Annotated in this window: 50 protein-coding genes and 3 tRNA genes (2 of these 53 running past the window's edge); 24 read left to right on the top strand and 29 right to left on the bottom strand. The window is 58.8% G+C overall.

Annotated features, from left to right (window positions below):
- Window positions 1–923, bottom strand: the 5' portion of a protein-coding gene (locus tag JZI28_RS14535) for an S-(hydroxymethyl)glutathione dehydrogenase/class III alcohol dehydrogenase (RefSeq protein WP_348150988.1). 190 nt of this gene lie to the left of the window's left edge; the window shows 923 of its 1,113 coding nt (coding positions 1–923); the start codon lies at window positions 921–923; its stop codon lies beyond the left edge, outside the window.
- A gap of 445 nt (window positions 924–1,368) precedes the next feature.
- Here JZI28_RS14535 and JZI28_RS14530 point away from each other — a divergent pair, with 445 nt between their 5' ends.
- Together JZI28_RS14530 and cueR are read left to right on the top strand one after the other, a co-directional pair.
- A complete protein-coding gene (locus tag JZI28_RS14530; RefSeq protein ID WP_375698068.1) occupies window positions 1,369–3,870 on the top strand; it encodes a heavy metal translocating P-type ATPase in 2,502 nt (833 codons plus the stop codon).
- Between the two features lie 20 nt (window positions 3,871–3,890).
- Window positions 3,891–4,280 carry a Cu(I)-responsive transcriptional regulator gene (gene cueR / locus JZI28_RS14525; RefSeq protein ID WP_295453210.1) on the top strand — a complete coding sequence of 130 codons (390 nt, stop codon included), beginning with the start codon at window positions 3,891–3,893 and terminating at the stop codon, window positions 4,278–4,280.
- Window positions 4,281–4,413: 133 nt separating this feature from the next.
- On the opposite strand, the gene JZI28_RS14520 is transcribed toward cueR, so the two are convergent.
- From JZI28_RS14520 to pcaC, 4 genes are read right to left on the bottom strand one after another with little or no spacing between them, the layout of a single operon-like run.
- Window positions 4,414–5,259: a 3-keto-5-aminohexanoate cleavage protein gene (locus JZI28_RS14520; RefSeq protein WP_348150968.1), complete on the bottom strand. Its 846-nt coding sequence runs from the start codon at window positions 5,257–5,259 to the stop codon at window positions 4,414–4,416.
- Window positions 5,260–5,269: 10 nt separating this feature from the next.
- Complete coding sequence (gene pcaG / locus JZI28_RS14515; protein WP_375698067.1) at window positions 5,270–5,896, bottom strand: protocatechuate 3,4-dioxygenase subunit alpha; 627 nt, start codon at window positions 5,894–5,896, stop codon at window positions 5,270–5,272.
- Entirely contained in the window at window positions 5,896–6,636 is a 741-nt protein-coding gene (gene pcaH / locus JZI28_RS14510) for a protocatechuate 3,4-dioxygenase subunit beta (RefSeq protein WP_348150991.1), read from the bottom strand. Before pcaH ends, pcaG begins: the two co-directional genes overlap by 1 nt.
- Window positions 6,637–6,650: 14 nt before the next feature.
- A complete protein-coding gene (gene pcaC / locus JZI28_RS14505) occupies window positions 6,651–7,049 on the bottom strand; it encodes a 4-carboxymuconolactone decarboxylase (RefSeq protein WP_295453221.1) in 399 nt (132 codons plus the stop codon).
- 98 nt (window positions 7,050–7,147) lie between these two features.
- Here pcaC and pcaQ point away from each other — a divergent pair, with 98 nt between their 5' ends.
- The gene (gene pcaQ, locus JZI28_RS14500) at window positions 7,148–8,068 is read left to right on the top strand and encodes a pca operon transcription factor PcaQ (RefSeq protein WP_375698066.1); all 921 of its coding nucleotides are present in this window, start codon (window positions 7,148–7,150) and stop codon (window positions 8,066–8,068) included.
- Between the two features lie 23 nt (window positions 8,069–8,091).
- Here pcaQ and JZI28_RS14495 read toward each other — a convergent pair whose 3' ends face one another.
- Window positions 8,092–8,706, bottom strand: a complete 615-nt coding sequence (locus JZI28_RS14495) for a TetR/AcrR family transcriptional regulator (RefSeq protein ID WP_375698065.1) — start codon at window positions 8,704–8,706, stop codon at window positions 8,092–8,094.
- 567 nt (window positions 8,707–9,273) lie between these two features.
- On the opposite strand from JZI28_RS14495, the gene JZI28_RS14490 reads away from it, so the two are divergent.
- From JZI28_RS14490 to JZI28_RS14445, 10 genes are all read left to right on the top strand, one after another.
- On the top strand, window positions 9,274–10,149 hold the full coding sequence (locus JZI28_RS14490; RefSeq protein WP_295453229.1) for a branched-chain amino acid ABC transporter permease: 876 nt from the start codon (window positions 9,274–9,276) through the stop codon (window positions 10,147–10,149).
- Between the two features lie 4 nt (window positions 10,150–10,153).
- Window positions 10,154–11,239, top strand: a complete 1,086-nt coding sequence (locus JZI28_RS14485; protein ID WP_295453231.1) for a branched-chain amino acid ABC transporter permease — start codon at window positions 10,154–10,156, stop codon at window positions 11,237–11,239.
- On the top strand, window positions 11,236–12,003 hold the full coding sequence (locus JZI28_RS14480) for an ABC transporter ATP-binding protein (protein WP_375698064.1): 768 nt from the start codon (window positions 11,236–11,238) through the stop codon (window positions 12,001–12,003). The genes JZI28_RS14485 and JZI28_RS14480 overlap by 4 nt, the downstream gene beginning before the upstream one ends.
- Window positions 12,003–12,776 carry an ABC transporter ATP-binding protein gene (locus JZI28_RS14475; protein ID WP_295453235.1) on the top strand — a complete coding sequence of 258 codons (774 nt, stop codon included), beginning with the start codon at window positions 12,003–12,005 and terminating at the stop codon, window positions 12,774–12,776. The genes JZI28_RS14480 and JZI28_RS14475 overlap by 1 nt, the downstream gene beginning before the upstream one ends.
- A gap of 11 nt (window positions 12,777–12,787) precedes the next feature.
- The gene (locus JZI28_RS14470) at window positions 12,788–14,683 is read left to right on the top strand and encodes an AMP-dependent synthetase/ligase (RefSeq protein WP_375698063.1); all 1,896 of its coding nucleotides are present in this window, start codon (window positions 12,788–12,790) and stop codon (window positions 14,681–14,683) included.
- Between the two features lie 47 nt (window positions 14,684–14,730).
- Complete coding sequence (locus JZI28_RS14465) at window positions 14,731–15,906, top strand: ABC transporter substrate-binding protein (RefSeq protein WP_348152916.1); 1,176 nt, start codon at window positions 14,731–14,733, stop codon at window positions 15,904–15,906.
- Between the two features lie 235 nt (window positions 15,907–16,141).
- Entirely contained in the window at window positions 16,142–17,080 is a 939-nt protein-coding gene (locus JZI28_RS14460; RefSeq protein ID WP_375698062.1) for an MBL fold metallo-hydrolase, read from the top strand.
- Window positions 17,081–17,735: 655 nt separating this feature from the next.
- Window positions 17,736–19,391: a transcriptional regulator gene (locus JZI28_RS14455; RefSeq protein WP_375698061.1), complete on the top strand. Its 1,656-nt coding sequence runs from the start codon at window positions 17,736–17,738 to the stop codon at window positions 19,389–19,391.
- Between the two features lie 199 nt (window positions 19,392–19,590).
- Window positions 19,591–20,601, top strand: a complete 1,011-nt coding sequence (locus tag JZI28_RS14450) for an NADPH:quinone reductase (RefSeq protein WP_375698060.1) — start codon at window positions 19,591–19,593, stop codon at window positions 20,599–20,601.
- A gap of 98 nt (window positions 20,602–20,699) precedes the next feature.
- Window positions 20,700–20,774 (top strand) — tRNA-Gln (locus tag JZI28_RS14445).
- Window positions 20,775–21,416: 642 nt separating this feature from the next.
- Here JZI28_RS14445 and JZI28_RS14440 read toward each other — a convergent pair.
- From JZI28_RS14440 to JZI28_RS14430, 3 genes are all read right to left on the bottom strand, one after another.
- On the bottom strand, window positions 21,417–21,875 hold the full coding sequence (locus JZI28_RS14440) for a DUF3237 domain-containing protein (RefSeq protein ID WP_375698059.1): 459 nt from the start codon (window positions 21,873–21,875) through the stop codon (window positions 21,417–21,419).
- A complete protein-coding gene (locus JZI28_RS14435) occupies window positions 21,856–24,159 on the bottom strand; it encodes a TRAP transporter fused permease subunit (protein WP_348294552.1) in 2,304 nt (767 codons plus the stop codon). Before JZI28_RS14435 ends, JZI28_RS14440 begins: the two co-directional genes overlap by 20 nt.
- 67 nt (window positions 24,160–24,226) lie before the next feature.
- On the bottom strand, window positions 24,227–25,321 hold the full coding sequence (locus tag JZI28_RS14430; protein ID WP_375698058.1) for a TAXI family TRAP transporter solute-binding subunit: 1,095 nt from the start codon (window positions 25,319–25,321) through the stop codon (window positions 24,227–24,229).
- A 96-nt stretch (window positions 25,322–25,417) separates the two neighbouring features.
- Here JZI28_RS14430 and JZI28_RS14425 point away from each other — a divergent pair, with 96 nt between their 5' ends.
- Window positions 25,418–25,957 carry a MarR family winged helix-turn-helix transcriptional regulator gene (locus tag JZI28_RS14425; protein ID WP_375698057.1) on the top strand — a complete coding sequence of 180 codons (540 nt, stop codon included), beginning with the start codon at window positions 25,418–25,420 and terminating at the stop codon, window positions 25,955–25,957.
- Between the two features lie 114 nt (window positions 25,958–26,071).
- On the opposite strand, the gene JZI28_RS14420 is transcribed toward JZI28_RS14425, so the two are convergent.
- Both JZI28_RS14420 and JZI28_RS14415 read right to left on the bottom strand, forming a co-directional pair.
- Window positions 26,072–26,147, bottom strand: a tRNA-Thr gene (locus JZI28_RS14420).
- A gap of 350 nt (window positions 26,148–26,497) precedes the next feature.
- Window positions 26,498–26,983: an Lrp/AsnC family transcriptional regulator gene (locus JZI28_RS14415; RefSeq protein ID WP_375698056.1), complete on the bottom strand. Its 486-nt coding sequence runs from the start codon at window positions 26,981–26,983 to the stop codon at window positions 26,498–26,500.
- Window positions 26,984–27,123: 140 nt separating this feature from the next.
- Here JZI28_RS14415 and JZI28_RS14410 point away from each other — a divergent pair, with 140 nt between their 5' ends.
- Window positions 27,124–28,161: a zinc-dependent alcohol dehydrogenase family protein gene (locus JZI28_RS14410; RefSeq protein ID WP_295453883.1), complete on the top strand. Its 1,038-nt coding sequence runs from the start codon at window positions 27,124–27,126 to the stop codon at window positions 28,159–28,161.
- Window positions 28,162–28,230: 69 nt separating this feature from the next.
- Entirely contained in the window at window positions 28,231–29,430 is a 1,200-nt protein-coding gene (locus JZI28_RS14405; protein WP_375698055.1) for an aromatic amino acid transaminase, read from the top strand.
- A gap of 177 nt (window positions 29,431–29,607) precedes the next feature.
- Here the strand turns inward: JZI28_RS14405 and JZI28_RS14400 are convergent, their stop codons facing one another.
- Window positions 29,608–30,534, bottom strand: coding sequence for a carbohydrate kinase (locus tag JZI28_RS14400; RefSeq protein WP_375698054.1), 927 nt, complete (start codon window positions 30,532–30,534; stop codon window positions 29,608–29,610).
- A gap of 245 nt (window positions 30,535–30,779) precedes the next feature.
- On the opposite strand from JZI28_RS14400, the gene JZI28_RS14395 reads away from it, so the two are divergent.
- Entirely contained in the window at window positions 30,780–31,550 is a 771-nt protein-coding gene (locus JZI28_RS14395; protein WP_375698053.1) for a hypothetical protein, read from the top strand.
- A 30-nt stretch (window positions 31,551–31,580) separates the two neighbouring features.
- Here the strand turns inward: JZI28_RS14395 and JZI28_RS14390 are convergent, their stop codons facing one another.
- From JZI28_RS14390 to JZI28_RS14370, 5 genes are all read right to left on the bottom strand, one after another.
- On the bottom strand, window positions 31,581–32,519 hold the full coding sequence (locus JZI28_RS14390; protein WP_375698052.1) for a hypothetical protein: 939 nt from the start codon (window positions 32,517–32,519) through the stop codon (window positions 31,581–31,583).
- Window positions 32,520–32,523: 4 nt separating this feature from the next.
- Complete coding sequence (locus JZI28_RS14385) at window positions 32,524–33,840, bottom strand: TRAP transporter large permease (protein ID WP_295453896.1); 1,317 nt, start codon at window positions 33,838–33,840, stop codon at window positions 32,524–32,526.
- Window positions 33,840–34,553, bottom strand: coding sequence for a TRAP transporter small permease (locus tag JZI28_RS14380; protein WP_375698051.1), 714 nt, complete (start codon window positions 34,551–34,553; stop codon window positions 33,840–33,842). Before JZI28_RS14380 ends, JZI28_RS14385 begins: the two co-directional genes overlap by 1 nt.
- A 78-nt stretch (window positions 34,554–34,631) precedes the next feature.
- Complete coding sequence (locus tag JZI28_RS14375; RefSeq protein ID WP_375698050.1) at window positions 34,632–35,612, bottom strand: TRAP transporter substrate-binding protein; 981 nt, start codon at window positions 35,610–35,612, stop codon at window positions 34,632–34,634.
- 99 nt (window positions 35,613–35,711) lie between these two features.
- Window positions 35,712–36,953 (bottom strand): NAD(P)/FAD-dependent oxidoreductase, encoded by a 1,242-nt coding sequence (locus JZI28_RS14370; RefSeq protein ID WP_375698049.1) that lies wholly within the window; start codon window positions 36,951–36,953, stop codon window positions 35,712–35,714.
- Between the two features lie 151 nt (window positions 36,954–37,104).
- On the opposite strand from JZI28_RS14370, the gene JZI28_RS14365 reads away from it, so the two are divergent.
- Entirely contained in the window at window positions 37,105–38,001 is an 897-nt protein-coding gene (locus JZI28_RS14365) for a LysR substrate-binding domain-containing protein (protein WP_375698048.1), read from the top strand.
- A gap of 291 nt (window positions 38,002–38,292) precedes the next feature.
- Here the strand turns inward: JZI28_RS14365 and JZI28_RS14360 are convergent, their stop codons facing one another.
- Window positions 38,293–39,984, bottom strand: a complete 1,692-nt coding sequence (locus JZI28_RS14360) for a thiamine pyrophosphate-binding protein (RefSeq protein WP_375698047.1) — start codon at window positions 39,982–39,984, stop codon at window positions 38,293–38,295.
- 213 nt (window positions 39,985–40,197) lie between these two features.
- Here JZI28_RS14360 and JZI28_RS14355 point away from each other — a divergent pair, with 213 nt between their 5' ends.
- Window positions 40,198–40,893: a GntR family transcriptional regulator gene (locus JZI28_RS14355; protein ID WP_295453908.1), complete on the top strand. Its 696-nt coding sequence runs from the start codon at window positions 40,198–40,200 to the stop codon at window positions 40,891–40,893.
- 50 nt (window positions 40,894–40,943) lie between these two features.
- A complete protein-coding gene (locus JZI28_RS14350; protein ID WP_375698046.1) occupies window positions 40,944–41,678 on the top strand; it encodes an aspartate/glutamate racemase family protein in 735 nt (244 codons plus the stop codon).
- A gap of 21 nt (window positions 41,679–41,699) precedes the next feature.
- On the opposite strand, the gene JZI28_RS14345 is transcribed toward JZI28_RS14350, so the two are convergent.
- The 7 genes from JZI28_RS14345 to JZI28_RS14315 all read right to left on the bottom strand — a co-directional run bounded on the left by JZI28_RS14345 (window position 41,700) and on the right by JZI28_RS14315 (window position 48,344).
- On the bottom strand, window positions 41,700–42,632 hold the full coding sequence (locus JZI28_RS14345) for an AEC family transporter (RefSeq protein ID WP_375698045.1): 933 nt from the start codon (window positions 42,630–42,632) through the stop codon (window positions 41,700–41,702).
- Window positions 42,633–42,726: 94 nt separating this feature from the next.
- On the bottom strand, window positions 42,727–43,524 hold the full coding sequence (locus JZI28_RS14340) for an MBL fold metallo-hydrolase (protein WP_375698044.1): 798 nt from the start codon (window positions 43,522–43,524) through the stop codon (window positions 42,727–42,729).
- Window positions 43,524–44,333, bottom strand: coding sequence for a TatD family hydrolase (locus JZI28_RS14335; RefSeq protein WP_375698043.1), 810 nt, complete (start codon window positions 44,331–44,333; stop codon window positions 43,524–43,526). The genes JZI28_RS14340 and JZI28_RS14335 overlap by 1 nt, the downstream gene beginning before the upstream one ends.
- A gap of 49 nt (window positions 44,334–44,382) precedes the next feature.
- Window positions 44,383–45,519 (bottom strand): DNA polymerase III subunit delta', encoded by a 1,137-nt coding sequence (locus JZI28_RS14330; protein ID WP_375698042.1) that lies wholly within the window; start codon window positions 45,517–45,519, stop codon window positions 44,383–44,385.
- Window positions 45,516–46,169 (bottom strand): dTMP kinase, encoded by a 654-nt coding sequence (gene tmk / locus JZI28_RS14325; protein ID WP_375700108.1) that lies wholly within the window; start codon window positions 46,167–46,169, stop codon window positions 45,516–45,518. The genes JZI28_RS14330 and tmk overlap by 4 nt, the downstream gene beginning before the upstream one ends.
- An 11-nt stretch (window positions 46,170–46,180) precedes the next feature.
- Entirely contained in the window at window positions 46,181–47,353 is a 1,173-nt protein-coding gene (locus tag JZI28_RS14320) for a D-alanyl-D-alanine carboxypeptidase family protein (protein ID WP_375700107.1), read from the bottom strand.
- A 58-nt stretch (window positions 47,354–47,411) separates the two neighbouring features.
- Window positions 47,412–48,344 (bottom strand): SPOR domain-containing protein, encoded by a 933-nt coding sequence (locus tag JZI28_RS14315; RefSeq protein WP_375700106.1) that lies wholly within the window; start codon window positions 48,342–48,344, stop codon window positions 47,412–47,414.
- A 289-nt stretch (window positions 48,345–48,633) separates the two neighbouring features.
- On the opposite strand from JZI28_RS14315, the gene JZI28_RS14310 reads away from it, so the two are divergent.
- The 4 genes from JZI28_RS14310 to JZI28_RS14295 all read left to right on the top strand — a co-directional run bounded on the left by JZI28_RS14310 (window position 48,634) and on the right by JZI28_RS14295 (window position 52,526).
- Window positions 48,634–48,723, top strand: a tRNA-Ser gene (locus JZI28_RS14310).
- Window positions 48,724–48,947: 224 nt separating this feature from the next.
- Entirely contained in the window at window positions 48,948–49,367 is a 420-nt protein-coding gene (locus JZI28_RS14305) for a hypothetical protein (RefSeq protein ID WP_375698041.1), read from the top strand.
- 6 nt (window positions 49,368–49,373) lie between these two features.
- The gene (locus JZI28_RS14300; protein ID WP_375698040.1) at window positions 49,374–51,488 is read left to right on the top strand and encodes an AIPR family protein; all 2,115 of its coding nucleotides are present in this window, start codon (window positions 49,374–49,376) and stop codon (window positions 51,486–51,488) included.
- Window positions 51,489–51,567: 79 nt separating this feature from the next.
- Window positions 51,568–52,526 (top strand): IS630 family transposase gene (locus JZI28_RS14295; protein WP_375698039.1). Its coding sequence is split into 2 segments (ribosomal slippage): window positions 51,568–51,909 and window positions 51,912–52,526, totalling 957 coding nucleotides; the frame shifts between segments, so codons are not numbered across the junction.
- Between the two features lie 32 nt (window positions 52,527–52,558).
- Here JZI28_RS14295 and JZI28_RS14290 read toward each other — a convergent pair.
- The 4 genes in view from JZI28_RS14290 to JZI28_RS14275 are tightly spaced (each overlapping or abutting the next) and all read right to left on the bottom strand, a layout consistent with a single transcriptional unit that may run on beyond the window.
- Window positions 52,559–52,990, bottom strand: a complete 432-nt coding sequence (locus tag JZI28_RS14290; protein WP_375698038.1) for an EcoRII N-terminal effector-binding domain-containing protein — start codon at window positions 52,988–52,990, stop codon at window positions 52,559–52,561.
- Complete coding sequence (locus JZI28_RS14285; RefSeq protein WP_375698037.1) at window positions 52,987–54,798, bottom strand: DEAD/DEAH box helicase; 1,812 nt, start codon at window positions 54,796–54,798, stop codon at window positions 52,987–52,989. Before JZI28_RS14285 ends, JZI28_RS14290 begins: the two co-directional genes overlap by 4 nt.
- Window positions 54,791–55,618, bottom strand: coding sequence for an HNH endonuclease (locus JZI28_RS14280; protein ID WP_222263816.1), 828 nt, complete (start codon window positions 55,616–55,618; stop codon window positions 54,791–54,793). The genes JZI28_RS14285 and JZI28_RS14280 overlap by 8 nt, the downstream gene beginning before the upstream one ends.
- Window positions 55,618–56,709 carry the 3' portion of an ATP-binding protein gene (locus JZI28_RS14275; protein WP_375698036.1) on the bottom strand. 540 nt of this gene lie beyond the right edge of the window, so only the last 1,092 of its 1,632 coding nucleotides appear in the window; the start codon falls outside the window, past its right edge; its stop codon occupies window positions 55,618–55,620. The genes JZI28_RS14280 and JZI28_RS14275 overlap by 1 nt, the downstream gene beginning before the upstream one ends.

Genomic DNA, 56,709 nt, shown 5'->3' with positions numbered 1-56,709 from the left:
CGGCCGGTGACCAGCTGGAACGGACGGGTGGAGATCTCGGCACCCGCAGGGGCGACACCAATGATGATGCTTTCGCCCCAGCCTTTGTGCGCGGCCTCCAATGCGGTGCGCATCACGTTGACGTTGCCGGTTGCATCAAAGGTGTAATCCGCGCCGCCGCCGGTCAGCTCTACCAGATGCGCCACCAGATCGCCCTCGACCTCGGCTGGATTGACAAAATGGGTCATGCCAAAATGCGTCGCCATCTCGATCTTGCCGGGGTTGAGGTCAACGCCGACAATCTGATCGGCGCCGGCCAGTTTCAGCCCCTGGATCACGTTCAGGCCAATGCCGCCCAGACCAAAGACGATGGCGGTAGAACCGATTTCGACCTTGGCGGTGTTGATCACCGCACCAATACCGGTGGTGACGCCACAACCGATGTAGCAGATCTTGTCAAAGGGCGCGTCCTTGCGCACCTTGGCCAAGGCGATTTCTGGTACAACCGTGTGGTTGGCGAAGGTTGAACAGCCCATGTAGTGATGAATGGGCGTGCCATCCAGCATCGAAAACCGGGTGGTGCCATCGGGCAGCAGCCCTGCACCCTGGGTCGACCGGATCGACTGGCAGAGATTGGTTTTGGGGTTGAGGCAGTATTCGCACTCACGGCACTCAGGGGTATAGAGCGGGATCACGTGATCGCCCACTGCCAAGCTGGTGACGCCTGCACCCACTTCGATAACCACACCGGCGCCTTCATGGCCCAGAATGGCAGGAAAAATGCCTTCGGGGTCATCGCCAGAGCGGGTGAACTCATCCGTGTGGCACAGGCCGGTGGCCTTGATTTCCACCAAAACCTCACCAGCCTTTGGCCCTTCCAGGTTCACTTCCATAACTTCGAGCGGCTTGCCCGGAGCAACTGCAACAGCGGCACGTGTGCGCATCATAAATCTGATCCTTCGTCCTGTTTCGGTCGCTTGTGTGGTCCTGGCCAACAAGCGACCTATCAATAGTTTGCCCATGTTCGGCGTGGCGGTGATGAACAGGCGGTCCTGTCCGCCTCAGTTGGGCTCACCCAGCGTTACAACCGCCCAAGCCTTCTCGCAAGGGATACCTGAGGTTTAACCCGCATCGCGGCAGGGGGATGATCTCAAAAACGACCAATGGTGCTGCGCGAGGGGCATGGTTGTCTGCAACACTTCAACGGGTGCCATGTTTGCTCATCTCAGACCTCAAACAAAGAGAGAGGCACAGGCTGGCTTTGGCGGCGGCGTGGAGGTCGCAAGTAATCGGATCATTCAATGTGATTTTTTCGGGGTAGGGCTTGACCTTCCCCTAACTGGAGGCCCCAAATGAAGTCCCGAACGAGGAAAACCACTGGATTTCGCTATGCAAGACCGCCAAATTTCGATGCAGATTACGGGGCTTAATTGTGCGGGCTGTGTTGGGCGGGCCGAAAAAGCCCTGGCCGCAATACCGGGGGTAACTGAGGCCTCGGTTAATCTGGCCACAGCCAAGGGGCAGGTTCAGGCTGCACAGGATCTTGAACCCGCGGCGCTGGTCTCGGCACTGGAACAGGCCGGCTATCCGGCTGCCGTGTCGCAGTTGAGCCTGGATATCGAAGGGTTGAGCTGTGCTTCTTGTGTCGGGCGGGCAGAGGCGGCTTTGCGTGCGGTTCCTGGTGTGGTCACAGCAGAGGTGAACCTGGCCACCGAGCGGGCGGATATCCGTTACCTGACCGGGGCCACCCGCGCGGCAGATCTGCGTGCGGCCAGCACAAATGCGGGCTATCCTGCCTCCCTGCGGGGCGATGAAGCGGATGCAGCGGAGCAGGCGCAGCAGCGCCGCGCCCAGGAGATCAGCGCACTGGCGCGACAGCTGAGCCTTGCTGCCGCCCTGACCCTGCCGGTTTTTGTGATCGAGATGGGCAGCCATATGGTGCCCGCGATGCACCATTGGGTGATGGCCAATATCGGCCACAGCAATAGCTACATGTTGCAGTTTGTTCTAACCACCCTGGTGCTGATCGGGCCGGGGCGACAGTTCTATGGCAAAGGCGTGCCCGCCCTGCTGCGCGGTGCGCCGGATATGAACGCATTGGTGGCGCTGGGAACGGCGGCGGCCTATGGGTTTTCTGTGGTCTCGACCTTTTTTCCACAGCTGCTGCCGCCGGGCGCTGCCAATGTCTATTTCGAGGCCGCCTGCGTCATTGTAGTGTTGATTCTGACAGGGCGCCTGCTGGAGGCCCGTGCCAAGGGGCGCACCGGGGCTGCGATCCGCAAATTGGTGTCCTTGCAGCCCAAAACAGCGGAGCTGCTGCGCGGCGATACGGTGGTTGAAACCCCGGTGGAAGAGATCGCCCCCGGAGATCTGATCCGGTTGCGTCCCGGCGCGCGAGTCGCGGTGGATGGAGAGGTGACCTCCGGCACCTCCTTTGTGGATGAAAGCATGTTGAGCGGCGAGCCGCTTCCAGTGGAAAAGGGCAAGGCCGCGCGCCTGTCAGCCGGAACGGTGAACGGATCTGGCGTGCTGGAGTTTCGTGCCACCCATGTGGGGCGGGATACGGCGCTGGCGCAGATCATCCAGATGGTTGAACAGGCGCAGGGGGTAAAACTGCCGGTACAGGGCCTGGTCGACCGTATCACCCTGTGGTTTGTGCCAGCGGTTTTGCTGACGGCCTGTTTGACGGTGCTGGCCTGGCTGCTGCTGGGACCTGCGCCCGCCTTGCCGCTGGCCCTGGTGGCCGGTGTGTCCGTGCTGATCATTGCCTGTCCCTGCGCCATGGGGCTGGCGACGCCGACCTCGATCATGGTTGGCATTGGCCGGGCGGCGCAACTGGGGGTGCTGTTTCGCAAAGGTGATGCCCTGCAAAAGCTGCAATCGGTGCAGGTGGTGGCCTTGGATAAAACCGGCACCCTGACCGAAGGCCATCCCGCCTTGACCAATATGCACGTGGCTGACGGCTTTGACCGGGACGCGGTGTTGCGGCTGGTTGGCGCCGCAGAGGCCCAGTCCGAACACCCCATCGCCAAGGCTCTGGTTGCGGCGGCGGGTACCGACCTGCCAAAGGCCGCACAGGTTGAGGCCTTGCCGGGGTTTGGGCTGCGGGCCCAGGTGGAGGGGCAAGAGGTGTTGATTGGCGCGGCGCGGCTGATGCAACGCGAGGCGATTGACTGCAGTGCGCTGGCTGATCTGGCGCAGAACTGGGGCGCCGCAGGGGAGACGCCGTTCTATGTGGCCATTGACGGCCGGCTCGCGGCAGTGCTGGCGGTGGCAGATCCCATCAAACAGGGCACAGCGGCAGCCATCAAGGCGTTGCAGGCGCAGGGATTGAAAGTGGCAATGATCACTGGTGACGCAGAGACAACAGCCCAGGCCATTGCGGCACGTCTGGGCATTGATGCGCTGCGCGCGGAATGCCTGCCAGGGGATAAGGTCGCGGCACTGAAAGACCTGCAAAACAGCTATGGCACGCTTGCCTTTGTGGGCGATGGGCTTAACGATGCCCCGGCGCTGGCGGCGGCGGATGTGGGGCTCGCCATTGGCACCGGCACCGATGTGGCGATTGAAGCGGCGGATGTTGTGCTGGTTTCTGGTGATTTGCGCGGGGTACAGGATGCGCTGATGATCAGCCGCGCCACCATGCGCAATATCCGGCAAAACCTTGGCTGGGCCTTTGGCTACAACCTGCTATTGGTGCCGGTAGCGGCGGGGGCGCTTTATCCTTTTGGCGGGCCGCTGTTGTCGCCGGTGCTGGCGGCCGGCGCCATGGCGCTGTCCAGTGTCTTTGTCCTGAGCAACGCGCTACGCTTGCATCGGCTGAAATCCAGCTTAGATGAAGAGGGAGAGGTGTCGGCCGCCGGCACTGCTTCGTTTCGCCCCGCCACCTGACGGCACAGCATGAGGTCCGCATGAATATCGGTGATGTTTCAACCCGCTCGGGCCTACCGGCCAAGACCATTCGCTACTACGAGGATATCGGTCTGATCAAGCCGCAGCGCAGCGACAATGGCTATCGCTGTTTTGTCGAAGCGGATCTGCACAAGCTGGCCTTTCTGGGCCGGGCGCGGGCGCTGGGCTTTACCATCGAAGACTGCCGGATGCTGATGGCGCTGTATGAGGATGAGAGCCGCGCCAGTGGCGATGTTAAACAGCTGGCGCTGGAACATCTGAGCAAGATCGAGACCAAAATTGCAGACCTGCAGGCGATGCGCGACACCCTGACCGAGCTGGTGCATTGCTGCGCCGGGGACAACCGACCAGACTGCCCGATCTTGAAAGATCTGTCCGGCAAAGTGTGAGGCGGCGGCACCAAACCCCAGTCAACCCGTCAGTATATTGGTGGTCAGCGTGCTGATGGAATGTAAAACAGGCAGCCCGATGACCGGGCTGCCTGTTTTCTATCTGACAGTCTAAACGGAGGCGGCCGGCGTTTTAGGCCGGGCGCAGGCCGAGTATGTCGCGGGCTTGTTGCCAGCTGGCGACGGGACGTTCGTATTTATCGCACAACTCGACCGCACGTTGCACCAGGGCCGCGTTTGAGGGTGCCAGGGTTTCACGGGTGAGGCGCAGATTGTCCTCTAGGCCGGTGCGGGTGTGGCCGCCTGCGGCAATTGCCCATTCATTGATCTGAATCTGACCGGGGCCGATACCGGCACCGCACCATTCTGCCTCAGGTGCCAGGCGCTTTACGGTTTTGATGTAGAAATCAAAGGTCTCACGATCCACCGGCATGGCGTTCTTTACGCCCATGACAAATTGCACATAGAGCTTGCCAGCAATGCGCCCATCCTGGTTCATCTTCACGGCCTGATGGATATGCGACAGATCAAAGGCCTCGATCTCGGGCTTGACCTCATATTGGCGCATCTCACTGGCCAGCCAGTCAACCAGATCCGGCGGGTTCTCATAAACGCGGGTGGGGAAGTTGTTGGACCCCACCGACAGCGAAGCCATGTCGGGACGCAGTGACAGCATGCCGCCGCGTTCCTGGCCCGCGCCCGACCGCCCACCAGTGGAGAGCTGCACAATCATGCCGGGGCAATGTTTGTTCAGCCCTTCCAGCAGGCGGCCAAACTTTTCTGGATCGGATGAGGGCGTTTGATCGTCGTTGCGCACATGGCAGTGGGCAATTGTTGCACCGGCCTCAAAGGCGGCCTGGGTGCTCTCAACCTGTTCGGCAATGGTGACGGGCACCGCCGGGTTGTGCTCCTTGCGGGGCACGGATCCGGTAATGGCAACGCAGATGATACAGGGTTTACCCTGGCTTGAGATGGTCATGGAGGCTCCCTTAGATATCAAAAAACACGGTTTCGTCGTCACCCTGCAGGCGGATGTCAAACCGATACACGGTCTGGCCGTCGCGTTCACTGCGTTTTGCGATCAGGGTTTTGCGGCGCTTTTCCCACTCAACCACATTGATCACCGGGTCGGCTGCGTTGGCCTCGGCTTCATCGTCAAAGTAGAGCCGGGTATTCAGCCCAACATTGATGCCGCGCGCCACGATCCACAGGTTGATATGGGGGGCCATCATCTGACCATTGCGCCCCATCAGGCCACCGGGTTTGACCGTGTCAAAAGCCCATTCGCCAGTCTCAAAATTGGTGATCACCCGGCCCCAGCCACGAAAGCCTGTCTCGACGGTGTCATGGCCGGCATGTTCGGGGTGTGGATAGATCCCATCGGCATTGGCCTGCCAGACCTCCAGCAGCACGTCCTTCACCGGCGACCCGGTGCCGTCGATGACCAGACCTTCGACACGGATCCGCTCGCCCTTGGCATTTGGGCCAGCGATGTCCTGGCCCAGTTCCTGATCGTAGATCTGGAACCCAGCCGCGCCGGGAGCAAGGCCAATATGCACGTAGGGGCCAGCGGTCTGCGAAGGGGTTTCTTTCAGATATTCAAGTGATTGTGGCATTAGTTCCCCTCCAGGCGGTTTTCAAACAGGGTAGAGCGACGGCCGCGCAGCACGATGTCGAATTTATAAGCGATGGTATCCAGCGGAATCGTCGCATTCATGTCGAGCTTGGCAATCAGCTGCTCGATGGCATCCGGGTCCGGGATTGTCGCCACGATGGGGCAGGTTTTGACCAGCGGGTCGCCCTCAAAATAAAGCTGAGTAATCAGGCGCTGGGCAAAGCCCGAGCCAAAGACCGAGACGTGAATATGCGCGGGCCGCCAGTCGTTGACCCAGTTGCGCCAGGGGTAGGCTCCGGGTTTCACGGTGCGGAAATAATAATAGCCGTTCTCATCGGTCATGGTGCGGCCACAGCCACCAAAGTTCGGGTCGATGGCGCCGAGATAGCTGTCTTTCTTGTGGCGGTAGCGGCCACTGGCATTGGCTTGCCAAATCTCGACCAGCGTATTGGGCACTGGGCGGGCGTTTTCATCCAACACCCGGCCATGCACGATGATGCGCTCACCGATGGGGCTTTGATCTGGCTGGGCATAGTTGGACAACAGATCGTTGTCGATCGGTGTCATGTCGCTGTGACCAAAGCGTGGTCCGGTGATCTCGCTGGGGGTGTTTTCCAGACTGATCAGCGCCAGTTTGGGCGAGCGCGCCACTGAGGTCTTGTAGTCTTTGTCATAGGCCGGGGGGTGCCAGCGGCGATCACGCTGATAAAACTCACCCTGTTTTGCTGGTGCATTGGTCATAGTGGTCTTCCTCCTCAGGCCTTGGCTGCTGCGGCGTCGGCTTCCATTTCTTCGTAGGTTTGCTTGGCGAGTTTCAGCGCATGATTGGCGCGCGGCACGCCGGCATAGATCGCCACATGCTGGAAGGCCTCCAACACGTCGCTTTTGCTGGCGCCGGTGCGGGCTGTGGCGCGGATATGCATGGGAATTTCGTCAAAGTTGCCCAGCGCGGCCAGCAGGGCCAGGGTCAACATCGAGCGCTCACGCGGTGCAATGGCATCCGAAGACCAAACCGTGCCCCAGGCGCCTTCGGTGATCAGGGTTTGAAAAGCCTGATCCATATCGGTCTTGGCGGCTTCGGCGCGGTCCACATGGGCGTCGCCCAGAACGGCGCGCCGGGTCACCATGCCCTGATTATATCTGTCGTTGCTCATCCGGTGCAGTCCTCTGATTGGGGGCTTGCGAGGAGTATCACATATCAAAATTGTGCTGTATAATGCGATTTTTCACATGTTTGCATTGCGAAAATGATATGCGTTTATCTGCTCATCTCAAACTGCGCCATCTCGAAGTCTTTGTCGAAGTGGCGCGCCAAACCAGCGTGACCCAGGCGGCGGAGGCGCTGGGTATGACGCAGCCTGCTGTCACCCGCGCCCTGCGCGAGCTGGAAGCCGTGTGCGGCAAACCCCTGGTGGAGCGTCATGGTCGGGGCATCCGTCTGTCGCCCTACGGGGAGATGTTTCGCCATCACGCGGGGCGCAGCCTGGCCTTGGCGCGCGACGGGGTTGCGATGTTGCAGGGGCTGGACGCGGGTGAGGGGCCGCAGCTGCGGATAGGTGCCCTGCCGACGGTTTCGGCCACTTTGGTGCCGGATGCCTTGGCCCAGCTGGATGCAGGCATGGCGCGCAGCCGGTTTTCAGTCACCACCGGGGACAATCAATATCTGCTGGATCAGCTGCGCCGCGGCGATCTGGATCTGGTAGTGGGGCGGTTGCCCGCACCCGAGCGCATGGTGGGGATTGATTTTGAACCGCTGTTTCATGAACGCGTTGCCGTGGTTGTGGCCACAGGACATCCCCTCGCGGGCAGCAGCCATCTGCCCGAGGGCGCGCTGCAGTCCTCTCCGGTGTTGATGCCCTCACCGGGGTCGATCATTCGTCCCCTGGTCGAACATATGTTTCTGGAGCAAGGTCTGATGATGCCTCAGGCGCCTATCGAAACGGTGTCGGCCACCTTTGGGCGGCGCTTTGTGCTGGACCACGGTGCCATATGGTTCATCAGCCAGGGCGTGGTGCAGGCGGATCTGGCGGCGGGGGCAATGCAGCAGCTGCCCTTGGACACCACCAGCACCCAGGGGCCGGTGGGGCTGTGTATTCGCAGTGAGCACCAGCTGTCGGCAACCGGGGCCCGGTTTTGTAGCTGCCTGCGGGGGCTGTGCTCTTTGTCGGAATAGGATTGCGGAGCGCAGGTGCCGTGTCAGGCGCGCAGGCTGGCCAGTGCCATGCTGCTGATATCACGGGCAATTGTGTCGATAAATTCCTGCGAGGCACCGCGTTCTGGCCGGAACCAGAACACTGGCGAGTTGAGGACCAGCAACAGGCCTGCCACCGCGGCGGTCAGGTTGCGGTCTTGAAAACTACCTTCCGAAATTCCGCGTGCCACTTCGGTTCGAAACAGCATTTCATACTGGCGGTGTCCGGTGCGAATTTGCTCCTGGAGATCCATTTCTACCTGGCTCATCTTTTTGGCCTGAGTACCGGCGGTGTAGGTTTGCAGGATGACCTTGTGATAGGCCAGCGAGTTCAACACTTCGTAGATGTGACCGCGCGCCATCCTGTCGAGCGATTTCACCGCCGGCAGGTTGGCATCAATAAGCCCCTCCACGGCTCTGTAGGTAAACCCAGCTGCGCGCAGTTGTACCGCTGCAAGAAGAGCGCCTTTGGATGGGAAGTGGTGGTAGATCCGCCCCTTGGTAGAGCCCAGCTGCGCCGCGATATCATCCACAGAGGCGCTTTCGACGCCCAGTGTCATAAAGCAATGGGCGGCGGCATCCAGGATCTCGCTTTTTGAGGTGCTGATCTGTTCTAACATCTAAGGTCTGCCTGCATTTCAGGTTGGATCTTGGCCTATCAGACTGCCCGGATAACAGGCAATCCACAAGCCGTTGCCCCGAGCGAATAATCGGGGCGAATAATCTGGGCGGTCAATCTGAGCATCGCTAGCTGTTTCACTGCCGGGCTGCGTCAGACAAGTGGCATAGAGAAAAAGCCGCAAGCACCGGTGCGCCGATCGGGACGGTTCGGGAAGCTGCTGACGCCAGTCCGGTTACCGCATTAGACGCAGGACCGAGGCACCCCCAGGTGCGGTGGGGGCGACAAAATAGGTCCCAGAACAGCACGGCTAAGGGGCCGCACAACAAAGCAGGCTGGTAGGATTTGAGAATCAGCCTAGGGGGACAGGGAGGCGAAAAATAGACACTTTTTGACAGTCTGACGCTGGGTCCCGCCGATTGACAGGTCAAAAACATACTCAGTAGTCTGTTTTTAGACGCTTGGGATTCCGCAGCTATAGGAGGCAGCCGGAAAACCCGAAAAAAAGCGCTAAGGCCCGGCTGCGTTCGGGCAAGGAGCCGTTCTTTAGGAGCGGGGGGAGGAAAATTTGGAAGTATTGCAGCTCTTGATCAGTGGGCTTGCGAATGGCTGTGTTTATGGCCTCATCGCGCTTGGGTTCGTGTTGATCTACAAAGCCACTGAGGCGGTGAATTTCGCCCAGGGGGACTTTATGATGATTGGGGCTTTTGTGAGCCTTGGTCTGACCAATGCGGAATACATGCATTTGCCGTTCTGGATCGCCGCGCCGCTGACGATTTCGATCATGGCGGTGTTTGGCTATCTGCTGGACCTTTTTGTTTTGCGCCATCTCTTTGGCCAGAACCAGACAGCGGTGGTGATCCTGACGATTGCCATGGGGTTTGTCCTGCGCTTTGTCGCCGGTTTGATTTGGGGGCATGAGCCTCAAACCTTAGAAAGTCCTCTGGCGCTGGGCGATCTGCATATCGGCGGCGTTGTCCTGGGTATGGCGGATCTTGCCATCATCGTTGTGACCTTCCTGTTGACCTTTTTCTTGTATCAGTTCTTCCAGCGCACCAAGCTTGGGCTGGCAATGCAGGCGGCAAGTCAAAACCAGATGGCGGCCTATTTCATGGGTATTCCGGTTAAGCGCGTTCAGGGATTGATCTGGGGGCTGTCCGGTGCCACGGCTGCGGTTGCGGGTATCTTGTTTGCCTCCAAGGGTGCCATTGATCCGAATGCCGGTTTGTTGGGGATCAAGGCCTTTGCGGCGGCGGTGATTGGCGGCTTTGGCTCGCTTCCCGGTGCCCTGGCTGGTGGTCTTATTGTTGGGGTGATCGAGCCCTTTGCGGCGCGCTACCTGGCTGCCGGCTACTCACAAATTGCGCCCTATGCCCTGTTGCTGGCTGTGCTGATCTTCAGGCCCCACGGTCTGTTCAGCCAGGTCCGCGTGAAGAAGGTATAAGCTCATGCGTATTCATTTCAAAACTTCCTACGTGCACGACATTCGACTGTTCCCAGACCGCTGGACGCTCTGTGTCTATGGTGCGCTTCTGGCGCTGGCCTTTGGATTGCCCTACCTGCTGGATGAGTTCTACCTGGGCGAGGTCACCAATGTGCTGATCTGGGCGATTGCCGGCCTCGGCCTGATGCTGCTGACCGGCCAGACAGGCCAGGCGAGCCTGGGCCACGCCGCGTTTCTGGCGATCGGCTGCTATGCCAATACCATCCTGATCGAACAGGGCGTGCCCTTTATCATCGCCTTCCCATTGGCGGGGATCATCACCGGCTTTGTCGGCTTGTTGATTGCCGTTCCGGTCTTGCGGCTGCACGGCATTTATCTGGCGATTGCCACCATTGCCCTGTCGGTTCTGGCCGATGACATCATTGTGTTGACCGAACACTGGAGCGGCGGTGTTTCCGGCAAATTCCCGGAGATGATCACCATCTTTGGGTTTGAGATCGAACGCTGGTCAATGCCATCGCGGTTCTACTATCTGGTCCTGGTGGTCACCATCATCTGCACCCTGTTTTATCGCAACTTGCTGCGCTCGCCACTGGGCCGTGCCTTTGCCGCGGTGCGGGACAGCGAAGTGTCGGCCACCGCCATGGGCGTGCATATCGCCCGCACCAAGGGCAAAGCCTTTGGCCTGTCCTGCATGATCACCGGCTGGTCCGGCGCTTTGATGGGCTACTATGCCGGCACCTTCAACAACGAGACCTTCAGCCTGGTGATTTCCATCACCCTGTTGATGATGATCGTGATTGGCGGGCTTGGATCCATTCACGGGGCATTCTTTGGCGCCGTGGTTGTCGCCTTCCTGCCGCAGGCCTTGTCGATCCTGAAGGACAATGTCGTGGGCAGTGGTGTCGCCATTCCTGGGCTGGAGACAGGCGTCTTTGGCCTGATCCTGATCCTGTTCATCATGTTTGAACCGATGGGGATCTACGGGCGATGGCTCAAGATCCGCACCTGGTTTGAGCTGTTCCCATTTGCGCGCAAGGACATGTTCCGCCGCCAGAAATCCTACCTGAAGACGGAGCGCCTGAGATGAGCCTTTTGGAAATCAAAAATGCCACGCTCAAATTTGGTGGCGTGGTGGCGGTCAATGATCTCAGCTTTTCGGTTGAAGAGGGCGAAGTCTACGCCATCGTCGGACCTAACGGCGCAGGTAAATCCACCGCTTTTAACCTGATTTCGCGCTTTTATGAGCCTTTTGCCGGCACGTTCACCTTTGCCGGCAACAACCTGCTGGAGCGCGACGCGGATCAGGTTGCGGATCTTGGCATTGCCCGGACCTTTCAGAATATTGAGCTGTTCGAGCATGCCACGGTGTTGCAAAACCTGCTGGTAGGACGCCATCGCCATCGCAAGACCACGCTATTGGAAGAGATGTTCTTTACGCCGCGTGTCCGCCGCGAAGAAGAGCGCCACCGGGAGGCGGTTGAGGAGGTGATCGATTTCCTAGATCTGCAGCCCTACCGCAACAAGATGATCGCCGGGCTGCCTTACGGGGTGCGCAAGGTGGTTGAACTGGGGCGTGCGCTTGCCTCAAAACCGCGCCTGCTTTTGCTGGATGAGCCCGCTTCGGGCCTGTCGGTCGAGGAAACCCAGGACATGCGCTGGTGGATTGATGACATCCGCAAACAGATGGGGATCACCGTTTTGATGGTGGAACATGACATGGGGCTGGTTTCGGGGGTGTCTGACAGGGTGCTGGCCTTGGCCGATGGCGCCAAACTGGCCGAGGGCACACCGGCTGAGGTGCAGGCCAATCCGGCCGTGATCGAGGCCTATCTTGGCGCGGGGGCAGTCTAATGGGTGAACCTTTGCTGGAAATCAAAAACCTCGAAAGCTTTTACGGGCCGATCATGGCCATCCGGGGGGTGTCGCTCAAGGTCGACAAGGGGCAGATAGTCACCGTGCTGGGCGCCAATGGCGCCGGGAAATCGACCCTGCTGAAAACCATCTCGGGCATCATGGACCCTGAAAAGGGCGAGGTGCTGTTCAACGGCAAGCCCATTCAGGGCCAGGAACCCCATCGTATCGTTGAACATGGCATTGTGCATGTTCCCGAAGGGCGCGAGGTTTTTCCGCTACTCACCATCGACGAAAACCTCAGCCTTGGCGCCTATACCCGGTCAGATAAGGCAGAGATCGAGCGCGACCGCGAGATGGTCTTTGACTACTTTCCGATTCTGGCTGAACGTCGCAACCAGGAGGCCGGGACCCTGTCGGGGGGGCAACAGCAGATGTTGGCGATTGGGCGCGGGTTGATGCTGCGGCCGCAGATCATGCTGCTGGACGAACCCAGCTTGGGTCTGTCTCCGCTGCTGGTGCAGGAAATCTTTGCCATTCTGCGTCGTCTCAATACCGAAGAGCACGTGACCATGATGCTGGTGGAGCAAAACGCCCGTATCGCGCTGGACCTGGCAGATGTGGGCTATGTGATGGAGATCGGCCGGATCGTGATGGATGGCTCTGCTGATCGGCTGATGGAAAGCGATGATATCAAGTCTTTCTACCTGGGCCATCAGGAAGAGGGCCAGCGCGGCGAGAAGCGCTGGAAACGCAAGAAAACATGGCGCTAGGAGGGGCAGAGATGAATATTCAAGTCGGAAAGCAGACCGGGCTCGCCCAGATCGAAATCAATGGCGTCTCCTACAACTCAGAACCGGGCCAACGTCCGGTTCTGGTCGATGGCTGCGACACGATCCCCAAGCTGTTTCAGGCCCGCTGCATGGCCCTGCAGGATCGCACGGCGCACCGCGAAAAGGACATGGGGATCTGGAAATCCTATTCCTGGACCACCTATTGGGAACAATCCAAATGGATTGGCCTTGGCCTGCTGTCGCTGGGAATGGCGCGCGGCGAAGTGGTCTCGATCCTGAGCGAAGATCGCCGTGAATGGCTCTATACGGATATGGGTGTGCAGGGCGTCGGCGGCATCGCCTCCGGTGTCTATACCACGGATTCCGCCTCGCAACTGGCCTATCTGGTCAATGACAGTAGCAGCCGGTTCCTGTTTGTTGAAAATGATGAACAGCTGGATAAATACCTGGAAATCGCTGATCAGGTGCCAGATCTGGCCAAAGTGATCATTTATGATCGCGATGGCTTGCATGATCTTCAGCAGGATAAATGTATGTTTATCGAAGATCTGGTTGAACTGGGCAAAACCTATGAGGCTAAAAATCCCGGTGCCTTTGAAGCCGAGATTGCCAAGTCCAAGCCGGAAGATACAGCCATGCTGATCTATACTTCCGGCACCACTGGCATGCCCAAAGGCGCCATGTTGGGGCATGAGAACATCATGGCCTCGATGGAGGCGGGGGCGCGGGCTCTGGCCGTGAACCCGACGGATGAGCAACTCTGCTTTTTGCCGCTGTGTCATATTCTGGAGCGCAATGTTTCGGTCTATTTCCCCTTGGGTGCTGCGAGCACGGTGAATTTTGCCGAAAGCCCGGAGACGGTTTTTGACAATATGCAGGAGGTGTCTCCGGCGACATTTTTTGCGGTGCCACGGGTTTGGGAAAAAATCTATTCGCGGGTTCTGGTTCTGGCACAGGAAGCCACGCCTATGGGGCGTTGGGCCTTTCAGCAGGCGATGAAGGCCGGTCAGGCGCGGGCAGAATTTGTTATGGTTGGCAAAGAGCCACCAGCCGGTGTTGCGGCGGCCTATGCCTTCTGGGACTTCATGGTTCTGCGCAACCTGCGCCGGATGCTGGGCATGGACAAAATGCGCCGGGGTGGCACCGGGGCGGCGCCTATCTCGCCCGAGCTGCTGAAATGGTACTGGTCCATTGGTGTGCCCCTGATTGAGGGCTATGGCATGACCGAAAACGCCGGTATTGCGACCATCAACACACTGGAGCAAAACCTGCCGGGAACCGTTGGCCATCCGGTGCCGGGGGTGCAGATGCGAATCGCCGAAGATGGTGAGATCCAGACGCTGGGGTTGAACAACTTCCAGGGCTACTGGCGCAACAACGAAAAAACCGCCGAAACCTTTACCGCCGATGGCTGGTTGCGCACAGGCGATGTTGGCCGAGTGGATGAGGCCGGCAATCTGACCATCACGGGCCGGATCAAGGATATTATCATCACGGCGGGGGGCAAAAACATCACCCCGGCCGAAATCGAAAGCCGGTTGAAGTTCAGCCATTACATCTCGGATGCGGTGGTGATCGGCGATGGGCGCAAATACCTGAGCTGTCTGATCATGATTGATCAGGAAAATGTTGAAAAATTTGCCCAAGACCGGAAGATACCCTTTAGTGACTTTGCGTCGCTCTGCGCTGCTGAGGAGGTGCTCGCGCAGATCAGACAAGAGGTCGAAGCGGTGAACAAGGATTTTGCCCGGGTGGAACAGATCAAAGATTTCCGCCTGATCAACGTCCTGCTGACCGCCGAAGATGACGAGCTGACGGCGACGATGAAATTGAAACGCAGTTTTGTGGAGAAAAAGCATAAAGCGCTGATCGACGACATGTATTGACGGCGTGATCTGAACACGCTGCGAACCAATCCAGGGAGGAAATGGAAATGAAGACACTTACATCCAAGCTTATGGCGGGCACACTGATGGCCGGCGCAGTGGCTTTGAGTGCAGGCTCTGCGGCACAGGCCGACAGCCAGGGCGTGACCGATAGCGAAGTGGTATTTGGCTCGGTCAATGACCTGAGCGGTATCTTTGCTGCCGTGGGCGTACCTGCCACAAACGGGGCGAACCTGCGCTTTGAAGAAGCCAATGCGGCGGGGGGTGTCCATGGGCGCCAGATCCGTTTTGTTGTTGAAGACAACGGCTATCAGATCCCCCGCGCGATGCAGGGCTACAACAAGCTTTTGAACCGCGACAAGGTGTTTGGCATGTTGCTGTCCTTGGGCACCCCGATGAACATCGCCGGTTTCAAACTGTTGGATCCAAAAGGTATTCCAAACATCGGGCCGCTGTCCTCGGCGCGTCAGATGCTGCAAGATCCTGTTGATAACAAGTTCATTGGCTTTTCCAGCTACTATGATCAGGTGGATGCGGGTGTAACCTATCTGGCGGGCGAATTTGACGCCAAAGAAATCTGCAGCATGTATATTCCTTCGGATTTTGGCAAAGAAATCCAGGAAAGTGCAGTTGAAACAGCTGAAAAACTGGGCCTGACATACGCTGCGGAAACCAGCCACAAGCCAGACGAGCTGGATTTTGTTGGCTCGTTGACCAAGTTGAAAGCTGCGGGATGTGACGTCGTTGCCTTGGGCCTGGGCGTGCGCCAGGGGATTACCGTGGTTGGCACCGCCAAAAAACTGGGTTGGACCGACGTCAAATTCCTTAATACCTCGGCTGGTTTCCTTGGTGTTGTTGCTGCCGTACCAGGTGGCGTCACCGAGGGGCTTTATGCCGCTGCTGGCTGGGTGGATCTTGTTGCCCGCGCCGAGGAGGAAGCTCCGGCCCAGTTCATTGCGGCTTATGAGGCCAAGTTCGGCCAGCCCGCCGGTGGATTTGCCATGCTTGGCTACTCGGCTGCAGATACTGTGGTGCGTGCGCTCGAAGCCGCAGGCCAGGATCTGACCCAGGAAGCCTTTGTCAAAGGCATGGAGTCTCTGGCCTATTTCGATGAACTCACCGATACGCAGATCTCCTACAGCGCTGATGACCACCGTGGTGCCGATGACATCGTGATTTCGGTTGTCGAAGCAGGCAAGTGGAAAGAGCTGAGCCGCCAGTAACCTGCGCCAGTAGCGACTTCTCTCCCTTGGGGGAGAGGTCAGACCACAAGAGGCCCGGCACCGATTAAGGTGTGCCGGGCCTTTTTCTTGCTCCCTTGGCAGCTTGTTTTCTGGTTCGCCGATTGAGCGGAAGGACAGCTGATGTCTCGAGCTTGCCAAATGTGGGAAATAATATAAATTCGCATGTGAGAATGCGTGCAAAGCTCGGTGTTTTGCAAAATCTGTGGGGGGAAAGATGACAGTGAAACGTCGCGAGTTTATCACAGGCGTGTCTGCCGCCATGTCTGCAGGACTGTTGCTGCCAGCAGCCAGCTGGGCAAAGACAGGGATGTCCAGGTCGCTTACACTTGGAGAAATGCAAGTAACCACCCTGTCAGACGGGCATTTGACCCTGCCACGCTCGTTGCTTTTTGCGAGTCTAGACCCGGAGGCCGTGGACCAGATCCTGCAGGCGCGCGGGATCGCTGCAGGCCCGATGCATCCGCCACTCAATGTGACGCTGTTGCGCCATGCGGGACGGCTGGTGCTGTTTGATGCTGGGTCCGGCCCAGGTTTTCAAAACACCGCCGGGCAATTGACAGCGGCGCTGGACGCCGCAGGGGTTACCCCGGACGAGATAAGCCACGTTGTCTTTACCCATTGTCATCCGGATCATCTGTGGGGCGTTCTGGATGATTTTGACGACCCCTTGTTTCCCAATGCCCAATACCTGATGGGAGAGGCTGAATGGGCCTATTGGTTTGATCCCAACACAGCTTCGACGATTTCTGGGGATCGCGCTTCAATGGCGGTGGGCGCACTCCGGCGGCTGGAGGTCATGGAAGAGCGTCTCAGCAGGTTTGGCGATGGCCAGGAGATCCTGCCTGGGGTCGCAGCCCATGCAAGCCATGGGCATACGCCAGGGCACATGTCGTTTGAACTGCGAGATGGGCAACAAAGCCTTCTTATCGGTGGAGACGCAATTGGTAATCACCACGTCAGCTTTGCGCAGCCGGAATGGGCGATTGGCACGGATCAGGACGCTAATCTGGCGGCAAAAACCCGGCTCCGTTTGCTGGATATGCTGTCACATGATCAGATGCAGCTGATTGGCTATCATTTGCCAAAGGGTGGCATTGGCAGGGTTGAAAAGGCGCCAACCGGTTACCGCTTTATCTCCAGTTTTGAAGAGTAGGCGCACCCGGCCGCGGTTTGGGCAGGATCGGGAGCCAATAATTCTACGCCGTCAGCGGAAATTTCATAAATCCCAGTTGTTTGGGGTGTTCCGTGAATAGTGGTTTTATGTGCAAGCACCCCAAGAGGCTGACATGAAGTGAAATGACCGCCCGTTGCCCCCAAGGGGCGCCGATGAGACATTGGCACGCCCTTGGCGTGGCGGGTTTGACGGGTTTACTTCTGTCTGCGTTACATCTGATTGAAATAGAACCACAGTTTTTTTATAGATGTCTCTTGTCAGAGACTAGATATGACAAACTGGCGGTGCAGGATTAATAGATCCTGACCTCGCAAAGCCTGATGGTTTTTAGAACATTTGGCAGCGTAGAAACGGCGATTCGAAATTATGATATTTGTATGGGTTCCTTGGCACTTGTAGCTTTGAGCATTGTTCAGAGAGGGGGCGAATTCCGCAAAATAAATCCTGTAGAGGTTTTTAAAAATTTAGTTTATATGTCTGATATTGAAGTGTAAATTTCAGTAGGTTGTAAAATAGTTAATCGCAGTTTTTTAGATTAACCATATTTATTTACGATTTATTGTAATTTTTTTATTTACAATTCAGGGAAGTGTTGTTGTGATTTAATCATTCCGTGTGTTTTTTGGGGTGTGTGATGAGTATTCTGCTTCGCGTCGGCCAGTTTGGAGCTTTTAATGTTGCCCAGGGCGATGGTACGCCTATCCCGTTGGGAGCAAAGCATCAGGCGCTATTAGCCTTGTTGTGCATGGCTGAGTCGGGGGTTCGAACCCGCGCTTTTTTGGAGCAGACCCTGTGGAGTTTGGCGCAGCCCGAACAGGCCAAAGCCAGCCTTAGAACCGCCTTGTCCACACTCAGACGCCATTTGGGGCCTGCGATAGCACCGGTGATTAGTGCCAATCGGGAGAGGGTGACATTAGACCTGAGCAGAGTTGCCTTTGAGGACTGCGCCCGCGACGCTGAATTCATGGAAGGGTTTGAACTGCCCTATGAGGCGAATTTTGCCCGGTGGCTGCAACACACCCGGATCGAGATAGGCCGAAGTTCGGCCCGCAATGGCAAGCCGCCCCAGCAAGAACGACGCCCAAGACCCGAGAGCCTGTTGCCGCTGATCGCGGTGCTTCCCTTTGTACAATTGGCACCAGGTGAAGATGCCTCCCCGCTGGGGTCACTGATTTCAGAGGAGCTGTCGCGCAGCCTGTCGCGCAGTCAGGCCTTTACTGTCACTTCCTATTTGGCATCCCGTCAATTTGATCTCGCGCGGGTGCGCCCGTCGGAGGTTTCGGCTGTTGCGGGGGTGAAATACCTTGTCTCCGGCTCCGTGCGGGCAAACGGGCAGGTCATGTCCACCGAGATCGAACTTCACGATGCTGAGCGGGAGCAGGTGATCTGGTCGCGGCATTTTGAGGGGCCATTGCCAGATTTGATGGCCGGCCGGAGTGAGGCGCTATGCGAGGCGACCCGCCAAATTGGCCAGACCCTGGTTGGAGAGGCGGTGCGGATTTCGGCCTTTAAACCGCTCTCCAGTCTCGAAGGGCATATGCTGTTGATGGCGGCGATTTCCATGATGCAGGAGATGACAGCTGACCGCTTTGGCCGTGCCCGTGAAATTCTGAAGGTCCTGTTGGATCGCGACCCCAAACATCCTCTGGTGCTGACCTGGATGGGCTTCTGGCACGTGCTGCGGGTTCAGAAGGGCTTTTCCAGTGATCGCCAGATGGATGCCGGGCTGGCCAGCCAATATGCCGGCGCCGCGCTGGCAGCTGATCCTTCCTTTTCTTTGGCACATACGTTGAGGGGGGCAATTTCCAGCCACCTGCTGTTTGATTTTGACATGGCGCAGAACTCCTATGACCTGGCGCTAAAGGATAACCCAAACGAAGCTTTGGCAATCTTGCTGAAGGGGGCAACTTGGGCCTACCAGGGGCATCCGATCGAGGCGGTAGAACTCACTGATGCGGCGCGGCGGCTTACCCCCCTGGGTCCGCAGAAATATTATTTCGACTCGGTCTCTGCCTCCGCCAACCTGTCCGCCCACAACTACGACCGCGCCCTTCAGCTGGCAGAGCGGTCGCTGCAAGCCAATGCCACCTATCCGGCCAGTTTGCGTACCAAGGCAATTGCATTGCAGCTCTCTGGCCGCTCAGGTGAGGCGCGCGAGGCGGTTCAGAACCTTTTGGCGACGTCCCCCCAGTTCAACCTGACCCAATACCACCGGGAACACCCCGGCGCCGCCTCTCTGGAGGGGCATGAATGGGCCGATGCCCTGAAACAGGCGGGTGTCCCAGCCTGACGGGTACAACGCTCTGGCTGCACTGAACCCGGCTGCGGTGGGGGCGATGCGCAGGTCTAGAAGGCCTATCCATCAGTCCAACTGTCTTTCCTGAAATTGCGCTGTATTCTGCCGCCAAACCCCTAGACGCTTTGCGGCATATCTTGTGTTGCAACCAACAAAGTGTGCGCGGGGAAAACCGTACAAGGAACACGTCGCAATGAAAGCCATTACATACCGCGCCTATGGCGCTGCTACTGAGGTTTTGCAGGTAGAAGACCTGCCTGTCCCTGGCCCAGCTGCAGGAGAAGTCCTGGTGGATGTTGCCTTCTCCGGGGTGAACCCGTCGGATGTCAAAACCCGCACCCGCGGGCAGCCAGGGCTGCAGGGGTTTCCCTGGGACTACATCATTCCCCACAGCGACGGGTCCGGTGTTATCTCAGCCGTGGGGGAGGGGGTTTCTCACAGCCGCATTGGTGAGCGGGTATGGCTCTGGAATGGCCAGTTCCGCCGCCCCTGCGGCACCGCCGCGCAACAGATCGCACTGCCGTCTGAGCAGGCCGTCACCCTGCCTGATGGGGTGAGCCTGGAGGTGGGGGCTATCCTGGGAATTCCCGGGCTTACGGCCTGTCATGCTGTTTTTGGCCAGGGCGAGGTCGCAGGCAGGACCGTTTTGGTACAGGGCGGGGCAGGGACCGTTGGGCTTTTGGCGGTGCAACTGGCCAAATGGGGCGGCGCCCGCGTCATTGCGACCTGCGGAGCCACTGGCCGGGAACGTGCGCTTGCTGCTGGTGCAGATGTGGTGTTGGACTATCGTGCCAAAGATCTGGCCGAGCAAATTCTGCAAGCCAACAGCGCCAAACCGGTGGATCTCGTTGTCGAGGTTGAGTTTGGCGTCAACATTGAAACAGATGCGCAGGTGATTGCCGACAATGGCTGTATCGCGGCCTATGGCTCTGCCCAGGAAATGTCACCAAGCCTTCCCTTTGTGACGCTTCTTTTTAAGGCTGTTCGACTGGAAATCATCCTCGTCTATTTGCTCACCGAGGTAGAAAGAGCCGCAGCGATCTCCCGATTGCATGCCGCCTTGGGGGCTGGGGCACTGCGCTTTGATATTCAAAAGGTCTACAATTTATCAGAGGCTTGCCACGCCCATGAGGCCGTAGAGGCAGGGGCACGGCAAGGCGCGGTGTTGATCCAGATGGATGAAAACTTGACGCAACAGGACTAGATCCGCAGGGCGCGAGAGGGCCGGTGGGAAAAGTTTTGGATTTTTCCAAAATCCCTCTTGCGCCCCCCCGAAACTCACACTAGAACGCGGCTCACTGATGGGGTGTGGCCAAGTGGTAAGGCAACAGTTTTTGGTACTGAAGATCGTAGGTTCGAATCCTACCACCCCAGCCAGTACTTCCTAACATGACCTAGAGACGCGACTTCTGGCCCGGTGTGGTTCAGAATGCCCCTGGTAATGCCCCCACCAGTATGTGGGTCGATCAGGCTCTCTAAGGGGGGCTGTGGTGGGCTGAGCGTGGTCGTGGGTCCCAGGGCATCCAAGCCGCCTACCCACCGCTGATCCATTTGGTCCTGGCATACTATCTTCGATAGCAAGTTTGGCAGGTACGCTAGAGAGCGATCAACTCGGCTAGCTTGGTCGCGACGTCTGACATCCGCCCCTCTCCTGTGCTCAGACCGCTTCGGGAGCCAAGAAGGGGGCTGACTTCGCGCGGACCCAGCACCCGTTTTCATCCTCGGTCGTCTGGGTTAAGAGGGAGGTGACCCTCGAAAGGGCCTCCTCGTAGTTTGAATCCATGATGTCCTGCAGCCAGATCTCGCAGTCATCTCTGAAGGTAAAGTGCTCACTCATAGCACGTCCATATCTCTCAATGGGTCGTTTCGTTCGAGAAAGTCGCTGATGCGTTCCGTCTCGAAGTCTGGCCCATAGATCCTGCCGCGCTCGATCGTGTATCCGGAGCGAACCCAGGTTGCAGGCGTCGCATCAGAGCGTTGTACATCCCCGTTCCACACACTCCGCCTATGATTCCCGTTTCAATTCAGACTGAACAGATCGACGATGACGCTTGCGTTGCGGCGTTGACCGGTTCCCACGAAAAGGGTGCGGTTGACCCAGCTGTAGCGCTCGTCTCCGGTTTCCAGCAGGGCGTGGGTGCGCATGTAATAGCTGTCGTGCGGCACGTCCTCGCCCCGGGCAATCGCTGCGATCACCTCGGGCGGGCCATGGCGAAAGCCATAGTTGCGGATCTCGATAGTCGCACCGTCATCGGTTTCCATCGCGTAGCGGGTGTCCAGCTCGGCGGTGCCGTCCCCGAAGATGGTTTGCCAGTCGGCACCAAGGTTCAGGATCGCCCCGTTGACCTTCGGGCCGCTGACCGTACCGCCGATGATCGGGATGATCCGGCGATGACCAGCCCGTCCGGGGCCCATTTCGCGGATCGGACCAAGCTTCACTTCGAGGCGGAAGGCGAATTCAAGTAGGGGCGGGTTCATTTGACCTCCGAGACAGAATAATATGCAGACTGATCAGCGACAGCCCGGCGACAATGCCGACCCACATGACGGGATCGGTCTTCCACATGATGAGAACCGCAAGGAGCAGCCTGCAGGCGATTTCCCAGGCGCGCATCGGGCCACGGTCAAACCGCGCCAGCGCCGAGGCCACGAGATACAGCGCCAGGATCAGCCGCAGCGACAAAAGCCCAAGGGCAGCCAGTTCGACCTCGCCGCTATACCCTTCGATCAGGGTCTTGGCGCCGCTTTCGTCGGTGATCATCACCGCTTCGGGGATCAGCAAAAGCTCGGGGTACCAGGCAAAGATGAAGGGGATCGTGAACATGACGATTCCCACGCGGACGGCGGCAAAGCCGGTGCGCATCGGCTCGGCCCCGGTGATCGAGGCGGCGGCAAAAGCGGCGACGGCGACGGGCGGCGTGATTGCTGAAGCGACCGCGAAGTAGAAGACGAACATATGGGCGGTGAAGAAGCTGACGCCAAGGTTGGTGAGCAGCGGCCCCAGCAGCAGGGCCACGTTCACATAGGCCGGAACCGTGGGCATCCCCATGCCCAGCAGGATCGCGCAGAACATGGCGCAGGTCAGCGCCAGCATCAGGTAGACGCCCCCGACGATGGGTACTTCTAAGCCAAAGATCCGCAGCACCTGCGCCTTCTCCAGCCAGGAGGTCACAGCGCGCGTCAGCTCTCCGGTCAGGCCGCTTTCGTTCAGGAAGGCCGAGATGATCGAGACCGCGAACAAGAGCAGGAACAGGCGCGAGATCAGCAGCCCGCCATCAGCCAGGGAGGCAAGGATCTTTGATGGCTTAGCCCGGGTCTCGGGGTCCAGCAACAGCAGCGGGATCAGGACGGCGACCGCCCACCAGCCCGCCGACACGGCGTCGCCAGTCGAATTGGTGATCGTGCGGAGGGCCGCGTCCGGCAGGATGGCAGCGAGCAGGCCGCCGCCGATGGCGTCCTTGCTGCCCAGAAGCAGAAACAGGATCGTCGCGATCGGCACGATGATGATGATCAGGTTGTACCAGTCCTGCCGGACCATGATCAGGTCGTCGGGGACCTCGCGCATGGCCTCGACCTTCTCGCGCCTGGCCTGGAACATGACGGCCAGAAAGATCGAGAAGAAAAAGAACATCGCGGGCAGGAAGGCGGCGGTGATGACCTTGGTGTAGGGCACCGCCGTCAGTGCCACCAAAACGAAGGCCGCGACCCCCATGACCGGCGGCATGATCTGCCCGCCGGACGAGGCTGCGGCCTCGACCCCGCCGGCGAACTGCGGTGAAAACCCGTTACGGCGCATCATCGGGATTGTCAGGCGACCGGTGGACAGCACGTTGGTCACTGGACCGCCGGTAATGGTGCCGAACATGGCAGAGGATACGATGGCCGCATGCGCGGGCCCGCCGCGCAGGTTGCGCGTGGCCCGCACCGCCAGCTTGATCAGAGATGTGCCGCCCGCCGAGGTGCCGAACAGAGCCCCAAGCACCACATAGGGAAAGACCTGGTTCACGACGATGTCCATGAAACGGCCCATGAAGCCGTCAGGGGTCACGAAGACGTTTGTCGCTTTCTGGATCGCGGCGGCAGTCGGATCGCCGCCTTCGGCGCCCAGCTTGGTCAGCAGGAAGTTGTTATCCGACAGATCGAAAACCCAGATCAGCGCCGTGCCCACAGTGTACAGCACGACGATGCTGGCCACCGCCACAAGCGGCAGGCCCCAGATGCGAATGTTGTAGAGGAAGAACAGCGTGATGATCGTGAACAGCAGCGGCAGAATCCAGATCCCGAAACGGGCCTGACAGGCGGGCACCTCGGCCTCGAACGAGATGCCGGGGATCGCCCCTGCTGAGCGTTCCGCCGCGTCCTGGATCAGCCGCGCGCGTTCACCGGTGATCTGGTCGATCAGGCAGATGGAATCGATTTCGACCAGAAAGCCGAAGGCGGCAAGAAAGGCCGCGATCACCAGGCCGACATCCAGCATCAGCCCAAACCAGGCGAGTTGAGGTTTGTCCAGCTTCCACGCCCGGTAGACGCTGGCATCCAGCGCCACGATCACCATCATCAGCATGAAGACAGGGGGGTAGAAATACTCGGGCGGGAAGTTCGACACCCGGAAGAACGGCCGCCCTGTGACATCCCGCGCCCAATCCTGCAGGCCGGGAATTTCGGGCATGGTGTTGGCCATGCCGACAAAGACCAGCACCAGCGCCAGAAGTATCGCGATGCGCCGGCCAAGCGGCAGGATGATGGATGTCTGAGATGTCATTGCGCACAAGTCCCCAAGGGAGAGGCCGAAAACCAGCCCCTCCATGTTGTTCAGGCAAGTTCAGGCGTTATGGACGCAGGCAATCGGCGACCTTATGGCCCGCCTCTTCAAAGGCGCGGATCGCGCCGGCGTGCATCTTGACCTGCACAGCCCCGCAGGCGCCTTGCGACACGCCGTCGATGTCCCCGAAACTGAGCCGCGAGAACGGACCGCGCGGCGATCCTTCGATGAACCGGCGTTCCCCGTCCAGGTAGGCTTTGGTGATCCGGTAGGCCAGATCCTCGTCCATCGAGGCGTTGACGATCTGCCCGAATGCGGTGGCGTAGGTGTCGAAGGTATCGTCGTCGGTCACGACGGTGATGTCATTGCCGGCATAGGCGTTGCGGAAATCCTCGACCGGCAGCGAATAGGGTGCGTGGCCGGGCGCCGCAACGATCTGCTGGCCCAGCGTGCTGGCCAGAAGATCGGAGGGGATATCATGCATGGTGATTCCGCCCGCCGCCGCGATGGCGATCTGTCGCCCCGAAGGCAGCCCCTCGGGCGAGGTCCAGGCATCGGCGCCGCCACCGGTGATGGTCGATACCGCGTCGGGCCAGGGGGTCTGGATGCCCTCATAGCCCTCGCCGTCCTTCAATCCTGACAAGAGCTGAACCATGGCCCGGCCCGAGGTCAGCGCGGCGCCGCGCGGCGGGCCGTTCCAAATCCGCAGGCCGTCCAGGGCGCGGATGTCCTCGACCGGGTTGTTGTTGTAGTAGGCGAAGATCTGCGCCGACCCGGAGTTCCAGAAGATCACCCGCAGGTTTTCGGCCAGCCGAGCGCCATCTTCGGCACCGATACCGCTATAAGGGCCAATGCCGCGGGATAGCAGGAATGGCAGGATCAGCGGCGCGGGGGCCATGTCAAGCTGGCCCTCGGCAACGGCCTGCACCGAATTGGTTAGCGTTGCGCCTTCGGTGATCTGAAGCGTCGCAACGCCCGCGCTGTCGAGGATCCCGGCCAGAGTGGTGTCGATGTAATGCGGGGTCGACCCCGGCGTGGTGGTTTCCGCTGTCAGCGTCGCCTGTGCGGTCGCTGCTATGGGCGCGATTGCTAGCGCGGCCCCGATTATCGCTGTCTTGATCATACTGTCCTCCCTTGAATCCGCGCCTTCCTCCAAAGGCACGCAGGCCCGGTTTCCCGGAGCCCCACACAAAGGCTTGCAGAATTTATATGACTTGTCACGCGAAATTTTTTTCTCCATGATTTGCCAGATGACCAGATGAGAGGAAAAGCCGTGACCGAACAGGGAAAGATAGACGCCGACCAGGTGCGCGCCCGGATGGAGCGTGAAGGCCTGAACATCTTTTCGCGCCTGCCCGCCGTCTACGCTGCGTCGCGGACCCAGGGCCGCAAGTTCCTTGACCTCGCCGGGGGGCTGTCGATCGTCGAATGGCGGACACTGTGGGATCTTGTCGAAGCCGGGCCGATGACCATCCGCGATCTTGCCGCGATCCAGCGCGCGGATCATTCGTTGCTCAGCCGCGCCCTGCCGGACATGCGGAAAAAGGGCTACGTCGCCATGCAGCGCAGCAGCCAAGACGCGCGGCAGACCATGGTAGAGATCACGTCGCAAGGGCGTGCCGCCTATGATCGGGCGGCCCCGGTCATGGCCCACCGCCGCGCTGCCCTTAGGGATGTCTTCACGGAAGATGAAATAGCTGACTTCGCCGACTACCTCGACCGGCTGGAACAATTCCTGCGCATTCCGGTCGAACAGCTTGTTACGGACGGGATTACACGCAAGGACCCCACAAAGTGACCAAACGCCCTGTGGATCACGGTAGAAACCCACATTGTGTAGCTAAGCGTGTAGTTGGAAGGGATGTAATAGGGGTGCTTGCCCTTATACATCAACAACTTAATGGAAGAAAAATGGTGCCCCCACACGGACTCGAACCGCGGACCTACTGATTACAAATCAGTTGCTCTACCAGCTGAGCTATAGGGGCACTCTTCGCATTTTGTCCAAGAGGCACCGTCTCGTTGGTACGTCTCAGTTGCTGCGCCCTTCTACACCAAACAACTCTGTTTGCAAGACCCCTCAGGAAGAATTTTTTCTCGATTGAATCCTTTGCTCTTTCGCCGCTGGCTGCACTCCAAATTCGGCTCGACACTGTCTTAGGCTGTGCACAAATGGGGCTCAGTTGGGAAAGGTTGGCGCGACAGCGAAGCATGGGGCAGAATTGACCGCACCGACGAGTTTGGCGGATGTCATGTTTCATGCTCCACCAAAGCGGGAACTCCTTCACAGCTTTCTTTTCGCGCCTTCACATCATTCCTGCGGCGGGTGTCTTATGCGTCATGTTCTTGAGTTTGAAGCCGAAGTGATCGGTAATTTGCTTGAGGCCTTCATTTCCTTCAGCGAGAGATTTGAGCGAATGCTGGTTACCCCTGGCAAGCGGCGCAGGGTGGTGTCGACAAAAACGCTGTAATCATCCAGATCTCGCGCCACAACGATGAGCAAGAAGTCATCCGCGCCGGTGGTGTTGTGACAGGCAAGAATGTTTGGGGTCACTTCGACGATGCGCTGGAATTCCGCCGTCGCAGTCTGATCGTGTTCAGAACAGCGCAACTGCACGAAGGCCATGACACCCAACCCCAACTTGCGCCGGTTCAGATTGGCCTGATAGCCGTCGATAAAGCCGTCTTCCTCGAGCCGTTTCAGGCGCCGCCAACAGGGGGTTTCGCTCATTCCTATGGTTTCGGACAATTTGGCATTTGTCATGCGTCCGTCATTTTGCAGCAGGGTCAGAATCTGGGCATTTGCGGCGTCGATGTCAGGCATGGGGGGAGGCTTTCAAAAACTTGTTCTTAAAGAGGGATTTTCCCTCACATTTACTGCATTTAACGCAGGAATAGCAAAGTTATTTCCATGCAGGGCTTTATGATCGGCTCCAGCCACCCCTGAAGCGGAAAGACCCTGCCATGAAAGCTGTCCTATTTGAAAAGTTCCAAGAAGCGCCCAAGCTGGTCACGGTCGATGACCCTAGCCCCGAGGCACATGGTGTGGTCTTGAAGGTCGCTGCAACGGGCGTTTGCCGCAGTGACTGGCATGGCTGGATGGGGCATGACAGCGATATTGAGCTGCCGCATATTCCAGGACATGAGCTGGCGGGCGTCGTCGAGGCGGTGGGCAAGGATGTGACCAACTGGAAGGTGGGGGACAAGGTGACTGTGCCCTTTATCTGCGGTTGCGGCAGCTGTTCCGAATGCCATGCGGGTCATCAACAGGTGTGTTTGCATCAGGAGCAACCTGGCTTTACTCACTGGGGATCTTTTGCCGAATATGTCGGCATTCACCAGGCGGACCTGAACCTGGTTTCGCTTCCAGAGAGCATGGATTTTGCCACGGCTGCCAGTCTGGGATGCCGGTTTGCCACCTCTTTCCGCGCGGTGATTGATCAGGGCAGGGTCAGTGCGGGTCAATGGGTGGCGGTGCATGGCTGTGGCGGCGTGGGCCTGTCCGCCGTGATGATTGCAGCGGCTGCCGGGGCGAATGTGATTGGGGTGGATCTTGATCCCGCCAAACTGGCCCTTGCACAGGATCTTGGCGCTGTTGCCGTCATCAACGGCACCGAAGCAGATGTGGCGCAAGCCATCCACGATATCACCCGCGGAGGAGCCCATGTGTCGCTGGATGCATTGGGTCATCCCGTGACCATGACCAATTCCATCCTGTGCCTGCGCCCACGGGGTAAACATATTCAGGTTGGCCTGATGCTGGGAGAGCACGCGGCACCTGCGATACCGATGCCCAAAATTGTAGGCCAGGAGATTGAGCTGCTGGGCTCGCATGGGATGCAGGCGCATCGCTATGGCGCGATGCTGGACATGGTTGCCAGCGGCAAGCTTGACCCGGCCCGGCTGGTGGGAGCACAAATCAGCCTCGCGGAGGCGCCTGAGGCTTTGATAAACATGAATAAGTTCCAGTCCGTTGGCGCGACAGTCATCACCCGGTTCTGAGATTTGTGGCGGTTTGTGCATCAGCGGCGCTCTGCTGGGCGGCCAATCTAATAGGGAGAGTGTCAGGCGATGTTTGAAAAAGTTGAGGAATACCCCGTCGACCCGATCATGATCGGAGCAGACTATTTTGCGCAAGATCCACGCTTGGATAAGCTTAACCTGACCGTTGGAATCTATCAGGATGCGCAGGGAAAAACGCCGGTCCTGCAGGCCGTCAAAGAGGCAGAGAAGCGCCTGGTTGAAACACAGGCGAGCAAATCCTACCTCGCCCTGACCGGAGATGCGGACTACTGCGCGCTCTTGGGGCAGGAGATCCTGGGCCAAACCTGTGACGGTGCTGTGGACAGTGACTGGGTTGCGGCGCAGACCGCAGGCGGGGCGGTGGCATTGCGGGTCATGGCGGATCTTCTGGCGCAGATGCCCGATGCGCCGACTGTCTGGCTGCAAACGCCGACCTATGGGAACTACATCCCGATCCTGCAGGCTGCCGACGCGTCTTTTAGGCAGGTGCCTTATTATGATCCGATCCGGCGCGAGATCACCTTTGATCAGATGCTCGACGGGTTAAGCGCCGCCACAGCTGGCGATGTGTTTTTGATGCAAGGGGTCTGTCACAATCCCACAGGCGCAGATCTGACGCCGGAACAGTTTGAGGCTTTGCTGACTGTGCTGGAGGCGCGGGGTATCGTGCCGTGGATCGACCTTGCCTATCTCGGCTTTGCCCAAAGCTTTGAGGCGGATTGCGCAATGGCTCAGCAGATCGCAGCGCGCTTTGCGGAATGTATTGTCTGCATCACCCTGTCCAAGTCCTTTGGTATCTACCGCGACCGGGCCGGGGCGCTTTTCGTCAAGACAGGCAAGGCAAACCGCGCCCGGATGCACAGGGCGATCTCGGCGATTGTGCGCGCGGGGGCCTCTCATGCACCGGATCATGGTCCCGCTGTGGTGCGTGAAATCCTGCAAGACCAAAAGCTTAAGGCCCTTTGGTTGCAGGAGCTGGATCAGATGCGGGCCCGCGTTTCCCAGGTGCGCACGGACATCGCTCAGGCGGAGGGCGACACATTTGGCACCCAGGATTTGGCATATCTTGCCAGGCAATCGGGGATGTTTTCTCTGCTGCCGCTGACGGCGCCCCAAGAGGCCGCCTTGACACGTGACCACGGTATCCATGTGGTGAAAGGCGCCCGGGTCAACGTTGCGCGGCTTGGACCGGATGATATTGGCTGGCTCATCCGGGCGGTGCATGAGGTGGTGATAGCCCCGGGTTGAACGCAAGCCCGACTTGAATCCAGCCTCAACATGAATGCAGGCCAGGTTTGGGGGCAGGGCGTGGAGATATAGTGTCAGGCTGAAAAACCTATTCAGGCCAGATTGCCGTGCCACACATAGGGTAGGGGTCAAGTCAAAGAGCGGCGGGAACTGTCAAAGCGCGGCTCAAGCCCGGGTTCAGAGGTCCTCTGCCCAGGGCGGGTCAGCGCCTTCGCGCGCAACAGTTTTGGCAGCGACCTTTGCACCATGGTTCAAAGCGGTGTGAAGTATCTTTGGGGGCAGTGCCTTTACCTGATCCTTGCTGAGGCAGTTCAGCTCGGACAGCTTGGCCAGAAGGCCCGCATTGAAGGTGTCACCAGCGCCAACTGTATCGACGACCTTTGCCGGTGCCGCAGGTATGTGTATGTGGGTGCCATTGGTCATAAAACCATCTGCGCCCTCATTGCCACGTGTAACAACCACCAGCGCAGGCCCCAGCGCCAACAACCGTGTCACCTTTTGTTCGTCGCTTTGGGGCGCAGGGAACAGCCAGTTCAGGTCTTCGCCAGAGACTTTTACAATATCAGCCTGCGCCATCATGCGGTCCAATCGCTGGCGATAGCGGGCTGCGTCCTTGATGAAGCCCGGGCGGATATTGGGATCAACCATGACCACCCGTGTAGGCGCTTCGCGTTCCAGGAGCGCGGCGTAGCAGTCACTGGCGGGATCGCTGGCAAGGCTGATACCGCCAAAAAACAGGGCAGTGACCGCATTGGGCAGGGCTGGGATGTCGGCGATATCCAGCATCCGCCCGGCAGAGTTTTCATCGTAAAAGCAATAGGAGGCCTGTCCGTGCACCAGCTGTACAAAGGCCAGGGTTGTGGGGCGATCCGACCACAGGAGATGCCCGGTATCCACATGGGAGTGGCTTATATGTGCCGCCAGTTGCTGGCCGAACATGTCATGTGACACCCCGGTAAGCAGGCCAACCGGGGCCCCAAGACGGCCCAGGGCTACGGCGGTATTGAGCACTGCCCCACCGGGCTTTGGCACATAGGCGATGGTGCCCGGTTGCGGTGCAATAGGCATCATGTCGATCAAGGCGTCACCGCAACAAAGGATCATTGCTACACTCCGGTGCTGGGGGTGTCCTGAGACAGCGTTCAGCCTTGCCTATCAAATCCTTGCGATAGGAGGCCACCAAAAATGCGCCTTAAATAGCGCGATGGAGAGGTGTTCCCCGGAGAAACATCGGTAGAGTGATAGCGGGAAAGGGGACGGCAGGCCACGATCATAGGAACGCGGTAAAGGAAATCTCAATTCCGCCCCGCTATTTTGGGCAGGACCGCAGTTTCAGACAGAAGGCTGATATGAACAAAACCTGCTTGGCTTTGCCTCTCACCTACATCGTTTTTGCGCTCAGCGCGGTGCAAAGCAGCGCCACAGAGCAGTTCTCCATTGTGAATGAGGATTTCTTTGGCCAAGGAAATACAGCTGTACAGCCAGTATTGGCGCGCCATAGCCCGGTATCCGTGCTGACGGCCAAGCCCGCGCCAGAGGGGCTAGAGGCTGAGATGGAAGCGGTGCAGGCCAATCTTGCCAGCCTGTTTGCCGATCGTCGCGGCACCAGCCTGTTCCGGGCGCTGCCGCGGGGCGTGGCCAAAGGGGCGGTGGCAAAGCTGATGCAGCTGATCGCCAGCGCCGAGGCCGGAGGGGCGCAGTATGATGCGGTGCAACATGCCGCCACTGTCAAACCCCGCAAACGCCCAACCGCAATGACCCTGGGAGAGATCTACGATTGGATCGCCCGAACGCCGGGGCAACAGCACGCCATTGGTCGCTATCAGTTCATTCCCGCCACCCTGAAACGTCTTGCCAACCATGTGGGCGCCAAACGTGGCGATGTGTTTTCGCCAAAACTACAGGACCGTCTGGCGCATCAGCTGATCGAAGAAGCGGGCTTGAGCGCAATGATGGCCAATGACATGAGCCGCAAGGATTTCATGCATAATTTGTCAAAGATCTGGGCTGGGTTGCCGACCTCTAGTGGCAAATCCTATTATCACGGGCTGGCAGGCAATCGGGCGGTGCTCAGCTGGGCAAAGTTCGACGCCGAGATGGCGCGCATCTTCCCCGGTTAGTGGTGAGCTAATGGGCCCGATTTTGGCCTGTCACGGGGGCGGGCTCAGGGCCTTTGCGTAGATTGGTCGCATCACCACAGCGGTTAAATACATCGGGACTTGGTAGCAGCCGAGAAAGATCAGGAGCGGCTCAGTGGTGCTGGCGGGCAGGGCGATCAGAAACAGCGCAAAGTTTCTGTTTCCGGCCACCACAGAGGTGGGCACCGCGATCTTGCGACCTCCTCGCCACATAAGCCAGCGAAAGCAGGCGTATTGCAGGCCAAAGTTGAGGCCTAGGGCCAGCAGCATCCATTGCGTCACAGGCCAGGGGGCGCTGTGGAAGGCAGGGCCGAGCGCTGCCATCAGGCCAATCACGATCACCACCAGTGCCACAATTGTTAGCCCATCCACCGCGCTGGCAATGCGCTCTTTCAGATCGCGGGCAAGCAAGTGGCGACAGGTAAATGCCAGCCCGACTGTCAGGGCGATCGTGCCACTCAAACGCAGCGCCGCCAGCAGGACGGTTTGGGCATCGCCGAGCTCGGGCAGCAGCAACAGCACTGGCAACACAGTCAAGGGCATCAGGGCGGTGCCAAGGATCATCAGCCGAAAGGCGGGCTCCGGGGCATGACCCATCAGCTGTGTGATATTGGGGCTTCCGGTGAGGGAGGGGGCAGACAGCATCAGGATCACGGCAATGGCCAGCGGCGTGGCCAGCAGCCCCAGTCCGGCAAAACAAAGCAGCGCCACAACTGGCAGGATCATTTGCAACACCACAACGGTCTTGAGGCTGGAGATACCTTCGCGCAGCCCTGCCAAGGCGCGTGATGCGCCAATGCGAAAACCGTTTAAAAACAACAACCCGGCCACCAGCTCGGGCAGCCAGGGTTTGAGCGTTGCGGCCAGCTGGGGCAAGGCAAACCCTGCCAGCAACCCAAACACCATGGCCGCCCGCCCATAGCGGGCGACAATGGTCAACAGGTCTACCATTTTGCTATCCGCCAGATGGTCCGCTGCGCAGATTGTTGGGCAGCCAGGTTGCCAGCTCGGGCCAGGCGACCAGGATCACCACCATGATCAGCATCAGGCCAACCATGGGGATCGCGGTCTTGGCAATATAAGAGATCTCGTGGCGGGTCATGCTTTGCAGTACAAACAGGTTGAAGCCAATTGGCGGCGTCACCTGCGCCATTTCAACCACCACCACGATGAAGATGCCAAACCAGATCACATCAATACCGGCCTGACGGATCATTGGCTCAACGATGGCCATGGTCAGCACCACCGAGGAAATCCCGTCCAGGAACATGCCAAGCACCACATAGAACAGCGTGAGCGCCACAATCAGCACCAGCGGAGACAGGTTCATCTGATCAATCCAGGCCGCAAGCGCCCGGGGCAACCCGGTAAAGCCCATGGCCAGCGACAGGAACGACGCTCCCATCAGGATCAGCGCAATCATGGCAGAGGTCCGGGTGGCCCCCATCAGGGATTCAGCAAAGGTGCTCCAGCTCAGCGAGCCCTGAAACAGCGCCAGTGTCAGCGCACCAAGCACCCCGACAGCAGCCGCCTCGGTGGCGGTGGCAAGGCCGAGGTACATCGAGCCGATCACCGCAGTAACCAACATCAGCACCGGGATCAGAAAACGGCTCTCGGCCAGCATCTGGCCAAAGGACATGGCGGGTTCTGGTTTGGGTCGCTGGTCCTTGGCAAAGAAATGCCAGCCGATGATATAGGCCATGAACAGACTGGCCAGCACCAGGCCGGGGAAAATACCGGCCATGAACAGCTTGGTAATGGATTCATTGATCGACACGCCATAGACGATCAACGTCAGCGAGGGCGGGATCATCAGCCCCAGCGTGGCAGCGCCAGCCAGTGTTCCGACGATCATGTATTCCGGGTAGCCCCGTTTGCGCAGCTCGGGGATCGACATCTTGCCGACGGTTGTCAGCGTCGCTGCGGAGGAGCCGGACACGGCGGCAAAGATGGTGCAGCCGGCAATATTGGTGTGCAGCAGCCCACCAGGCAGCCAGCGCATCCAGGGGGCGAGGCCGCGAAACATGTCCTGTGACAGGCGGGTCCGATAGAGGATCTCTCCCATCCAGATGAACAGCGGCAGCGCCGTCAGGGTCCAGCTGGAGGCCCCGGTCCAGATGGTGGTGATCATCGCGTCCCCGGCAGGGCGGGTGGTGAACAGCTCCATGCCAAACCAGGCGACTCCCATCAGCGCCAGACCAATCCAGACGGAACTGCCCAGCAGAGCAAAGAGAACAAATACAAAGATAAGGGTTGTGTAGATCTCGCCCATTATTCCACGGCCTCCGAAGTGATGCTGGCCCGACGGGTGATCAGCAGACGACACAGATAGTCCCAAAGCGCCAGCGCCAGCAGCACGGTGCCAATCGACATGGGCAGTTGCGGCAGCCAGACTGGGGTATAGACCCAGTCACCGCCGGTTTCAGCCCATAGCTTGCCCCATTGGGACGGCGCGGTAACAAACATCTTCAAGGCGGAGATCAGCCACTCCGGGGTAAAGTCCTGCCCCTGGGTGCGGTCATTCAGCATCTCCGACATAATGTTGGTCTTGATGGCAAAGCGGGCAAAATAAGTGGCGGTAATGGCCGCGATCCACATGGCGACCGCGTCCAGCCACAGGCCAAAGTGGTGCCCGGTGTTGAGAAAGATCGACACCCGGATATGGGCGCCACGGGTCAGCGCATGGGCCAAAGCAAAAAAGGAGGTCGCTGCCATGGCATAGCCTGCATATTCGGTGGATCCTGGAAAGGTCAGGCTGCTCCAGCGGGCCACCATTTGCGCCACGATAAGCAAAAGGATCGTGACCATACAGATCGCGGCGAGCACGCCAGACCATAGATACAGTCGATCCAGCAGCGCCTGCAGTGGCCGTAGGGCCCGCTCCATCCGAGACGGAGCAGTCAGACAGACCAGTGCCAGAAGAGTTGGAATAACAAAAAGCCAAACCCAGAGCGGCAGGCCCAGAAACGGTTGCCAGTCACGCATGCCCATCCCCCAAAGTGCAGTCAAAAAAGACGGCCCCTCGCTGGTAGAGCAGGAGCCGTCAGGTGAGAGATGTTGGCCTTAGTTCGCGTTATAGGCGTCCAGGATGGCCTGACCATCATCACCGGCAGATGCCAACCAGTCAGCGGTCATCTTGGCACCGATTTCCTGCAGCTCGCCCAGGAATTCAGGGCCTGCGTCGGTCACGGTCATGCCATTGTCTGACAGCTGCTCAAAATACCAGTTGGCCAGTTCTTCGGATTTGGCAGAGCAGGCAGCCCCGGTCTCATCGGCAGCCTTTTGCACCTGGCCCTGGGTTTCGGCGCTCAGGCCTTCCCAGATCTGTTTGTTGACCATGACATAGTTGCGCGGCAACCAGGCGTTGACCTTGTAATAATGGCTCAGGTTTTCCCAGACCTTGCGGTCATAGCCGGTCGAGCCGGACGAGATAAAGGCCTCGGCCACACCGGTGGCCAGCGCCTGGCTGAGCTCGGCGGCTTCTACCTGCACCGGGATCATGCCCAGCTTTTCGGCGAAGGTGGCAGTGGCTGTGTTATAACTGCGGAACTTGATGCCCTGGGTGTCGCTGGAGGAGGTCACTTCCTTGTTGAAATAGAACCCCTGACCCGGCCATGGGCAGGTATAGAGCGCCACCAGGTTGAGGTCCGAGAGCTGGGCGTTTACCCTATCCTTGGCGGCGTGCCACAGTTTTTCATTGTCCGCATAGGAGGTGGCAACAAAGGGCAGGTTGTCCCAGCCTAGCAGCGGCGCCTCATTGGCATGGGCGGACATAAAGCGTTCCCCAATGGGGGCCTGGCCGGTCTGCACAGCGCGTTTGATTTCGCCGCCCTTAAACAGGGAGCCGCCAGGATGCACGGTAATGTCGATATCGCCGCCAGTGTAGTCACGCACCTTATCGGCAAAAACAACACCCATTTCAGAGTGGAAGTTGGTTGCGGAATAGGCCATCGGCATATCCCAGCTTTCCGCAGCAGCGCCTGAGGCCGCAAGCGCCAGCGCAGAGGCTGCAAAAGCCATTTTGGTAGAGATTTTAGACGTCATGGTAGTCTCCCTGGAGGTTGTTATGTGCTGTTTCCCAGCTTGGTCTTGCCGACTTGTTGTGTGTATCGGCTTGTTCGTGAGTGGACTGTGCTGCAATCGTTAGGCAAAACGATCCGGCGCAAAGGGGCGCATGTCAAGGTTCATGGGGCGGCCGGAAATCAGATCGGCCACCATACGCCCGGTTTTTGCGCCGCCGGTGAGGCCAATATGCTGGTGGCCAAAGGCGGTGAACACGCCCGAGGTCGCGACCTCACCAATCAGCGGCAGGCTGTCAGTTGGCGCTGGCCGAAAGCCGAGCCATTCTTCCTCTTCAACGGCCTGCATCTGCGGGAACGTCTCTGCCACAGTGCGCCGCAAAAGGGCCAGGGGTGCCTTAGAGGGGGTTTCATCCAAGCCACCAAATTCCACAACCCCGGCGCAGCGCAGGCCTTGATCCATCGGGGTGGCAACAAATTTGCCGGCCGCTACCATCATTGGGTAACGGGGGGTGATGCTGGGGGATTTGAACAGAATATGATAGCCCCGTTCCGCCTCCATCGGCACCTTGAGGCCGAGCTTCTGCATCAAGGGTTTGGACCAGATCCCGGCAGAGATCACCGCCTTGTCACAGTCAAAGCGCCCTTGATCGGTCTCCACCGCTGAAATCCGGCCACCGCTTAGGTCGAAATCCTTCACTTCCGCCTGGATGAACGTGCCACCCATCTCGACCAGGAGTTTGACCAGGTCTTTGACGTAGTTGGCGGGGTTCAGGATAAAGCCATGGTTTTTGTTCACTGCCAACAAAGAGGTATTCTGGCCCAGGATTGGCTCGTGTTCCTGAACCGCCGCGCCCTCGATGATGTCTGGGATGAACCCGGCCTCGCGGCGTAATTCCCAGACATAGGCGTCCTGCTCAAAGGCGGCGCGATCCTTGTAGGCAAAGTTGTAATCCGTCTCTTTGATCCATTTCGCCGCCGGGGTGCCGGCGGTCAGGGCTTGATGCTGTTCGACGCTGTCGCCGACAATATGGGTGAGAGATTTTGCAATGCGGCGGGTATCGCTGTCATTGGCGTGTGACAGGTACTTCATCAGCCAGGGCAGCAGCTTGGGGGTATAGCCCCACCGCATGAACAGCGGAAACTTTGGGTCTAACAGGTATTTGGGCCCCTTGGGGATCAAACCGGGGGTGGTCACCGGCACCATGGCGCAGCTGGCCAGCAGGCAGCCATTGCCATAGGAGGCGCCCATGCCGGGGGCACCTTTGTCAATCAGGGTGACCTCATGTCCGGCACGTTTCAGCCAGAGCGCCGAGGCGGCGCCCACAATACCGGCGCCAACAATGATGATGTGTTCTGTTTTCATGTGATGATGCTTTGTGTCCTATTGAGCGCCACAGGAGCGGCTAAGGGACTTTGAAATGGCCCCCGACCTATTGCTGACCATGCCCAGTCAATCACATCATTTCAAATATAATTATCGATGCACTCCATAAGAATAAATGATATATGATGGTATGAACTTACGTTTTAGACAGTTGCAGGCCTTTCATTCGGTGATTGAGACCGGCACCGTGACCGGGGCCGCTGCAATTTTGGGGATCTCCCAGCCTGCGGTTTCGAACCTGCTGCATCAGTTGGAACGGCAGACGCGGTTCAAATTGTTTGAGCGCGATCGCGGCCGATTGCGGGCGACGCCAGAAGCCAATCTGTTGTTTCGTGAGATTGATACGGTGGTGCGCGGTTTTGATCACGTGACCCAGGCAGTGATTGATCTTCAGAATAAGCAGGCAGGGCAGCTGCAGGTGGCCTCGCAGCATTCCATGTCCTTTGGGTTTATGCCCAAATTGATTGCTGAATTCGCCCGTGATCGGCCTGATATGTCGATCTCTTTCCAGTCGCAGTATTCGTCCAAGGTGCAGGAATGGGTGATCTCTGGTCTGTTTGAAATCGGCATCTGCGAAACGCCGCTGCTGCATGATGGGCTGGTGGCCCATCCGATCCGGGTGGAGACATCTGTGGCGCTTCCCGCAGGCAGCCCGCTGGCGCAGCACGAGGTTCTGACGCCGACGCTGCTGGAAGGGGCACCTTTTCTGGTCATGGGGCCCGATCACATCACCCACCGGCGGCTCCGCGAGGCTTTTGTTCAGGCGGGGGCGCCGCTGAAGACGCGGGTTCATGCGCAGCTGTTCAAAAACTTGCTGAGCTTTGTCAAAGAGGGCATGGGCGTGGCCCTGTTGGACCCCTTTGTGTTGGATTTTGACAGGGAGGGGGGCTTTGTGTCCCGTCGCTTTCGCCCGCAGATCCTGATGGAGATGGCCGTGATCACCTCTGCCACCCGGCCGCTGTCTGCGATTGGACAGGAGTTTCTGGCGCTGTTGCGGTCTGAGCTGCAGCCCTATTGCATTGACTGACGGCGTTCAGACAAGGGGGGGGGGCTCCCGCGCAGATCAAGGCCATCAAAGATGACCTCTCTCCCCTTGGGCCCGGCGCCGCGCCACAGGCGCGGCGCGGTTGGTGCCTGCAGCCGGGGGAGTGGGGAACGGAGTTCCATGCCGCGCCTCGCGTCTCTGGAAAGGGGCGCTGGAGCCGGTAATAGCTATCGTCTTTGTTAGGCACGGAGGACTCTGGCCGTTCGGAGTTGCCTCCAGGACTCCGCCCGTTCGGCCCTGAAAGGCTCTCCCAGAGCCTTTCCGAGACGGGCCTCACCCCATCCAGCGCCGCACCGGGGCGTTGCTGTCTTCAAGCGCCTGACAGACCACATCCACCAAGGTGGGGCCGTCGTGATCAACCGCCTCGCGCATCACCCGTTCCAGGTCTTCGGGGTTCTCTACACGCCAGCTTTTGACACCATAGGCGGCAGCGATTGCGGCGTGGTCGGTGCGGTTGAAGTCGACGTTGTAGTACCGCGCGCCCTTGTCCGCAAATTGGCTAGCCTTGATCCAGCCGAAATTTGCATTGGAGAACACCACAAAGGTGATAGGCGCGCGGGCGCGGCAGGCGGTTTCCAGCTCCCCCAGGGTAAACCCAAAGGAGCCGTCTCCCATCAAGGCTACGGTTTTTGATGCGGGCCGCCCGAACCAAGCCCCCAAGGAAGCTGAAAGCGCGTAACCAAGGGCGCCATGCGCCCGGTTGGTGATGAAATAGCGCCCGGGTTGCTGCAATTGATAATAGGCCGAGACATAGGGACAACTGGTGCCGGGGTCCGAGACCACGGTGGCATCCGGCGGCAGCACCTTCATCAACGCATCAACCACGCGTTCAGGTCGGATCGGCGTCTCGGTGCTTTGCGCCAGGTGATGAAACTTCGCAAACTTGCGCGCTTTGATCTGCGCGATGGCAGCTGCCCCGCCAAAGCCATCGGCGCCCTGTGTGCGGCGATCCAGCACCGCGTTGACGGCGGCCAGCGAAAGCCGAAGATCACCCACCACGCCCACCTCGGTGCGGTAGTTGGCGCCAATGACCATCGGGTCATTGTCAAAATGCACGATACGGGTGCCGGGCGCAGGGGCTTCCCAGCGCGAGGTGGTGGTAGAGCCAGCGCGACAGCCCATAAACACCACCAGATCCGCCGCCTCCATCATCTCCCAGGTTTCATCAGTACCGCCGTTTGACCCCACAACCCCCAGACAATTGGCATGGGTTTCGGCCAGGGACCCCTGGCCGGAAATCGAGGTTGCGACCGGAATATCAAGCCGGGTGGCAAGGCGGGAGAGCTCCGCCATGGCGCCGGCAATCACGATGCCGCCGCCACAGATGATCAGGGGTGATTTTGCCGACAGTATCGCATCAATCGCGGCCTCTGCCGCGCCGGGTTCGGGCGCCTGCGGGTAGGCGGGATAGCTTTGGTGTTTTGGGTCTGCCCAGATATCACTGGGGTCAACCGCATCATATTGCACGTCATATGGCAGGCCAAGATGCACTGCACCCGAACGGCCAGTGGTCATCGCCTTAAAGGCGGTGCGCACCATCCGGGGGATATGCTGTGACTGCTTGATCACCGTGTTCCACTTGGTCAGTGGCCGCATCAGGGCGTCCTGGTCGACCTCTGTCAGCGGGTATTTCCCATAAGAGGCAACCGAGATGTCGGTGGTGATGCCCAGAACCGCGTAGGAGCTTTCGGTGGCTTCAATGAGGCCGGGCAGGAGATAGGTGGCGCCGCCGCCCGAGGGGCCCTCGGCCACACCGGGGCGCCCGGTGACGCGGGAATAGCCATCGGCCATATAGGTGGCGCTGCGTTCATCCCGGGTCAGCACATGGGTCATGCCGTGATCCAGCCCACGCATGGCGTCGTAAAAGGGCAGTGTGGTGTCGCCGCAAAGGCCAAAGATATGTTGCACGCCATGGGCTTCCAGCATCCGCACCATGGCCTCAGCGCCGTTCATCGCATTGCTCATTTTACTCTCCGGGTTGTGATCAATCTGTTTTGGTCATTGTGGGGCGCTCCACCGGAGCCGGGGTGTCGTTCATCCGCACAGGCTGCGGAATCAGCTTTGTGTTCATAATTGTATACAGTTTGGAATTCATTATTGCGACCAAGTCAACCCTGCTCTAGCGTGGCGCCAAATCAGCAGGAAACTGCAGCAAGCCCAGGATGTGAGCGGAACAAGATGGCGAAACGGGAAAGCAATGTTGACCGGGTCTATGAGGCGTTGCGCCGGATGGCAGCGGATTTTGCCTTTAAGCCTGACCAGCGGATCAATGAAAGCGCCCTGTCCGAAGTGCTGGGGGCCAGTCGCACACCGCTGCGGGAGGCGCTGAACCGGCTGGTGGCCGAGGGGTTTTTGACCTTTCAGATCAACCGGGGCTTCTTTTGCCGCCCGCTGACGCCGGGCTATATCCTTGATCTCTATGAGGCGCGTGTGGCGATCGAATGTGAAGCTCTGCGGATTGCGTGCCTGCGGGCGCCGGAGCCGGATATTGCCGCGTTTTCCGATTATCTGGACCGGATGGAGCCGGACTATGAAAGCGCCACCGAGCTGGAAGAGCTACTGGCATTGGACGAGGGGTTTCATAGCCGTCTGGTGCAATTGTCCGGCAATCGTGAGCTGCAACGGATGCTGAAGAACCTCAATGGCCGGATCCGTTATATTCGCCTGATTGATCTAAAGCGGATGCGCGATCAGGCCGAGGGCCGGGCGCCGGGCGATGTTTCGGCTCATCGGCAGGTGCTACAGGGGCTGGCCGCGCGGGATGTTGATGCCGCGACCAATGCGTTGCGCGGGCATATTGAAAAGCGCCGGGAAGAGGCCACCGAGGCGGTGCGCATCGCCTTTTCACAGCTTTACGTGCCGGACGAAGACTAGGCACTGGACACTGGGTGCACGCGGGCGGCCTCTACGCAAAAGGAGACGGGATGGAACAGGGTGGTAAGACGGTCTACGGGGCCGCGGTGGGGATCCTGATGCTGGAGACGCAGTTTCCCCGTATTCACGGCGATATGGGTAATGCCCTGACCTGGGATTTCCCGGTGCATTACCGGGTGGTACGCGGGGCTACTCCGGATCTGGTGGTGCGCAATGATCCGACCCAACTGGTGGATTTGTTTATCGAGGCAGGGCGGGATTTGGTTGCGATGGGCTGCGATGGCATCACCACCAACTGTGGTTTTCTGGCGCTGATCCAGGAGCAGGTGAAGGCGGCGCTGGGGGTGCCGGTGGCGACGTCTTCGCTGATGCAGGTGCCGATGGTGCAGGCGCTGCTGCCCACAGGTAAGCGGGTTGGCGTGTTGACCATTTCAAAGGAGACGCTGACCCCGGCCCATCTGCGCGCCGCTGGTGCGCCAGAGGATACACCGGTTGGCGGCACCGATGGGCTGCGCTGCTTTACCGGTGATATTTTGGGGGATGCTGCGGCGATAGACTTTGAGGCCTGCCGACTGGACATGATTGACGGGGCGCGGGCGCTGGTGGCGGACAATCCGGATCTGGGCGCCATCGTTTTGGAATGCACCAACATGGTGCCCTATGCCCGAGATCTGCGCCGGGTGACAGGCCTGCCGGTGTTTTCCATCCAAAGCTTTGTTACCTGGTTTCAGGCCGGGCTGATGCCGCGTCGCTATGATCTGGAGCTGGATGATCCACGCTGGTAGCGCCTGGCTAGTGCGAGGGCGTCAGCTGAGCACCAGCAGCCAGAACCAGACTGTCAGCACCGAAGCCGCAGTGGCAATCAGCACCGACGAGGCAGCCACCCGTTTGGCGCGCCCGTACATATTGGCAAAGATGTAGGCGTTGAATCCCGGCGCCATGGCCGCATTCAGCACGCCAGAGCGGAACAGATCCTGCTTCAATCCCAGTGTGCCCCCCAGCAGCCAGACAATGCTGGGATGTACCATCAAAGCAGTGACGCAGACAAAGCCAATGGTGCGCAGATCGCCTTCGGGGCGGTACTGAACCAGCACGCCGCCGAGGGCAAACAGCGCTGTGGGCAGGGCGGCGCGAATGACCAGTTGTAGGGCTTCATCCACAGCTGAGGGGATTGTCAGCCCTGCAAGGTTGAAGGCAAAGCCAAGCGCGATGGCAAGGATCAGCACGTTTTTGAACATCGCCGTCAGCACAGAGGAGACGGTCTTGACCCCGCCGGCCCCGCGGTTGCGCACCACCTCCATCGCGGTGATGCCGAGCCCGTAGCAAAAGGGGGAGTGAAAGGCGATGATCGCATAGTTGCCAGTCAGGTTTTCCGGTCCAAAGGCGCGTTCGGTAATGGGCAGGCCCAAAAGAACCGAGTTGGAGAACAGGCAGCAAAACCCGATGGCGACGCAGTCTTCCCAGTCCCGTTTGAACAGCAGGCGGGCGCCGGTCAGGCCGATGCCAAAACAGGTTGCGGCTCCGGTATAAAAGCTGATGAGCAACTTGGGGTCAAAACTGTCGGAGAGATCCAGGTTTGCCATGGCATGAAACAGCAAGCAGGGGATGGCAAAGCCCTGGGTGAATTTCATCAAGCCATCAACATGGGAGGCAGAGAAAACGCCTTTTAGCGTTGCCACATAGCCTGCTGTCACGACCAGAAAGACAGGTAGGATGACATCAATCAGACTTTGCAACATCGCCGGGTCTCCTTTGCGGCAAACGCCTTGGGCCTTGATACTGGCGCGCCTTGCCACTGTGGTGGGCGACACAGCCGCCCAGATCATAACGGCCTTACAGCGCGCAGCGAATGACCATGCCGTCATAGGCCGGGGTGATGTGATCGGCGGTCTCGGCCTTTACCGTGGCATAGTCGAGATCAATGTGCATATTGGTCAGCACCGCGCGTTTGGGCTGCATCCGCTCGATCCAGGCCAAGGCCTGATCAAGGCTGAAGTGAGTTGGATGAGGGCTGCGGCGCAGGGAATCCAGGACCCAGTATTCCAGCCCCTCCAGTGCGCCGGTGACATCCTCGGAAATTTCGGCCACATCCGGCAGATAGGCGAGATTGCCAATGCGGAACCCAAGCGCATCCATGGCCCCGTGATTGACCTCAAACGGCAGGAAAGGGATCTCGCCACCGGGGCCATCAATGGTAAAGGCGCCATCAATGGTCCGCAGATCCAGGATCGGTGGATAGGGGGAGCCTTCGGGCTGCACAAAGGCATAGCCAAAGCGCGACAGCAGCGCATTCTGGGTGTCGCCATCAGCGTAGACGGGGATCCGCGCACGCATGTTGAACACGATCATGCGCAGGTCATCCATGCCATGCACATGATCCGCATGAGAATGGGTATAGACCACCGCGTCCAACCGCCCTACCTTGGCATCCAGCAACTGGCTGCGCATGTCAGGTGAGGTGTCGATCAGCACCGAGGTGGTGCCATCCGGCCCGTCACGTTCCACCAGCATGGAGCAGCGGCGCCGCCGGTTGCGTGGATTGTCAGGATCACAGTCGCCCCAGTGCCCGCCCAGGCGCGGCACCCCACCGGAAGAGCCGCAGCCCAGAATTGTATAGCGCAGCTCAGCCATCAGGCAGCGGCCTCATAGCGGCCAGCTTTCCAGAACAGGCGGTCGAAATTGGCCTGGGTCTGGGCGGCAAAATCTGCGTAGTCCAGGTCAAAGACCTTGGCCCCGATCTGCGCCGTAAGGGCAGAATAGGCAGGTTCGTTGCGTTTGCCGCGATGGGGCGGCGGTGCCAGATAGGGGGCATCGGTTTCCACCAGGATGCGGTCCAGTGGCGCCGCAGCAAAGATATCGCGCAGATCCTGGCTTTTGGGGAAGGCGGCAATGCCTGACATCGACAGGTAAAAGCCAAGATCCAGCGCCGCGCGACCCAGCTCAACCGAGGAGGAGAAACAGTGCATGACGCAGCTGAAGGCGCCGTTTTGCATCTCTTCGCGCAGGATCCGCGCCATGTCGTCATCCGCGGCACGGGCGTGAATGATCAGCGGCAGTTTGGTGTCGCGGGCTGCGTCAATATGGGTGCGCAGAGACTGCTCCTGAATGTCGGCGCTTTCGGCCGTGTAGTGATAGTCGAGCCCGGTTTCGCCAATGCCGACAAATTTTGGATGATCCGCCAAGGCAACCAGTTCATCATAGCTGGCCATGGGTTCAGCCGCGACGCTCATCGGGTGGGTGCCTGCGGCGTAAAACACCGGCGCATGGGCCTCGGCGATGGCGCGCACGGCGGGCTCGTTCTTGAGCTTGGTGCAGATAGTAACCATGCGGGTCACGCCTGCCTGAGCCGCGCGGGCAATGACCGCGTCCAGCTCGCCTTCAAAATCGGGAAAATCCAGATGGCAATGGCTATCGGTGATCTGTGGAACTGTGGTGCTCATGCCTGCCTCGTCGTGTATCTGGCCGGATCCGGGGTGGCCTGCCTATAGGTCACCGGGATGCGGTCTCTTGCATCTTAAAAACCGTATCTAGGACAAGTGAAGCCGGGTCAAGGTTCACCGCCTGCCCATGGCGCGCGCGTGCTGTGGCCTCAGCCGAGAGATCCGCCCAGGCACGTCCCTGCAGCGGCGCGGCGGCCAGTCGGGTCAGCATTGCGGCCTCGCCTGCTGCGGCTTCGGGCTGTGGCGGCTGCCCTGTGGCGCCGGTTCGGGCCAGTCGCGACAGGGCGACCTCAATCAGGCTCAGCAGCAGCTCAAACTTTTCGGCAGCGCCACGCTGGGCCGAGGCCTCAGCCAGGGCGATGGCGCGTTGGCGATCCAACCGGGGCATGGTGTTGAGGATCTGCACCAGCTCGGCGTAGATTTTAAGCCCGCTCAGGTTCAACAAACGCAGAGCAGCCCCCACAGAGCCCGCCGACAGGGCGGTAAGATGGGCGGTGTTTTCAGGCAAATCAGCGCCCGCCTGTGCCAGGGCCGATTGCATATCTTCCGGCAAAAGCGGCCCCAGTCGCAGGGTGCGGCAGCGCGACCGGATCGTCGGCAGCAGGCGCGAGGGCTGATGCGAGATCAACAGCAAAGTGGTGCGGGCAGGGGGCTCTTCCAGCATTTTCAGCAAGGCATTGGCAGCACTTGTATTCATGTCGTCGGCGGCATCCACAATCACCACCCGGCGGCCACCATCGGTGGAGGACAGGCCAAAAAATCGGTTCAGTTTGCGGATGTCATCCACCACGATCTGATCGCGCAGCTTGCCCTTGTCATTGTAGCTGCGGCTGATGGCGGCGAGGCCCGGCTCGGCCAGGGCCTGAATGCGGTGTGCGACCGGGTGATCCGGGTCAATCGACAGGGATGTTGCGGGCGGCGGCGCGCCAAACAGGCCTTCCTCGGCGGGTGGTGTGGCCAGCAGGAACCGGGCGATGCGCCAGGCCAGGGTTGCCTTGCCGACGCCCTGCGGCCCGGTGAGCAACCAGCCGTGATGCAGCCGGTTGGAGTTGAAGGCGGTGAGAAAATCCTGCTCTGCCTGATCCTGCCCAAAGAGCTCTATGGTCTCGCGCGGATGAGGTGCGCCGGGAGCCTGATCGGCACGCGGCAGGTCTTCGTCAGCTTTTGCCTTGGGCGCGCGGCTCATTGCTGCGCCGCTTTGACACGGGCGGCCAGGGCTGCCTTGGCAAGCTGCAATACATCAGCGGCGACCGCGTCGATATCCTGGGCACCATCCACAGTTCTGAAGCGGTCAGGGAACTCTGCTGCCAAGGCCAAAAAGCCGGCACGCATTTTCTCCTGCAGGCCGAGGCCAAAATCCTCGAACCGTTCTTCTGTGCCCTGGCGCCCCTTGGCGCGGGACAGGCCGGTGGCGGGGTCCATGTCGATGAGCAGGGTCAGGTCCGGCTCACGCCCAATCATAAGATTATGCAACTGATCCACCGTGGCGCGCAAATCGCCCCGTGACATGCCCTGATACATTCGGGTGCTATCGGCAAAGCGGTCGCAAATCACCACCTTGCCCGCAGCCAGAGCGGGCAGAATGGTACGCTCCATGTGGTCGCGCCGGGCAGCGGTGAACAACAGGATCTCGGTCTCGGCGGACCACTTTGCGGGGTCGCCTTCCAGCACCAGACGGCGGATATCCTCGGCCCCCTCAGAGCCACCGGGCTCGCGGGTGAGAACAACATCGTAGCCCGCCCTGCGCAGAGCCTCGGCCAGGCGTTTGCACTGGCTGGATTTGCCTGAACCGTCAATACCTTCAAAGGTCAGGAACAGACCGGCGGGCACCTGCATTCTATGCTCGGTCACTGGGCAGCCTCGGGACCAGCAATCAGGCGTCTGGACAGAACCTTTGCTGCATTTTGTACCCGCTGAAAGAAACCAGCATTGGCGACATCCTGTTCCGCCACCAGGGGCAGGCGGATTTCCGGTAGCCCATCCGGCTGCAGCACCAGCTCTGCCAGTTGCTGGCCTTTGCTGATGGGGGCATTGATTGGGCCGGAATAGACCACCTCAGCCGGGATTTCAGAGCCCGCGAGAGCAGGCAGCAGAATTTCCAGATCGGTTTCGGGCACCAGGCCTACCGATCGTTCCGCTCCACGCCAGACCTCGGCGCTGGCGACCGAGACACCGGCCTTGGCGACGATCTTTTTGGCAAATTGGCGAAACGACCAGTTAACAATGGCCTCGGCCTCCTCTGCGCGGGCCTTGGTGCTGTCCAATCCGCTCACCACAAAGATCACCCGGCGATCCCCCTGCACGGCGGAACCCACGAGACCATAGCCTGCCTCCGAGGTGTGTCCGGTCTTGAGCCCATCGGCGCCAATGCCAAGCCCCAGCAGGGGATTGCGGTTGCGGGTATTGGAGGGCGCCCGGCCGTCAAAGGCAAAACTCTTTTCGGAAAACAGCGGGTAATACTGTGGAAAGTCTTCGATCAGATGTTCGGCAAGTACGCCAAGATCCTGCATCGACATGCGGTGGCCGATCGCGGGCCAGCCGTTGGAATTGGCAAAGCTGGCATTGCTCATGCCCAGCTCATGGGCGCGTTTGGTCATGTAGCGGGCAAAGCCGGCCTCAGTGCCATCGGGGCTAAGTGCTTCGGCGATGACCGCACAGGCATCGTTACCCGAGAGCACGATAATGCCGCGCAGCAGGTCGTCGACACGCACCCGGTCGGTGGTGTCCAGAAACATGGTCGAGCCGCCATAGCTCATGGCGTGAGCACTCACAGGCAGACGTTCGTCCAAAGACAGACGGCCATCGCGCAGCGCTTCGAAGGCGACATAGAGCGTCATCAGTTTCGACATGGAGGCCGGGGGCAGCGGCACTTCGGCATTTTTGGACAAAAGCACCGTATCGGTGCCCTGATCCACCACATAGGCGGCCCGCGCTTTGGTATCAAAAGCGGCAAGCGGCAGCGCCGTCAGGCAAAGCCCAAAGCTGGCGGCCAAGGTAAGTTTGGCAAAGGGGCTGACCATGGATTTCGCGCCTGTTGATTTCACGCCTTTGGCCTCCTTGGGGATGGGGGTGACGGTGTTAATTGGTGACGGCATAAGCATCAGTAAAGCCGGTTTCCTTGATCTTTTTCAGCAGCTGGCTGCGTTCCGATTTGGATTGGGCTGGGCCGACCACAACGCGCCAGAATGGTTTCCCATTCCCGGTTTGCGCCAGGACAGTGGGGATCAAACCGGCGTTGCGCATCTGTGCTGCGGTGTTCTTTGCGTTGCTTTCAACGCTGAAAATGCCGATTTGAATGAACGGCTTGCTTAGTGAAGAGACACGCGGCGCCGGGGCGACGGGGGCCCGTGGACTAGAGACCTGTGAGCTAGAGGCCTGTGAGCTAGAGGCCTGTGGACTGGAGGCTGGTGCCGCCTCGATCGCGGCAGCGGCGCCTGCGATTGGATCCAGCGGTGTGGCTTCGATTTCATCCGCGCCAAGCGCTGCGGCTGCTGTCTCTTCCAGGGGGCTGTCCTGCAGGGTCGCGTCAGCCAAGGTGGGATCCGGCAGCTCTTCGGCTTCACGACGTAGCGCGGTGACATTTAATTCAATGGGAGCGCCTGCCAGGATGCCAAGCGCCGCCGCCGCATCGGAAGAAATCTGCAATCGTGGGCCGGGGATTTCACGTTCGCGGCGGAACAGGGCGCCGATGACAAATTTGCCATTGGACGTGTTGCGGATGATCACTCGTTCCGGGTCTTTGGCATCCGGGTGCGCCACCCATACGCCGCCCAACGATGGACGACCATCCCAGAGCCCGGCTTCGTTGACCTGAAACACATCCGGCGCCTCGACGTCGCGTTCAACCAATTGTGTCCTACTGGAACCTGTGACGGCAGTCTCTGCCGGTTTGGGTTTCAGAAACCCCAGATTGGCGCCGTCTTCGCAGGCCGAGAGCGCCAGCACTGATACTGCCATCACGGCGAGGCCAAACCGTGGTCTCGATTTCGGCATGGGTGGTGTCATGATCATTTCCTTGCCTGTGCTCTTTGCGCCAAAGCGCGTCTCGCCGGATTCCCGGTCGTCGTTTTGATTTGGCGAATGATAGCCTGCAGCGGCAGTCATGAAAACCCTATGCCCGAGGGTGGTTTGCAAAAGCTGGGTGATGGGCGTTATCCCGCGCGTTTCCTGCTGGGCGCAACAGGGTTTCATCTGTCAGTAAGGGGGGATTTTGAGGGCAATTGTGGGCCAGGACATTTCGTGAGAAGGGATAATTTCCTCTTGCGTGTTGTCTTGCAGCACCTTAAACCGCCCCAAGACCGGGGAGGTGGCAGAGTGGTCGAATGCGGCGGTCTTGAAAACCGTTGAACGTGAGAGCGTTCCCAGGGTTCGAATCCCTGTCTCCCCGCCACTTGCCCTTGAGAAACGTTTCTCCCGATCCGCCTTCGGCCGGATTTTTCCGTTGTTTTCGAGGGTTATGCACGAGGGGCTAAGCACCGGAGACGGGGCCAAAAGAGCCCGAGGTGTTCTCTCCGGGCCCATGTTCTCCCGACCTGTTGCCTGCAGCGATTTGGTGAAATTTCTGTAAGATATTGAAAACGTGTTGAATTTCGAGGGGTGCAGGCGAGCACTTCGATGTCGGTCTCGACCGCGTTAAGCGACCCGGTTCGAACCTCACTCCTTTTGACGACGTCACTTGGCTTGAAGGCATTGACGTTAGATGCAGGCGCTGGGAAAATCAGCAAAAAAGGGATGGCAACAACATACCGCCTACCATTTTCTTCAGCTTCGCCGTCGGTTTACACGCTGATGTCTTTGGCAATGAGCCGCATGTTGGTGAGCAGTAATGAGGTGGTCGCAGAAAAACCAAATCTGTCGTGTCATTGGCTCATCTCGAGGTGGGTATCTCCACAGTGGATGGTGGTTGTGACGCTTGACCTTATCAAGGGAGAGTACGACGGTATTGGTGGTTCTTTTCAGGAGCTACGAACAGGCGCTTGGTTTCGGCAAGCAATGAAACGGGCGCGCAGAACGGTGGCATTGATCAGGAGATGAAACGAATTGGATGAACTGATCGAATTCAATAGGTCCGTCGTTGGCGAAGTCACTGCAGAAGCATCAGCAAGTGGTATTTCGCAGGCTGACGCATTTTTTGAACGGATGGCTGCCCTCCTGGAAGCAGAAGGTGAAATTGCGACCGCTGACCGAGTTACGTTTCTCGCCAGCAGTCAGGGAAAGACCGTAAGGCTCGACGGGATTGGCGGAGACCCGCGTGAGTCCGAGGGTATACTTAGCGTCATCGTCAGCGATTTTCATGATGGAGACGCAGCGGTTAAGATCAATGCAAGCGATGCCAAGAAGGCCTTCGGCCACCTAATCAACTTTGTCGCTGCCGCGCGTCGGGCTGCCTTCCGGGCGGACCTGATCGAGGGGAGTGCTGAAGCAGGTGCCGCCTCAATTATTACATCGGCGTGGTCATCCATAACGAAGATCAAACTCATTCTCATGACCAACGCGACCTATAGTGCCAGGACAGACGCGGTTCTTGCGGGCAAGATTGATGGCATTCCAGTCACCTACAACATCTGGGATCTTACACGCTTCCATCGTTATGAGACGTCGGGACACGCTCGGGAAAAGATCATCGTCAATTTCAGGGAAGATTTCGGCGCAAGCATTCCGGCACTGGCTGCGTCGAGCAGCGGCGAACACCTCGACAGTTATCTTGTTGTGATCAACGGTCATCAATTGGCTGAAATCTATGAAAAATGGGGGGCGCGGCTTTTGGAGTCGAACGTTCGGAGCTTCCTTCAGGCGCGCGGCGCGGTGAACCGGGGTATTCGGGACACCATCAAGGATGAACCGGCAATGTTCTTTAGCTATAACAACGGGCTGTCGGCAACGGCCGACAGTGTCGAGGTAGAGAAGACATCGGACGGTCTCAGGATCGTGTCCGCGACAAACCTGCAGGTCGTAAATGGTGGTCAAACAACAGCTTCTCTCCACGCGGCTCGGAAAATCTCGCCAGAAACGCTCGAACAAGTCCACGTGCAGATGAAGTTGACAGTTGTTCCGTCGGATGCTTCTGAAGAGGTCGTCCCGTTCATCTCAAAATACGCCAATAGTCAGAACAAGGTCAGCGCGGCGGATTTCTTCTCGAACCATCCTTTCCATATGAGGATGGAAGAATACTCGAGACGAGTTTTGGCTCCGGCCGCCGAAGGTACAAACCGCGAGACAAAATGGTTCTACGAGCGCGCAAGGGGCCAGTACCTTGTCGAACGCGCCAAGAAATCCCAAGCTGAACGTCGGCGTTTTGATCTCGAAAACCCGAAACCGCAATACTTCGTCAAAACCGACCTTGCGAAGGTCGAGATGAGTTTCCGCATGCGGCCTGATACGGTCAGCAAGGGCGCGCAGAAAAACTTCGGCGAGTTTGCTCAGATGATCGGGGCGGAATGGAACCGGAGTGAGAAGAAGTTCGATGAGACATGGTATCGGCGCCTGGTCTCAAAGCTGATAATCTTCCGGTATCTCGAAAAGACAATTCCGAAACAGCCGTGGTATCCCGGTGGATATCGCGCGAACATTGTTACTTATTCTATCGCCAAATTGGTCTCGGACGCAGATGAAAGGGATCATGTTATTGATCTTGATGCCGTATGGCGGCGCCAATCGGTACCTCGGGATCTAGGTGACGCATTATTGATCGCGGCCGAAGCGGCAGTGGAAGTAATCACCCACCCCGAAGCGGGCGTGAACAATATAACGGAATGGGGAAAGAAACAGGCGTGTTGGGCGACCTTGCAGCGGGTTGAAATCGACTATGGGCCTGAGTTTATGAATTGCCTCGTTGAGCCAGAGCAGGCGCGCTCCGTTCAGAGAGATGGCCGTCGCGAAGAAGCTGTAATTTCTGGCATCGAGGCCCAGACTTCGGTGATTGAGGCCGGAGGTGAATTCTGGAACCGGCTCAGGGAATGGGGCGGAGGCAAGAGGATATTCAGTCCAAAGGAGGATGGCATTCTGAAGGCTTGCGGCCTGTTCCCGTCCAAGCTGCCGTCGGAAAAACAATCGGTCATCGCACTCGACCTTCTGGAGCGGGCTCGAGAGGAAGGCTACGTGGATGAGGATGAATCTCCGAGGATCCGGATATCCTCTTTGTCACGACAGCATTAAAGCGTCCCGCCGAAAACCTGAATCGTAAGGATTCCCTTGAAGCCTGATCTGTGATTCATCCTGTTTGGGAGGATGGATCATGTCAGCACCTTTGCCGGAAGCGCTACGGGCGCGATTTCAGAAGTTGGTTGAGGAAGGGTTAAGCGGGCGCGCGGCAGCGTTGCGCTTGAAGCTTTCTCCGGCCACCGGGGCGCGGTGGAGGCTTGCGATCCGACGTACCGGGCAGATCCGCGCGGCTCCTCAAGGTCGTCCCAAGGGCAAGGGAAAACTTGATCCGCACCGCAGCTTCTTCGCTGAAGTTATCGAGCAGGATGGCGACATCACGATGCCGGAACTGGCCTCTGCATTGTATGATGCGACCGGTGTGCGGGCGCACCCGAACGCGATTGGCAAATTTCTCCGCAAGCTTGGCTATACGCATAAAAAAAGTCGCTGGTCGCCGCCGAGCGCCGTCGAGCAAAAGTAAGGCAGCAACGCGAGCACTGGTTCAGGCATCGCATTCCGGCGGTGTCGGTTCAGCCCGAGCGCGTTGTCTTTATTGATGAAACCTCGGTGAAAACGAACCTGACCCGTCTCAGAGGATGGGCACCGCGCGGGGCTCGCCTAGCCATGGACGCACCATTCGGGTCATGGGGAACACAGACGTTCATCGCTGGCCTTACCGCCGAGGCCATGATCGCGCCGTGGGTGATCAAGGGCGCAATGGATGGCCCGGCCTTCGCAGCTTACGTCGAGAAGGTGCTGATACCAGAGCTGGCTCCCGGCACCGTGGTCATTCTCGACAACCTCGCCACCCATAGGAACGCCGCCGCTGCCAACGCGATGAAGAATGCCGGGTGCTGGTTCCTCTTCCTCCCGCCCTACAGTCCTGACCTCAATCCCATCGAAATGGCCTTCTCGAAGCTCAAAGCACACCTCAGACGGATCGGCGCGCGGACATTCACCGACATGTTCGAGGCCATCGCCGAGATATGCGATCTCTATTCGCCCCAGGAATGCTGGAACTACTTCAAGGCTGCCGGATATGTCTCAGGTTAAAGACGGGACGCTTTAGGGGCGGCCAATCAACCTTAATGGACCCGCCGCCAGCCCGTCAAACGGATGCGGATGCCTTGATCAGTGTCAACCTCTTCAGCGTCTTTCGGTCTGATCCCGATCGCATATTGGTTGCCGACGCCAGCACGTGAGATTTCGAACTCGTCACCTTCCCGAGCGCCTACGTCGCGAAACCAGCTTGTCATGTGAGTAATCCGGTATTCATTCCTTGTGCCGCCCGGATCGTGAAGGCGGTTGTTGTAGTAGACAAAACGGAATTTCAACTTGTGTCCAGTGTCATCGACGCACTCGATCCATGCGTCAGGATTCTTCACATCCGGGTCAAGAGATGGCAGCATCGCCAGAAGTTCGCTCTCGCCTTTGGGAATCAAGACACCGCCTTGGTGTCCACCTGTTGTGCCGACATCATTGGCACTCAGTCGCTTACGGTATTTCTCAATGCTCATGACTTCACCGGCATTATTTCAAGGGCACGTTTGAGATCATCGGCGTCACGGGTCGAGACTGGCACGGTTTCGTTCGCAAGGTCGTTTTTCCAAGCGGATCGATCAATCATTACTTCCTCCACAGTGTCCAAATAGAAAAGCCGATAGATAGTGACCGGTTCGGTCTGCCCTCTTCGGTGCGCTCGTGCACTTGCTTGGGCTTCAAGCGCAGGATTCCATACTGGGGTGAAATGGATCACAACAGTTGCCGCGGTAATGTTCAAACCCGCACCCGCCGCTTTCGGGTTGAGGACCAGGCAGGCCGGCCCTTCATGGGCGGCGAATACATCAATGATGGTTTGCCTGTCCTCCTGAGGGGTTGAGCCATTAATAGCTCCCCAATGCGTATCAGGCATGTGGGAACACGCTTGCTTGAGCAGGTCACCGATCCGATTGAAAAGAGCGAAAACAATAACCTTTCGCCCATTGGCAAAGGCCTCTCGCAGAAGGGTGACTACTCGCTCCATCTTGGGTGTTACAAGCGGCATGTCTGCGGCTGTGACAATGGCCGCATCTTCTTCGTTCTCCCCCGCGTTGCGCAGCCACGGATGAGCACAAACGAGTTGCAATTGGAGAGTGGCAACGAGGGCGCCCGCGACAGGGTATTTTTCCATAGTGGCGTCACGTACCTCGCGATAGTGGTCGATCAGCCGGTCGTCGAGTTCGAGTGGGACATCCACGTCAATCCTTTCTGGCAGATCGCTCGCCACATCCGCCACCCGGCGTTTCAGGATGATTGGATCGGTGAGACGCTTCAACTGTTGGCCTGAGTCGAGACTATCAGTGAAACTGCTCTCGAACTCCGAGAGACTGCCCAACAGTCCGGGAATGGCGAAGTCCGTCAAGGACCAAAGGTCGACCAAGCTATTCTCGACGGGTGTCCCGGTCATAGGAATGGCCCGTTTTCGGGGGATGGTTGCGATTGCCTGGCGGCGGTTCGAGTGCGGGTTTTTGATTGCCTGTGCCTCATCACAAATCACCCAAGACCATTCGAGGCTCGAAAAAATGGCGATATCATTTACCATGGTATCATAGGTTGTGATCAGCACTTGGGACGTTTGCAGCCCTGAAACCACCCCAGTCCTGTGCGCGCCTCTATGAACCGCTACCCCCAAGGTCGGTGCGAACCGAGCGATCTCGCGGGCCCAGTTAGCAATGAGGCTGGTAGGGCAGACAATCAGTGCCGGTGCCCGAGAGTTGGGCGGATTGATCATGAGCAGCGCGATGATTTGGAGCGTCTTGCCGAGGCCCATCTCGTCGGCGAGTATTAGTCCGCCGGTTCGGGAGACCGTGTCCCACATCCATTGGACGCCTCTCGCCTGGTAGGGAAAAAGCTCCGCTTCCAAGCCTGCGATACGGATCGTATCGCTTTTCAGTTCTGCAGCTTCCTTGCCCGGCTTCATGATCGTTTCCGATGGCGTGGCAGCGATGCCATCACCATCGAATCTCATGAGACGGATTGCTGTGCTGAATGGAATATCGGTTGGGTCAGCATCGCCAATTTTTTGCAGGAGCACCTGCACTGCATCACGCGGAAGCGGCCGAAATATCGTGCCGTCAACCACCCAGCAATGACGGTTGGTTGGAGCCAAGAATTCATGCCGCTCTCCTCGTACCATCTTGACGCCACCCAGACGCGCGACGATGCGGTTCTCCTCACGCTCGAGGCGGACGATTGGTTCGAGAAGTCTCTCTGAGATAGAATGGCCGGCAGGCAGAGCTTCTTTCAGCTCGGCGAACGACTCGGGAAGTTTCGTGTAGTCAACCACCGTGTTCCTCCAACATGCGCCTGATGTCTTCGACTTCCCACGGTACAGGTCGGCGGGTATGGGCCGCCCGATGACAAGATGGACAAAGAGGCAGGAGATCGGTTGCCGGGTCGTAGGGTCTGGGGTTGGCGATACTGGCCAATGGCTCCAGATGGTGCACTTCAATGATACCGCCAGCATTGTCGCCGTAGCGTCGACGTGGTTCGAGACCACAAGCTGCGCAAGTCTCACCGTGCAAGCGGATGCAGAGGAGCCGGTTGCGAGGGTTGCGCTCACGGCGATTGACGAGAGAAGGTTTTATCGCGCCTTCGAACGCCGGCTCATCGCAGATCGCGTCATCTTCGACCACGTCGTACCCGATGAGTTCGGCCATCGCCGCCATCATGGGCACGATCACTTCGCGGCAGGTATGGGAAACTGCTTCATCAGAGTCGGGTCGAACGTCGTGCCGTATCGTTGCAGCCATACGGAAGGAACCATCGTTGACGGTCCAATCATCGAGCGCCTGGGCCGCGATGGAAAGACCCGCGGCTTGGTCAATGGATGCGACAAGTGCCATGGCCAGCTGCCGATCCTCGGCCGATGCCTGACGAATCTGGCGAATAACGGCACCGGAGAAATTTCCGAATGCCAGATTGACGCGATGTGCTTTGAGTCCGTGGGGTCTAATTTCGGCAACGGGACCGTGCTGCTGGTCAAGGTCATCGAACCATATTTTCATGCCAGACCGCAGCCCGCCATTGTCTATGGCGACCGCAATGACAGCACCCGTGCCTTCCTCCAGTTCACGAACGATGAGTTCCTGCTTCGCTGCCAGCATCAGTCTTCATCATCTTCTGCCAGTTCGCCTGGTTCAGGATCCGGTAGGTTCCGTAGAAGTTTACGGAGGTTGTTTGATATCTCGGTGCGGATGTCTTCGAAAATGGGTTCTAGTTCGTCATTTGTATTGTTCTGTTCGGCCGCTGCGAATGCCCACAGCAAAAGGTCCATTCCTTCTACCGCATATCCGTTTGCGGCGGCACGCTGATAAATTTTCTGGTAAAAGTCGTGGTGTTTATTCAAAAGAACGGAGGGCACATGCCCGTCGTTTCCGGTGCTCCGGAAAGCTGGCTGCCAGAGTTCCCCGCTATTGATCGACTCAACTGCTTCAACATGCACGTAATCGGGGCTGACATTGTTCTGGATCGGTGACTTGATCCGGATCTTCGGTCCCATGTTGTTGGATATCTCGGCCGACTGGCCTTCTGGATCCACCGACGTCACCTGTGCCTTCGCGGCATTCGTCGTCGCCGCGATGTTCTTATTGGAACTACCGTGATCCACCTTGTTTTTCGCATTGGCCTGCGCTCGGCTCTGCCGCCGATAGCGGTTCCCTGCCTCGCGGTATATCGGCTGGAGAAGCGTCCGGAGCCCGTCCTCGAGATCAGGGTGGAAAAGAATGCGGGATTTCTTCACATCGATTCTGAAAGCGTCGTCCAGCTCATGCCCGAAATCGAACTCGATCCTCAAAAGGGAAGTGTGAGGTTCGGGCGCACCGAAGACATCCATCCAGCCGCCATCTTGGATTAACCGCCCCTCGCGGAATACGTAGAAGCCTTGAGCCCGGTTCGAGATGCGCGCGTATTCACGTTCCTCATCCTTCGTCATGTCGCGACGGTGTGGAAGGATCCAACCGCGGATCGTGGCGCGTTCTTCCGATCCATCCGGCATCTCAACCAATAGCGTCTGCTTTTTTTCTGGAAGAACCTGTTCGGACCTTTTCGGGTAGAAAGGATTCCACGGTACGACCGGACTGCTGTTAATGTAAATTTCTATATCCCGCTCGCGCTTATCGGATTTGTCGGTAAAGCGGTGGTAGACTAGAGAGAGGTGTTTGCTGAGGGTGTCAGCCAGCCGCTTGATTGCAGCTTG

It is taken from the genome of Pseudophaeobacter sp. TrK17 (assembly GCF_042192375.1).
Lineage (GTDB): Bacteria > Pseudomonadota > Alphaproteobacteria > Rhodobacterales > Rhodobacteraceae > Pseudophaeobacter.
The sequence above is the reverse complement of the archived record's forward strand: the minus strand, read 5'-3'. Positions and strand labels throughout refer to the sequence as shown.

What these genes read in the sequence shown, in the direction of transcription:
- JZI28_RS14390 (WP_375698052.1), bottom strand. Translation starts at nt 32,519, where the DNA reads ATGGTAGACCTGTTGACCATTGTCGCCCGCTATGGGCGGGCGGCCATG.
- JZI28_RS14410 (WP_295453883.1), top strand. Translation starts at nt 27,124, where the DNA reads ATGAAAGCTGTCCTATTTGAAAAGTTCCAAGAAGCGCCCAAGCTGGTC.
- JZI28_RS14475 (WP_295453235.1), top strand. Translation starts at nt 12,003, where the DNA reads ATGGGTGAACCTTTGCTGGAAATCAAAAACCTCGAAAGCTTTTACGGG.
- JZI28_RS14360 (WP_375698047.1), bottom strand. Translation starts at nt 39,984, where the DNA reads ATGAGCAATGCGATGAACGGCGCTGAGGCCATGGTGCGGATGCTGGAA.
- cueR (WP_295453210.1), top strand. Translation starts at nt 3,891, where the DNA reads ATGAATATCGGTGATGTTTCAACCCGCTCGGGCCTACCGGCCAAGACC.
- pcaH (WP_348150991.1), bottom strand. Translation starts at nt 6,636, where the DNA reads ATGACCAATGCACCAGCAAAACAGGGTGAGTTTTATCAGCGTGATCGC.
- JZI28_RS14375 (WP_375698050.1), bottom strand. Translation starts at nt 35,612, where the DNA reads ATGACGTCTAAAATCTCTACCAAAATGGCTTTTGCAGCCTCTGCGCTG.
- JZI28_RS14345 (WP_375698045.1), bottom strand. Translation starts at nt 42,632, where the DNA reads ATGTTGCAAAGTCTGATTGATGTCATCCTACCTGTCTTTCTGGTCGTG.
- JZI28_RS14455 (WP_375698061.1), top strand. Translation starts at nt 17,736, where the DNA reads ATGAGTATTCTGCTTCGCGTCGGCCAGTTTGGAGCTTTTAATGTTGCC.
- JZI28_RS14380 (WP_375698051.1), bottom strand. Translation starts at nt 34,553, where the DNA reads ATGCGTGACTGGCAACCGTTTCTGGGCCTGCCGCTCTGGGTTTGGCTT.
- JZI28_RS14280 (WP_222263816.1), bottom strand. Translation starts at nt 55,618, where the DNA reads ATGCTGGCAGCGAAGCAGGAACTCATCGTTCGTGAACTGGAGGAAGGC.
- JZI28_RS14520 (WP_348150968.1), bottom strand. Translation starts at nt 5,259, where the DNA reads ATGACCATCTCAAGCCAGGGTAAACCCTGTATCATCTGCGTTGCCATT.
- JZI28_RS14435 (WP_348294552.1), bottom strand. Translation starts at nt 24,159, where the DNA reads ATGACATCTCAGACATCCATCATCCTGCCGCTTGGCCGGCGCATCGCG.
- pcaC (WP_295453221.1), bottom strand. Translation starts at nt 7,049, where the DNA reads ATGAGCAACGACAGATATAATCAGGGCATGGTGACCCGGCGCGCCGTT.
- JZI28_RS14335 (WP_375698043.1), bottom strand. Translation starts at nt 44,333, where the DNA reads ATGAGCACCACAGTTCCACAGATCACCGATAGCCATTGCCATCTGGAT.
- JZI28_RS14315 (WP_375700106.1), bottom strand. Translation starts at nt 48,344, where the DNA reads ATGATCATGACACCACCCATGCCGAAATCGAGACCACGGTTTGGCCTC.
- JZI28_RS14450 (WP_375698060.1), top strand. Translation starts at nt 19,591, where the DNA reads ATGAAAGCCATTACATACCGCGCCTATGGCGCTGCTACTGAGGTTTTG.
- JZI28_RS14415 (WP_375698056.1), bottom strand. Translation starts at nt 26,983, where the DNA reads ATGCCTGACATCGACGCCGCAAATGCCCAGATTCTGACCCTGCTGCAA.
- JZI28_RS14485 (WP_295453231.1), top strand. Translation starts at nt 10,154, where the DNA reads ATGCGTATTCATTTCAAAACTTCCTACGTGCACGACATTCGACTGTTC.
- pcaQ (WP_375698066.1), top strand. Translation starts at nt 7,148, where the DNA reads ATGCGTTTATCTGCTCATCTCAAACTGCGCCATCTCGAAGTCTTTGTC.
- JZI28_RS14425 (WP_375698057.1), top strand. Translation starts at nt 25,418, where the DNA reads ATGAGAGGAAAAGCCGTGACCGAACAGGGAAAGATAGACGCCGACCAG.
- JZI28_RS14365 (WP_375698048.1), top strand. Translation starts at nt 37,105, where the DNA reads ATGAACTTACGTTTTAGACAGTTGCAGGCCTTTCATTCGGTGATTGAG.
- JZI28_RS14370 (WP_375698049.1), bottom strand. Translation starts at nt 36,953, where the DNA reads ATGAAAACAGAACACATCATCATTGTTGGCGCCGGTATTGTGGGCGCC.
- JZI28_RS14395 (WP_375698053.1), top strand. Translation starts at nt 30,780, where the DNA reads ATGAACAAAACCTGCTTGGCTTTGCCTCTCACCTACATCGTTTTTGCG.
- JZI28_RS14530 (WP_375698068.1), top strand. Translation starts at nt 1,369, where the DNA reads ATGCAAGACCGCCAAATTTCGATGCAGATTACGGGGCTTAATTGTGCG.
- JZI28_RS14330 (WP_375698042.1), bottom strand. Translation starts at nt 45,519, where the DNA reads ATGAGCCGCGCGCCCAAGGCAAAAGCTGACGAAGACCTGCCGCGTGCC.
- JZI28_RS14340 (WP_375698044.1), bottom strand. Translation starts at nt 43,524, where the DNA reads ATGGCTGAGCTGCGCTATACAATTCTGGGCTGCGGCTCTTCCGGTGGG.
- JZI28_RS14480 (WP_375698064.1), top strand. Translation starts at nt 11,236, where the DNA reads ATGAGCCTTTTGGAAATCAAAAATGCCACGCTCAAATTTGGTGGCGTG.
- JZI28_RS14305 (WP_375698041.1), top strand. Translation starts at nt 48,948, where the DNA reads ATGTCGGTCTCGACCGCGTTAAGCGACCCGGTTCGAACCTCACTCCTT.
- JZI28_RS14495 (WP_375698065.1), bottom strand. Translation starts at nt 8,706, where the DNA reads ATGTTAGAACAGATCAGCACCTCAAAAAGCGAGATCCTGGATGCCGCC.
- JZI28_RS14465 (WP_348152916.1), top strand. Translation starts at nt 14,731, where the DNA reads ATGAAGACACTTACATCCAAGCTTATGGCGGGCACACTGATGGCCGGC.
- JZI28_RS14470 (WP_375698063.1), top strand. Translation starts at nt 12,788, where the DNA reads ATGAATATTCAAGTCGGAAAGCAGACCGGGCTCGCCCAGATCGAAATC.
- JZI28_RS14440 (WP_375698059.1), bottom strand. Translation starts at nt 21,875, where the DNA reads ATGAACCCGCCCCTACTTGAATTCGCCTTCCGCCTCGAAGTGAAGCTT.
- JZI28_RS14290 (WP_375698038.1), bottom strand. Translation starts at nt 52,990, where the DNA reads ATGAGCATTGAGAAATACCGTAAGCGACTGAGTGCCAATGATGTCGGC.
- JZI28_RS14460 (WP_375698062.1), top strand. Translation starts at nt 16,142, where the DNA reads ATGACAGTGAAACGTCGCGAGTTTATCACAGGCGTGTCTGCCGCCATG.
- JZI28_RS14385 (WP_295453896.1), bottom strand. Translation starts at nt 33,840, where the DNA reads ATGGGCGAGATCTACACAACCCTTATCTTTGTATTTGTTCTCTTTGCT.
- JZI28_RS14355 (WP_295453908.1), top strand. Translation starts at nt 40,198, where the DNA reads ATGGCGAAACGGGAAAGCAATGTTGACCGGGTCTATGAGGCGTTGCGC.
- JZI28_RS14405 (WP_375698055.1), top strand. Translation starts at nt 28,231, where the DNA reads ATGTTTGAAAAAGTTGAGGAATACCCCGTCGACCCGATCATGATCGGA.
- pcaG (WP_375698067.1), bottom strand. Translation starts at nt 5,896, where the DNA reads ATGCCACAATCACTTGAATATCTGAAAGAAACCCCTTCGCAGACCGCT.
- JZI28_RS14400 (WP_375698054.1), bottom strand. Translation starts at nt 30,534, where the DNA reads ATGATCCTTTGTTGCGGTGACGCCTTGATCGACATGATGCCTATTGCA.
- tmk (WP_375700108.1), bottom strand. Translation starts at nt 46,169, where the DNA reads ATGCAGGTGCCCGCCGGTCTGTTCCTGACCTTTGAAGGTATTGACGGT.
- JZI28_RS14350 (WP_375698046.1), top strand. Translation starts at nt 40,944, where the DNA reads ATGGAACAGGGTGGTAAGACGGTCTACGGGGCCGCGGTGGGGATCCTG.
- JZI28_RS14320 (WP_375700107.1), bottom strand. Translation starts at nt 47,353, where the DNA reads ATGGTCAGCCCCTTTGCCAAACTTACCTTGGCCGCCAGCTTTGGGCTT.